At 68.8% G+C, this 57,031-nt stretch carries 50 protein-coding genes and 1 tRNA gene; 32 read left to right on the top strand and 19 right to left on the bottom strand.

What is annotated here, in order from left to right:
• Positions 1-177: 177 nt before the first annotated feature.
• From rpsP to rplS, 4 genes are all read left to right on the top strand, one after another.
• Complete coding sequence (rpsP, locus tag C7389_RS18445) at positions 178-426, top strand: 30S ribosomal protein S16 (RefSeq protein WP_133594115.1); 249 nt, start codon at positions 178-180, stop codon at positions 424-426.
• A 19-nt stretch (positions 427-445) separates the two neighbouring features.
• Complete coding sequence (gene rimM / locus C7389_RS18440) at positions 446-964, top strand: ribosome maturation factor RimM (protein WP_133594114.1); 519 nt, start codon at positions 446-448, stop codon at positions 962-964.
• Positions 965-980: 16 nt separating this feature from the next.
• Positions 981-1,778: a tRNA (guanosine(37)-N1)-methyltransferase TrmD gene (trmD, locus tag C7389_RS18435; RefSeq protein ID WP_133594113.1), complete on the top strand. Its 798-nt coding sequence runs from the start codon at positions 981-983 to the stop codon at positions 1,776-1,778.
• A gap of 84 nt (positions 1,779-1,862) precedes the next feature.
• Positions 1,863-2,255, top strand: a complete 393-nt coding sequence (rplS, locus tag C7389_RS18430; RefSeq protein ID WP_133594112.1) for a 50S ribosomal protein L19 — start codon at positions 1,863-1,865, stop codon at positions 2,253-2,255.
• Between the two features lie 145 nt (positions 2,256-2,400).
• On the opposite strand, the gene lptG is transcribed toward rplS, so the two are convergent.
• Together lptG and lptF are read right to left on the bottom strand one after the other, a co-directional pair.
• Positions 2,401-3,477 carry an LPS export ABC transporter permease LptG gene (lptG, locus tag C7389_RS18425; RefSeq protein ID WP_133594111.1) on the bottom strand — a complete coding sequence of 359 codons (1,077 nt, stop codon included), beginning with the start codon at positions 3,475-3,477 and terminating at the stop codon, positions 2,401-2,403.
• Entirely contained in the window at positions 3,474-4,553 is a 1,080-nt protein-coding gene (lptF, locus tag C7389_RS18420) for an LPS export ABC transporter permease LptF (RefSeq protein WP_133594110.1), read from the bottom strand. Before lptF ends, lptG begins: the two co-directional genes overlap by 4 nt.
• A 176-nt stretch (positions 4,554-4,729) precedes the next feature.
• Here lptF and C7389_RS18415 point away from each other — a divergent pair, with 176 nt between their 5' ends.
• From C7389_RS18415 to C7389_RS18400, 4 genes are all read left to right on the top strand, one after another.
• A complete protein-coding gene (locus C7389_RS18415) occupies positions 4,730-6,235 on the top strand; it encodes a leucyl aminopeptidase (protein ID WP_133594109.1) in 1,506 nt (501 codons plus the stop codon).
• A gap of 2 nt (positions 6,236-6,237) precedes the next feature.
• Entirely contained in the window at positions 6,238-6,678 is a 441-nt protein-coding gene (locus tag C7389_RS18410) for a DNA polymerase III subunit chi (protein WP_133594168.1), read from the top strand.
• On the top strand, positions 6,675-7,214 hold the full coding sequence (locus C7389_RS18405; RefSeq protein WP_133594108.1) for a hypothetical protein: 540 nt from the start codon (positions 6,675-6,677) through the stop codon (positions 7,212-7,214). The genes C7389_RS18410 and C7389_RS18405 overlap by 4 nt, the downstream gene beginning before the upstream one ends.
• A gap of 93 nt (positions 7,215-7,307) precedes the next feature.
• Complete coding sequence (locus C7389_RS18400) at positions 7,308-10,169, top strand: valine--tRNA ligase (protein ID WP_133594107.1); 2,862 nt, start codon at positions 7,308-7,310, stop codon at positions 10,167-10,169.
• Positions 10,170-10,257: 88 nt separating this feature from the next.
• Here the strand turns inward: C7389_RS18400 and C7389_RS18395 are convergent, their stop codons facing one another.
• Together C7389_RS18395 and C7389_RS18390 are read right to left on the bottom strand one after the other, a co-directional pair.
• The gene (locus tag C7389_RS18395; protein ID WP_133594106.1) at positions 10,258-10,488 is read right to left on the bottom strand and encodes a sulfurtransferase TusA family protein; all 231 of its coding nucleotides are present in this window, start codon (positions 10,486-10,488) and stop codon (positions 10,258-10,260) included.
• An 89-nt stretch (positions 10,489-10,577) separates the two neighbouring features.
• On the bottom strand, positions 10,578-12,014 hold the full coding sequence (locus C7389_RS18390) for a M48 family metalloprotease (protein WP_133594105.1): 1,437 nt from the start codon (positions 12,012-12,014) through the stop codon (positions 10,578-10,580).
• 81 nt (positions 12,015-12,095) lie between these two features.
• Here C7389_RS18390 and moaC point away from each other — a divergent pair, with 81 nt between their 5' ends.
• The 6 genes from moaC to C7389_RS18360 all read left to right on the top strand — a co-directional run bounded on the left by moaC (position 12,096) and on the right by C7389_RS18360 (position 20,089).
• Positions 12,096-12,623, top strand: a complete 528-nt coding sequence (gene moaC / locus C7389_RS18385) for a cyclic pyranopterin monophosphate synthase MoaC (protein ID WP_133594104.1) — start codon at positions 12,096-12,098, stop codon at positions 12,621-12,623.
• A 204-nt stretch (positions 12,624-12,827) separates the two neighbouring features.
• Entirely contained in the window at positions 12,828-15,032 is a 2,205-nt protein-coding gene (locus C7389_RS18380) for a cytochrome c peroxidase (protein ID WP_133594103.1), read from the top strand.
• A gap of 174 nt (positions 15,033-15,206) precedes the next feature.
• Positions 15,207-15,698: an RNA polymerase sigma factor gene (locus C7389_RS18375; protein WP_133594102.1), complete on the top strand. Its 492-nt coding sequence runs from the start codon at positions 15,207-15,209 to the stop codon at positions 15,696-15,698.
• Between the two features lie 7 nt (positions 15,699-15,705).
• The gene (locus tag C7389_RS18370) at positions 15,706-16,638 is read left to right on the top strand and encodes a FecR family protein (RefSeq protein WP_133594101.1); all 933 of its coding nucleotides are present in this window, start codon (positions 15,706-15,708) and stop codon (positions 16,636-16,638) included.
• A 125-nt stretch (positions 16,639-16,763) separates the two neighbouring features.
• Positions 16,764-19,610, top strand: coding sequence for a TonB-dependent receptor (locus C7389_RS18365; protein ID WP_133594100.1), 2,847 nt, complete (start codon positions 16,764-16,766; stop codon positions 19,608-19,610).
• A gap of 251 nt (positions 19,611-19,861) precedes the next feature.
• On the top strand, positions 19,862-20,089 hold the full coding sequence (locus C7389_RS18360; protein WP_246034882.1) for a Nif11-like leader peptide family natural product precursor: 228 nt from the start codon (positions 19,862-19,864) through the stop codon (positions 20,087-20,089).
• A gap of 227 nt (positions 20,090-20,316) precedes the next feature.
• On the opposite strand, the gene C7389_RS18355 is transcribed toward C7389_RS18360, so the two are convergent.
• On the bottom strand, positions 20,317-22,329 hold the full coding sequence (locus C7389_RS18355; protein ID WP_133594099.1) for a sigma-54-dependent Fis family transcriptional regulator: 2,013 nt from the start codon (positions 22,327-22,329) through the stop codon (positions 20,317-20,319).
• Between the two features lie 358 nt (positions 22,330-22,687).
• Here C7389_RS18355 and pedF (C7389_RS18350) point away from each other — a divergent pair, with 358 nt between their 5' ends.
• Positions 22,688-23,131, top strand: a complete 444-nt coding sequence (gene pedF / locus C7389_RS18350) for a cytochrome c-550 PedF (protein WP_133594098.1) — start codon at positions 22,688-22,690, stop codon at positions 23,129-23,131.
• Positions 23,132-23,143: 12 nt separating this feature from the next.
• Entirely contained in the window at positions 23,144-23,737 is a 594-nt protein-coding gene (locus C7389_RS18345) for a cytochrome b (RefSeq protein ID WP_133594097.1), read from the top strand.
• A 359-nt stretch (positions 23,738-24,096) separates the two neighbouring features.
• On the opposite strand, the gene C7389_RS18340 is transcribed toward C7389_RS18345, so the two are convergent.
• Both C7389_RS18340 and adh read right to left on the bottom strand, forming a co-directional pair.
• Positions 24,097-24,474 (bottom strand): DUF779 domain-containing protein, encoded by a 378-nt coding sequence (locus tag C7389_RS18340; protein ID WP_133594096.1) that lies wholly within the window; start codon positions 24,472-24,474, stop codon positions 24,097-24,099.
• A 93-nt stretch (positions 24,475-24,567) separates the two neighbouring features.
• The gene (gene adh / locus C7389_RS18335; RefSeq protein ID WP_133594095.1) at positions 24,568-26,088 is read right to left on the bottom strand and encodes an aldehyde dehydrogenase; all 1,521 of its coding nucleotides are present in this window, start codon (positions 26,086-26,088) and stop codon (positions 24,568-24,570) included.
• 517 nt (positions 26,089-26,605) lie between these two features.
• Between adh and C7389_RS18330 the strand changes: the two genes are divergently transcribed.
• From C7389_RS18330 to C7389_RS18295, 8 genes are all read left to right on the top strand, one after another.
• Positions 26,606-27,286, top strand: coding sequence for a sigma-54-dependent transcriptional regulator family protein (locus C7389_RS18330; RefSeq protein WP_162851781.1), 681 nt, complete (start codon positions 26,606-26,608; stop codon positions 27,284-27,286).
• Positions 27,287-27,609: 323 nt separating this feature from the next.
• The gene (locus C7389_RS18325) at positions 27,610-29,511 is read left to right on the top strand and encodes a methanol/ethanol family PQQ-dependent dehydrogenase (protein WP_211168534.1); all 1,902 of its coding nucleotides are present in this window, start codon (positions 27,610-27,612) and stop codon (positions 29,509-29,511) included.
• Positions 29,512-29,623: 112 nt separating this feature from the next.
• Positions 29,624-30,229 (top strand): pentapeptide repeat-containing protein, encoded by a 606-nt coding sequence (locus tag C7389_RS18320; protein ID WP_133594093.1) that lies wholly within the window; start codon positions 29,624-29,626, stop codon positions 30,227-30,229.
• A 13-nt stretch (positions 30,230-30,242) separates the two neighbouring features.
• On the top strand, positions 30,243-30,776 hold the full coding sequence (gene pedF / locus C7389_RS18315) for a cytochrome c-550 PedF (RefSeq protein ID WP_133594092.1): 534 nt from the start codon (positions 30,243-30,245) through the stop codon (positions 30,774-30,776).
• Positions 30,777-31,207: 431 nt separating this feature from the next.
• Entirely contained in the window at positions 31,208-32,014 is an 807-nt protein-coding gene (locus C7389_RS18310) for a quinoprotein dehydrogenase-associated SoxYZ-like carrier (protein ID WP_133594091.1), read from the top strand.
• Positions 32,011-33,024: a quinoprotein relay system zinc metallohydrolase 1 gene (locus C7389_RS18305; protein WP_133594090.1), complete on the top strand. Its 1,014-nt coding sequence runs from the start codon at positions 32,011-32,013 to the stop codon at positions 33,022-33,024. Before C7389_RS18310 ends, C7389_RS18305 begins: the two co-directional genes overlap by 4 nt.
• A gap of 16 nt (positions 33,025-33,040) precedes the next feature.
• On the top strand, positions 33,041-34,405 hold the full coding sequence (locus tag C7389_RS18300; RefSeq protein ID WP_133594089.1) for a sensor histidine kinase: 1,365 nt from the start codon (positions 33,041-33,043) through the stop codon (positions 34,403-34,405).
• A 127-nt stretch (positions 34,406-34,532) separates the two neighbouring features.
• Entirely contained in the window at positions 34,533-35,186 is a 654-nt protein-coding gene (locus C7389_RS18295) for a response regulator (protein ID WP_133594165.1), read from the top strand.
• A gap of 429 nt (positions 35,187-35,615) precedes the next feature.
• On the opposite strand, the gene C7389_RS18290 is transcribed toward C7389_RS18295, so the two are convergent.
• Entirely contained in the window at positions 35,616-36,776 is a 1,161-nt protein-coding gene (locus C7389_RS18290; protein ID WP_133594088.1) for a porin, read from the bottom strand.
• Positions 36,777-37,216: 440 nt separating this feature from the next.
• Here C7389_RS18290 and C7389_RS18285 point away from each other — a divergent pair, with 440 nt between their 5' ends.
• Positions 37,217-39,322, top strand: coding sequence for a TonB-dependent receptor family protein (locus C7389_RS18285; protein ID WP_133594087.1), 2,106 nt, complete (start codon positions 37,217-37,219; stop codon positions 39,320-39,322).
• On the top strand, positions 39,322-39,891 hold the full coding sequence (locus tag C7389_RS25525) for a DUF302 domain-containing protein (protein WP_246034880.1): 570 nt from the start codon (positions 39,322-39,324) through the stop codon (positions 39,889-39,891). The genes C7389_RS18285 and C7389_RS25525 overlap by 1 nt, the downstream gene beginning before the upstream one ends.
• A gap of 43 nt (positions 39,892-39,934) precedes the next feature.
• On the opposite strand, the gene C7389_RS18275 is transcribed toward C7389_RS25525, so the two are convergent.
• The 4 genes from C7389_RS18275 to C7389_RS18260 are packed head-to-tail and all read right to left on the bottom strand — an operon-like array spanning position 39,935 to position 43,061.
• A complete protein-coding gene (locus tag C7389_RS18275) occupies positions 39,935-40,246 on the bottom strand; it encodes a non-heme iron oxygenase ferredoxin subunit (protein WP_133594086.1) in 312 nt (103 codons plus the stop codon).
• 14 nt (positions 40,247-40,260) lie between these two features.
• On the bottom strand, positions 40,261-40,758 hold the full coding sequence (locus tag C7389_RS18270; RefSeq protein ID WP_133594085.1) for an aromatic-ring-hydroxylating dioxygenase subunit beta: 498 nt from the start codon (positions 40,756-40,758) through the stop codon (positions 40,261-40,263).
• Positions 40,755-42,023 (bottom strand): aromatic ring-hydroxylating dioxygenase subunit alpha, encoded by a 1,269-nt coding sequence (locus tag C7389_RS18265; RefSeq protein ID WP_133594084.1) that lies wholly within the window; start codon positions 42,021-42,023, stop codon positions 40,755-40,757. The genes C7389_RS18270 and C7389_RS18265 overlap by 4 nt, the downstream gene beginning before the upstream one ends.
• Positions 42,024-42,074: 51 nt before the next feature.
• Positions 42,075-43,061, bottom strand: a complete 987-nt coding sequence (locus tag C7389_RS18260) for a 2Fe-2S iron-sulfur cluster-binding protein (protein WP_133594083.1) — start codon at positions 43,059-43,061, stop codon at positions 42,075-42,077.
• A 106-nt stretch (positions 43,062-43,167) separates the two neighbouring features.
• On the opposite strand from C7389_RS18260, the gene C7389_RS18255 reads away from it, so the two are divergent.
• Entirely contained in the window at positions 43,168-44,148 is a 981-nt protein-coding gene (locus C7389_RS18255) for a LysR family transcriptional regulator (protein ID WP_133594082.1), read from the top strand.
• 120 nt (positions 44,149-44,268) lie between these two features.
• Here the strand turns inward: C7389_RS18255 and C7389_RS18250 are convergent.
• The 3 genes from C7389_RS18250 to C7389_RS18240 all read right to left on the bottom strand — a co-directional run bounded on the left by C7389_RS18250 (position 44,269) and on the right by C7389_RS18240 (position 46,332).
• Positions 44,269-44,345 (bottom strand) — tRNA-Pro (locus C7389_RS18250).
• A gap of 38 nt (positions 44,346-44,383) precedes the next feature.
• A complete protein-coding gene (gene ispB, locus C7389_RS18245) occupies positions 44,384-45,352 on the bottom strand; it encodes an octaprenyl diphosphate synthase (protein ID WP_133594081.1) in 969 nt (322 codons plus the stop codon).
• Positions 45,353-45,405: 53 nt separating this feature from the next.
• A complete protein-coding gene (locus C7389_RS18240; protein WP_246034879.1) occupies positions 45,406-46,332 on the bottom strand; it encodes a LysR family transcriptional regulator in 927 nt (308 codons plus the stop codon).
• Between the two features lie 106 nt (positions 46,333-46,438).
• Here C7389_RS18240 and C7389_RS18235 point away from each other — a divergent pair, with 106 nt between their 5' ends.
• Positions 46,439-47,452: a zinc-binding alcohol dehydrogenase family protein gene (locus tag C7389_RS18235; RefSeq protein WP_133594079.1), complete on the top strand. Its 1,014-nt coding sequence runs from the start codon at positions 46,439-46,441 to the stop codon at positions 47,450-47,452.
• A 134-nt stretch (positions 47,453-47,586) separates the two neighbouring features.
• Here C7389_RS18235 and C7389_RS18230 read toward each other — a convergent pair whose 3' ends face one another.
• Positions 47,587-48,846: an extracellular solute-binding protein gene (locus C7389_RS18230; RefSeq protein WP_246034877.1), complete on the bottom strand. Its 1,260-nt coding sequence runs from the start codon at positions 48,844-48,846 to the stop codon at positions 47,587-47,589.
• A gap of 236 nt (positions 48,847-49,082) precedes the next feature.
• Between C7389_RS18230 and C7389_RS18225 the strand changes: the two genes are divergently transcribed.
• Positions 49,083-49,424 (top strand): hypothetical protein, encoded by a 342-nt coding sequence (locus tag C7389_RS18225; RefSeq protein ID WP_133594077.1) that lies wholly within the window; start codon positions 49,083-49,085, stop codon positions 49,422-49,424.
• A 75-nt stretch (positions 49,425-49,499) separates the two neighbouring features.
• Here the strand turns inward: C7389_RS18225 and C7389_RS18220 are convergent, their stop codons facing one another.
• Positions 49,500-50,537, bottom strand: a complete 1,038-nt coding sequence (locus C7389_RS18220; RefSeq protein ID WP_133594163.1) for an aldo/keto reductase — start codon at positions 50,535-50,537, stop codon at positions 49,500-49,502.
• A gap of 124 nt (positions 50,538-50,661) precedes the next feature.
• On the opposite strand from C7389_RS18220, the gene rlmM reads away from it, so the two are divergent.
• The 3 genes from rlmM (at position 50,662) to C7389_RS18200 (ending at position 56,050) form a co-directional block, all read left to right on the top strand.
• Positions 50,662-51,753 carry a 23S rRNA (cytidine(2498)-2'-O)-methyltransferase RlmM gene (rlmM, locus tag C7389_RS18215; RefSeq protein WP_133594076.1) on the top strand — a complete coding sequence of 364 codons (1,092 nt, stop codon included), beginning with the start codon at positions 50,662-50,664 and terminating at the stop codon, positions 51,751-51,753.
• 238 nt (positions 51,754-51,991) lie between these two features.
• Entirely contained in the window at positions 51,992-53,470 is a 1,479-nt protein-coding gene (locus C7389_RS18210; RefSeq protein WP_133594075.1) for a DEAD/DEAH box helicase, read from the top strand.
• 150 nt (positions 53,471-53,620) lie between these two features.
• Positions 53,621-56,050 carry a sensor domain-containing protein gene (locus C7389_RS18200; RefSeq protein WP_211168533.1) on the top strand — a complete coding sequence of 810 codons (2,430 nt, stop codon included), beginning with the start codon at positions 53,621-53,623 and terminating at the stop codon, positions 56,048-56,050.
• A gap of 26 nt (positions 56,051-56,076) precedes the next feature.
• On the opposite strand, the gene C7389_RS18195 is transcribed toward C7389_RS18200, so the two are convergent.
• Positions 56,077-56,436, bottom strand: a complete 360-nt coding sequence (locus C7389_RS18195; RefSeq protein WP_133594074.1) for a hypothetical protein — start codon at positions 56,434-56,436, stop codon at positions 56,077-56,079.
• A gap of 340 nt (positions 56,437-56,776) precedes the next feature.
• The coding region (locus C7389_RS18190) for an NAD(P)(+) transhydrogenase (Re/Si-specific) subunit beta (protein WP_162851762.1) at positions 56,777-57,031 on the bottom strand (255 nt) is incomplete at its 5' end.

Raw genomic sequence — 57,031 nt, 5'->3', positions numbered from 1 at the left:
GATTCACGGCGCCCCCTAATCCGGGCGCTCGTTCCGCGTGAAGCACGTCACTGCGACATTGCGCATGCGCTCGCATCTCCCCTTCCAGCAGCGGGACTTGCCGGAAAGGCTTGTCCCCGGCTTCCCTTTGACTTATAGTTTCGGGCTTTTCGCATCTACCGATCACAGGATAACCACATGGTCGTCATTCGCCTTGCCCGTGGTGGCGCCAAGAAGCGCCCGTTCTACAACATCGTTGCCGCCGATTCCCGCAATCGCCGCGACGGCCGCTTCATCGAGCGCGTCGGCTTCTACAACCCGGTCGCCTCCGGCGCCGAGAAGACCCTGGTGGTCAACACCGAGCGCCTGGCCTACTGGGAGCAGAACGGCGCCCAGCTGTCGCCGACCGTTGCCCGCCTGGTGAAGCAGGCCGCCAAGGCCGCCTGATCCGCCGGCAGCTGAAGCGATGATCGTACTGGGGCGCATTGTCGCCCCTTTTGGCGTTCAGGGCTGGGTCAAGATCCATCCTTTTGGAGACGACCCCGCCGCCTGGCGCTCGATGAAGCACTGGTGGCTGTCCGCCGACGCGGACGCCCCGGCCGAGAGCTGGAGCCAGTACGAACTGCGCGGCTTCCGGCCTCACGGCAAGGGATTCGTCGCAGCCTTCGTCGGCGCGGATGACCGCTCTGCGGCGGAAGCGCTGGATGGCCGTTTCATCGGCGCGCCGCGCGAAGCCCTGCCGAAGCCCGGCAAGGACGAGTATTACTGGGGCGACCTGGTCGGCCTGAGCGTGGAAGACGAAGCCGGCGACACGCTGGGCACCGTCACTGGCCTGCTCTCCACCGGCGCCCACGACGTGCTGCAGGTGGTGGATGGCGAAGGCGAAGCGGCGCAGGAGCGCCTGATCCCCTTCGTCGCCGCCTACGTGCTGGATGTAGACCTCGCCGCCCGGCGCATCCGGACGGCGTGGCAGAAAGACTGGTAAGCGCGGTGGAGCAGGCGTGAGCACGGTGGCCGGCGGCAAGCGCCGCTACGACATCGTCACCCTGTTCCCGGAGATGTTTGCAGCCCTCACCGGCAGCGGCATCACTCGGCGGGCGCGGGAGCGCGAACTCTACGAGATCGGCTTCCACAACCCGCGCGACTTCGCCACCGATGTGCATCGGACGGTGGATGACCGCCCCTACGGCGGCGGTCCCGGCATGGTGATGCTGGCGGAACCGCTGCAGCAGGCGATCAGCCAGGCCAGGCAGGCCCAGCAGCACGCACTGGGGCAGGCCGGCCGGGTGATCTACCTCTCGCCGCAAGGCCGCACGCTGGACCATGCGCGAGTGCTGGAAATCGCCGCGGAGCCGGGCACCATCCTGCTCTGCGGCCGCTACGAAGGCGTGGATCAGCGCCTGATCGACCGCTGGGTGGATGAAGAGATTTCCCTCGGGGATTTCGTCCTCTCCGGTGGCGAACTGCCGGCGATGGTGCTGCTGGATGCCATCATCCGCCAGCTGCCCGGCGCGCTGAACGATGCAGACTCGGCGGTGGAAGATTCCTTCGCCAACGGCCTGCTCGACTGCCCGCACTACACTCGCCCGGAGATCCACGAGGGCGTGCGGGTGCCGGAAGTGCTGATGTCCGGCAACCATGCCCTGATCCGCCGCTGGCGGCTCAAGCAGGCCCTGGGCAACACCTGGCGGCGGCGGCCGGAACTCCTGGCCGGGCGTACGCTGAGCAAGGAAGAATTGAAACTGCTTGAGGAATTCAAGCGGGAGCAAGACGGCATCGACGGCGGCAGCATCGCCTGAGGGCCGATTCATAAACGGCGCGCATCAGGTGGCGACCTGCTCTGCCGCCAGGCCAATGGCCATTGACCATATGGAGTCAAGCACATGAACCTGATTCAGCAGCTCGAACAGGAAGAAATTACCCGCCTCACCGAAGGCAAGACCATCCCGGCGTTCGCTCCCGGCGACACCGTCGTGGTGCAAGTCAAGGTGAAGGAAGGCAACCGCGAACGTCTGCAGGCGTACGAAGGCGTTGTGATCGCGAAGCGCAACCGCGGTCTGAACTCCTCCTTCATCGTCCGCAAGATCTCTTCCGGCGAAGGCGTGGAACGTACCTTCCAGACCTACTCCCCGCTGGTCGCGACCATCGAGGTGAAGCGTCGCGGTGACGTCCGTCGCGCCAAGCTGTACTACCTGCGTCAGCGCTCCGGCAAGTCCGCGCGCATCAAGGAAAAGCTGGACTACAAGTCCGCCGCCGCGAAGAAGCAGCAAGCCTGATCGCCACTACGGCATCGGATACGGAAACGGGCCTTCGGGCCCGTTTTCTTTTGGCGCGCCACCGGCGAAGGCATACGCGTTACCAGGAAGCTGAGGGAGCGCGGTCGGCACAAGGGCGCCTCCGATACACCCTAACACGGGCCCGTCAGCGCCGCTCCACCGCGTAGAGCATGACGGCGGCCGCGGCCAGGAACAGCATGCTGGGCGTCAGCGCCGCCAGCGCCGGCGGCCAGGCGTTGATCACGCCGAGGTTGGATAGCAGGCCGTTCAGCAGATGGAAGCCTATGCCCAGCATCACGCCGAGGAAGACCTTCACGCTGACGCCGCCCATGCGATCGTGGCTGAAGGCGAAGGGCAGGGCCAGCGCCATCATCACCAGCGCGGCGAAGGGATAGACCACCTTCTTCCACAGCGCGATCTCGTAGCGGTCCGAGTTCTGCTGGTTCTCTTTCAGGTGGCGGATGTAGGCCCACAGATTGGCCACCGACATCCGCTCCGGCACCACCATCAGCACGCTCAACACTTCCGGCGTCAGCTCCGAATGCCAGATGAACTCCGGCAGCGAGACCAGCTCCGTCCGGTCGCCGTGGAAGCGCGTCTGCTGCACCGACTCCAGCCGCCAGCGGTGATGGCCGTCATAGACGCCCTTCTCCGCCTCGCTGAGGAAGCTCAGCGCGTAGTGCTCGTCGAAACCATAGATGCGCACCTTCTCCATCGTGCGGTCCGGCAACAGCGTGCGCACATTGATCACCAGCGGGCCGTCCTTCACCCACAGGCCCGACCGCAGCTGCTGCGACACCGCGGAATTGGTCGCCGTCAGCCGCCACTGCTGGGCAGCGCTCTCGGCCGGCGGCGCGATGTACTCGCCGAAGACGAAGGTCAGCACCACGAACACGCTGCCAATGGCCGCCAGGATGCGCATCAGCCGCCAGGTGGACAGCCCCGAGGCGCGCATCACCGTGATCTCGGAATGCCGCGCCAGCGTGGTCAGCGCGTACAACGTGCCGATCAGCACCGCCACCGGCATCAGCTCATAGACGCGGCCCGGCATGATCATGGCGACGTAGATCAGCGCCTGGTGCAGTTCGTAACCGTCCTTGCCGACGCTGTCCAGTTCGTTGATGAAGTCGAAGAAGGCGAACAGCGCCAGGAAGGCGAGCAGCACCAGCAGCGTGGCGCTGAAGACCTCGCGGGCGAGATAGCGCGACAGCGTCCTGCTCATGCGCGCGCCCTCCAGAAGGGCGACACCGCGAGGCGGCGGTAGAACATCGCCGCCATCAGCAGCAGCACACAGAGATGTGGCAGCAACACCGCCAGCTCGAAGCGGATCCGCCCCTGCGACACCCAGGCCTGCGAGACGGTGATGGCATTGCTGTAGATCAGGTAGGTGAACACTGCAATCAGCAGGTTGTTGGTGCGGCCGGCACGCGGATTGACGAAGGACAGCGGGATCGCCAGCAGCGCCAGCAGCAGCGCCGCCACCGGCGTGCCGATGCGACCCACCAGCTCCCCAAGGTTGCGATCATCCGGCGTCCTCAGCAGCTCGGCCGTCGACTTGCTGCGGGTCTTGGCCGGTGCGCCGGCGAGCTGCTTTTCCTCGATCTGCACCACATAGCGCTCGAACTCCATCACCCGGAATTCCGGCGTGCCCGGTTTGCCGTCGTAACGGCGGCCCTTCTCCAGCACGACGAAGCGGCTGCCGTCCGGCTCGGTGCGGATGAAGCCCTGATCGGAAGCGATCACGCTCAGGCGCTCCTCGGTCTCGTCGCTGACGAAGACGTTGCGCACCCGCCCGTCCGCACCGGCGCCGACCTCGACAAAGAATACCCGCCGCGCCCCCGCCGACTCGCGGAACACGCCCGGCGCCACCCGCTGGGTGTCGTCACGGCTGTCCAGCCGCTCCTGGTACTCGGCGCTCTTGCCCTGCGCCCAAGGGCCGAGGAAGAGCGTCACCGCGCCTATCACCAGCACCAGCGGCAGCGCGAAGCGCAGCACCGGGCGTATCCAGGCGGTCAGCGGCACGCCGGCGGCGAACCACACCACCATCTCGGAATCGCGGTAGCTGCGCGACAGCGATAGCAGCACGGCGACGAACACCGTCAGCGTCAGCACGATGGGCAGTTCGGTGACCGCACCGAAGCCGATCAGCGCCAGCACGGCATCCGAGGGCACGCGGCCGCCGGCAGCCTGGCCGAGCAGGCGGATCAAAACGGTGGTGATCAGGATCGCGAACAGGGCCACGAAGACGGCTGCGGCCGAATGGGCGAATTCACGCTGAAGGGCGCGGCGGAAAATCATCGCGCGTAGGACCGGTTATGCAATTGAAGTAGCACGAAAGAGGAGCTCGAAAAGGGAGCCCGGCAGGGGCGCAGCAAGGGCCGAAACGGCAGCGGGCCCGTTTTTGACGGCCTCGCCGGCTAAGGGCCATAATCGCCAGCAGTCCGAACGACGCGTCTTTCCGAGGAGCAAGTCCCGTGGAATTTACCATAAAGGCCGGAACGCCGGAGAAAGTCCGGGCCGGCATTCTTGTCGTCGGTGCCTATGCCGACGGCGCCCTGCCGCCTTCCACCCAGGCGCTGGACAAGGCCGCCAAAGGCAAGCTTTCCGCCCTGCTGAAACGCGGCGACCTGGACGACAAGGCCGGTGCCACCCTGCTGCTCCACGACTTCTCCGGCGCCGCTGCCGAGCGGGTGCTGGTGGTCAGCCTGGGCAAGGCCGAGGACTTCGGCGACAAAGCCTTCCGCGACGCCCTCACCGCCACCGCCAAGGCCCTGGCCGGCACCGTCGCCAAGGACGCGGCGGTTGCCCTGGCGGATGCGGCACCCACCTCCGGCCGTGACCTCGCCTGGCGCCTGCAGCAGGCCGCCCGCCTGATCGCCGACGGCGCCTACCGCTTCGAACCGAAGAAAGCCCCCTCCAAGGAAGCCAAGAAGGAACGCGGCGCACGCAAGATCACCCTGCTGACCGGCGAAAAGAGCAGCGCCGCGCTGGAGGCCGCGGTCAAGCGCGGCCAGGCCATCGCCGCCGGTATGGCGCTCACCCGCGATCTGGGCAACCAGCCGGGCAACGTCTGCACGCCGACCTATCTGGCCGAAACCGCCCAGGCGCTGGGCAAGGAGTTCAAGTTCGGCGTCGAGGTGCTGGAACGCGCCGACATGGAGAAGCTGGGCATGGGCTCGCTGCTGTCGGTGGCCCGCGGCTCGCACCAGCCGCCCAAGTTCATCGTCATGCAGTACAAGGGCGGCAAGGCGAAGGCCAAGCCGGTGGTGCTGGTCGGCAAGGGCGTCACCTTCGACACCGGCGGCATCTCGCTGAAGCCGGCCGCCGAGATGGACGAGATGAAGTACGACATGTGCGGCGCCGCCAGCGTGATCGGCACCTTCAAGGCCGTCGCCAGCCTCGGCCTGCCGATCAACCTCGTCGGCATCGTGCCCGCCACCGAGAACATGCCGGGCGGCAGCGCCACCAAGCCGGGCGACGTGGTCACCTCCATGTCGGGCCAGACCATAGAAGTGCTCAACACCGACGCCGAAGGCCGCCTCATCCTGTGCGATGCGCTGACCTACGCCGAGCGCTTCAAGCCGGAATGCGTGATCGACATCGCCACCCTCACCGGCGCCTGCGTGGTCGCGCTGGGCAAGATCCCCAGCGGCCTGCTGGCCAATGACGACGATCTCGCCGCCGAGTTGCTCAAGCGCGGCACCGAGTCCGGCGACCGCGCCTGGCAGCTGCCGCTGTGGGAGGAATACCAGGAGCTGCTGAAGAGCAACTTCGCTGACATGGGCAACATCGGCGGCCGCTACGGCGGCACCATCACCGCCGCCTGCTTCCTGTCGCGCTTCGCCAAGGCCTACAAGTGGGCGCACCTGGACATCGCCGGCACCGCCTGGATCTCCGGCGACGCCAAGGGCGCCACCGGCCGGCCGGTGCCACTGCTGACCGAGTTCCTGATCGCCCGCGCCGGCGGCCAGGCAGGCTGAGGCTGGTGACCAAGGTCCAGTTCTATCACAACACCCCGGACCGGCTCGCCCTGGCCTGCGAGCTGGTCGCCCGCGCCCATGCCGGCGGCCGCCAGGTTGCGGTGCGGCTGCCGGATGGGGTGCAGGCGCGCAAGCTGGATCTGATGATGTGGACCAGTGATCCGCTGGCCTTCCTGCCCCACGTCTCCAACAACTCGCCGCTGGCGGCGGAAACGCCAGTGGTGCTGGGCGTGCCCGGCAGCGATACCGACTGGCCGCACACCGACCTGCTGGTGAACCTCGCCGAAGACCTGCCGCCGGGCTTCGACCGCTTCCGCATGGTAGTGGAGATCGTCGGCCAGGCAGAAGCCGAGAAGGCGCCGGCACGCCATCGCTGGATGCAGTACAAGGCGCGCGAACTGCCGCTGAAGGCCTTCGACGCCGAGCGCCGGGTGGCCCTATGAGCAACTGGCCGCCCCGCGCCGATGCCGAGGAGGAACTGCAGCGCGCCGACGCCCTGCTGGGCCAGGCCGACGCCCTGCTGAACCGTCACCGCGGCGAGACCACCACAGCGGCCGACGACGACCTGCCCATCCTCACCGACGTGGTGGATGAGGACGAACTGCCGCCGGAAGCGCTGCTGCCACCGAAGAGGGCGCCGTTGCCGGGCATCGCGCCGGCGGTACAGCCGGCCGTGGCTCCCTTGCCGCCACAGCCTCCAGTTCAGCCCGCCCAGACTTTCTCTGCGCCCACGCCAACACCACAAGCGGCGCCAGCCTCCCCGAATCCGCACCAGGTCGAGCAACTCGTCCGCCTGGACACCGAGATCTCCCGCGAGGTCGAGGCCTGGCTCGCCAGCGAGCTGCCGCAAATTCTCTCCCGCGAGCTGGACAGCCTCGCCGAACGGGTGCGCACGCAAGCGCTCGCCCACCTGCGCGCCACCCTGCTCCCCACGCTCTCCGAGCGCATCGCCCGCCGCCTGGACGGCGGCGAAGAGTAATCCCGCCCCTCCCCAGCCGGCGCGCACCCTTGCAGGGCAGGCCGGTGGCATCCGCTATAATCCGCGTTTTGCCTGAAAGCGCGCTAAAACAACATGGAACTGGCCAAGAGCTTCGAGCCGGCAGCGATCGAATCGCGCTGGTACCCCCAATGGGAAAACAGCGGCTATTTCGACGCCGGCCTCGACACGACCAATCCGGACGCCTTCTGCATCCTGCTGCCGCCGCCCAACGTCACCGGCACGCTGCACATGGGCCACGGCTTCAACCAGACCATCATGGACGCGCTCACCCGCTACCACCGCATGCGGGGCGACAACACCTTGTGGCAGCCGGGCACCGACCATGCGGGCATCGCCACCCAGATCGTCGTCGAGCGCCAGCTGGACGCCCAGGGCGTGTCGCGCCATGACCTCGGCCGCGACAAGTTCCTGGAGAAGGTGTGGGAGTGGAAGGAATACTCCGGCGGCACCATCACCCGGCAGATGCGCCGCCTGGGCACCAGCCCGGACTGGAAGCGCGAGCGCTTCACCATGGACGCCGGCCTGTCGAAGACCGTCACCGAAACCTTCGTCCGCCTCTACAACGAAGGCCTGATCTACCGCGGCAAGCGCCTGGTGAACTGGGACCCCAAGCTCGGCACCGCGGTGTCCGACCTGGAGGTGGTGTCCGAGGAAGAAGACGGCAAGCTCTACCACATCCTCTACCCCTTCACCGACGGCCCCATCGGCGGGCTGCGCGGCCTCACCGTCGCCACCACCCGCCCGGAAACCCTGCTGGGCGACGTCGCGGTGATGGTGCATCCGGAAGACGAACGCTACGCCAGCCTGATCGGCAAGACGGTCGAGCTGCCGCTCACCGGCCGCCGCATCCCCATCATCGCGGATGACTACGTCGACCGCGAATTCGGCACCGGCTGCGTCAAGGTCACCCCGGCGCACGACTTCAACGACTATGCCGTCGGCCAGCGCCACAAGCTGGACATGATCGTGGTGCTGACGCTGGAAGGCGCGGTGCCCGCGGACGCCGAGGTGTTCGACACCGCCGGCCAGGCCAAGGGCAGCGTCGCCATGCCCACCTCCGTCGCCGGGCTGGACCGGGTACCGGCGCGCGACCAGGTGGTCGCCGAGCTGGAGGACGCCGGCCTGCTGGTCGAGGTCAAGGCGCACAAGCTGATGGTGCCGCGCGGCGACCGCACCAACGTCGTCATCGAGCCGATGCTGACCGACCAGTGGTTCGTCGCCATGAGCAAGCCGGGCGCGGACGGCAAGAGCATCACCGAGAAGGCGCTGGAGGTGGTGGCATCCGGCGAGATCAAGTTCTACCCGGAGAACTGGGTCAACACCTACAACCAGTGGCTCAAGAACATCCAGGACTGGTGCATCTCACGCCAGCTGTGGTGGGGCCACCAGATTCCCGCCTGGTACGGTGACGATGGCCAATGCTGGGTCGCCCGCGACGAGGACGAAGCCCGCGCCCTGGCGGCGCAGGACGGCTACACCGGCGCGCTGCGCCGCGACGAGGACGTGCTGGACACCTGGTACTCCTCCGCGCTGTGGCCCTTCTCCACGCTGGACTGGACGCCGGAATGGCCGCAAAAGAGCAACCCGGCGCTGGACCTCTACCTGCCGTCCACCGTGCTGGTCACCGGCTTCGACATCATCTTCTTCTGGGTCGCCCGCATGGTCATGATGACCAAGCAGATCACCGGCAAGATCCCGTTCAAGCACGTCTATGTGCATGGCCTGATCCGCGACGCGGAAGGCCAGAAGATGTCCAAGTCCAAGGGCAACGTGCTCGACCCGATCGACCTGATCGATGGCATCGCCCTGGACGAACTGGTGAAGAAGCGCACCTTCGGCCTGATGAACCCGAAGCAGGCGCAGAGCATCGAGAAGAAGACGCGCAAGGAATTCCCCGACGGCATCCCCGCCTTCGGCACCGACGCGCTGCGCTTCACCTTCGCCTCGCTCGCCAGCCCCGGGCGCGACATCAAGTTCGACCTCGCCCGCTGCGAGGGCTACCGCAACTTCTGCAACAAGCTGTGGAACGCCACCCGCTTCGTGCTGATGAACTGCGAAGGCCAGGATTGCGGCGTCGAGGCGGCTGAAGCCGATCTCGACTTCTCCTTCGCCGACCGCTGGATCGTCTCCCGCCTGCAGCGCACCGAAACCGAGGTGGCCGAGCAGTTCGCCGCCTACCGCTTCGACATGGTGGCGCGCTCGGTCTACGAATTCGTCTGGGACGAGTACTGCGACTGGTACCTGGAGTTGGCCAAGGTGCAGGTGCAGGGCGGCACACCGGCGCAGCAGCGCGCCACCCGCCGTACCCTGCTGCGGGTGCTGGAGACCGTGCTGCGCCTCGCCCATCCGCTGCTGCCCTTCATCACCGAAGAGCTGTGGCAGACGGTGGCGCCACTCGCCGGCCGCAAGGATGCCGACAGCGTCATGCTGGCGCGCTACCCGACGGCCGACGCCGCCCGCATCGACGAGGCCGCCGAGGCGCAGGTCGCCGAACTGAAGGCCATGATCTACGCCTGCCGCAACCTGCGTGGCGAGATGAACATCTCACCCGCCCAGCGCCTGCCGCTGGTGGCCGCCGGCAAGCCGGAGACGCTGAACGCCTACGCGCCTTACCTCGCCGGCCTGGCCAAGCTGTCGGAAGTGGAAGTGGTCACCGAGATCGGCGCGGACGAAGTCGCGCCGGTGGCGGTAGCCGGCGAAACCCGGCTGATGCTGAAGGTGGAGATCGACGTCGCCGCCGAACGCGATCGCCTGGGCAAGGAGATCGCCCGCCTCGAAGGCGAGGTGGCCAAGGCCGAAGGCAAGCTGGGCAACGCCAGCTTCGTCGAACGCGCGCCGGCGGCGGTGGTGCAGCAGGAACGCGAGCGCCTGGCAGGCTTCCACTCCACGCTGGAGAAGCTGCGGCCGCAGCTGGCCAAGCTCGCCAGCCGCTGAAGCACGACGTGCGGCTCGCCTTGCGGGCCGCGCAAATGGAACGGGCCGCCCCTGGGGGCGGCCCGTTCCGCATCCGGCAGCGCCAGGCTTACTTGCGCTTCATGTAGAACTCGAAGGCCTTGTCGGCGGTTTCGCTCTGCTGCAGCAGATCGTTGCCGGTCTGCTTGGCGAAGGCCTGGAAATCCTTGACCGAACCGGGGTCGGTGGCGACGATCCGCAGCACTTGTCCCGGCTGCATGTCGGCCAGCGCCTTCTTGGTGCGCAGAATGGGCAGCGGACAGTTCAAGCCACGCGCATCCACTTCCTTGTCGAAGTCCATTGCTCGTCCTTTATCAGAAAACCCGCGGATATTAATGGAATCGCCGGCCGCGGGAAAAGCCGCAGCCAGCCGCGCGGGCGCTGCTGCGCCTAGCGCTGGTCGCGGTCGCGGCGCTCTTCGGTAAGGCGGATCTTCAGATCGCGCAGCCGCGCATCCACCGCCGACAGCTCGTAGAAATCGCCATCGCCGGCCTTGCGCGCCAGCTCCAGTTGCTCGATCGCCGCCGGCAGCGTGCCCTGCAGCACATAGACCTCGGCCTGGGCGCGGTGCTGGGCGGTGCGCTTGCCCAGCTCGGAATTGGCGCGCGACAGCAGCTGCCACAGGCGCACGTCGTCGCCGCGCGCCTGTATGCCTTCGCGCGCGCCAGCGGCGGCATCCGCCGGGCGATGGGCCTGGATCTGGGCATCGATCAGCGCGTAGCGCAGGCTGGTGCTGGCGGGGAAGCTCTTGCGTGCGGCGCTGAGCAGCGTCACCGCGCCGGCGGGGTCCTTGCGCGCCGTCCGCAGTTCCGCCGCCAGGGTCTCGATGAAGGGGGAAGGTGGCGCTTCCTTGCGTGCCTGCGCCAGCGTGGCTTCCGCGTCGTCCAGCCGGTTGGCGCGCAACTGGGCGCGGGCGAGCCCGTAGCGCACGGTGAAATCGGACGGCGTCTGCGCCACCCGGCTCTCCATGTCGCGGAGGGCGTCGGTCGGGCTGCCGGCCTGGGCGCGCAGCTTGGCGCGCACGAAGCGGAAGTCGTCGGAATCCGGCACCTGGCGGTAGCGCAGGGCGCTGGCGCGGTTCTCCATGTCGGAGATCCGCTCGGAGGTCAGCGGGTGGGTGCGCAGATAGGCCGGCGCATTGTTCTCATACAGCCGGCTGGCGCGCTGCAGGCGCTCGAAGAAGCCGGGCATGCCGCGCACGTCGAAGCCGGCGGCATCCAGCGTCTGCAGGCCGACGCGGTCGGCCTCGCGCTCGAAGTCGCGCGAGTAGCCGAGCTGGGATTGCAGCGCACCGGCCTGGCCAGCCGCCAGCGCCGCCTCGCTGACCTGGGAGTTGCTGCGCGCCGCCAGCACCGCCACCAGCAGCGAAGCCAGCATCACCATGCCGGCCTGGCTCTGGTGGCCTACCATCTGGGCGATGTGGCGCTGGGTGACGTGGGCGATTTCGTGGCCCAGCACCGAGGCCAGCTCCGACTCGCTCTCTGCCGCCAGGATCAGCCCGGTATGCACGCCGATGTAGCCGCCCGGCAGGGCGAAGGCGTTCAGCGTGCTGTCCTTGACGACGAAGAAGTCGAAGGCCTGGCCGGGGTTGTTGCTGACCGCCGCCAGCTTGCGGCCCAACCGGTTCACGTATTCCTCGACTTCCGGATCGTCCAGGTAGGCGGCGTCGCGCCAACGGATCTGGGCGATGATTTCCTCGCCGATGCGGCGTTCGGCGGCGGGTGAAAGGTCGGACGCGCCGACGTCGCCGAGATCCGGCAAGGTGGCGGCGGGAGCGGGGAAGGCCAGCGCGAGGCTGAGCAGGAGGGCGAGAGGTCTGCGCATCATGGGCTGCTATGATAACGGCCCCCACGGACCCGTTCCGTGTGGCCTGTTTCCACTTGTAGCAGCATACCCCGCGCCTCCGAAATGAGCGACTTGCCCCCCTCCCCCAGCCCCCACTCCACCGCCGACTCCGGCCTGACCCACTTCGACGCCCAGGGTCAGGCCCATATGGTGGATGTCGGCGCCAAGGCGGAAACCCGCCGCGTCGGCGTCGCCACCGGTCGCATCCTGATGCGGCCGGAAACGCTGGCGACCATCGTCAGCGGCAGCGCCAAGAAGGGCGACGTGCTGGGCGTCGCCCGCATCGCCGCCATCCAGGCCGCCAAGCGCACCAGCGACCTGATCCCGCTGTGCCACCCGCTGCCGCTCACCCGCGTTGCAGTGGAATTCGAGGTGGACCAGGCCGCCAGCGCGGTGTCCTGCACCGTCACCGCCGAAACCGTGGGCCGCACCGGCGTGGAGATGGAAGCGCTCACCGCGGTCAACATCGGCCTGCTCACCATCTACGACATGTGCAAGGCGATAGACCGCGGCATGCGCATGGAAGGCATCCAGTTGCTGGAGAAGCAGGGCGGCAAGTCCGGTCACTGGGTGGCCGGGCGGGACGGCTGAGGGCGACGCCCTCCCGGCTGCTGGACTGGAGCGGCGGCCCCTCCGCGCGCCGCAAAGCCCACGCGCCTGCGCCCACCACATAGCCGCAGCAGCCACTCCCGAAAAGGCGCAGCGCCAGGGGTGAGGTAAACCGCCCCGCCACACGTCTTACGTTCGTCCTGCCCTGGCGGCCAGCTCCGCGCCGCCGCTTCCGGAGTCCGAACGATGAATCGATGGCTGCGCCCGCTTGCCCCCCTGCTGTTCCTGCTCGCCGCCTGTCAGGGCGACGGCCCCAGCCGGCCCGCGGCCACTGCCGCACCCACGACGGCGGAGGACAGCGTCGCGCGCTTCGCCACCGGCCCCGCCTGTACGCTGGATCGCAGCACCGGCCTCAGCTGGGAGCGCGACGCCGCCGACGCCACCCGCCTGCCTCAGACCGATGACGCCCGGGACTGCCCCTCCGGCGCCTGCAGCGTCGCCGCCCACTTGCGCCGCGCCCAGCAGCAGCGCCTGTGCGGCCATGACGACTGGCGCGTCCCCAACGAGCGCGAGCTGCGGACGCTGCTCCAGCCCGAACTGGCCAGCGGCGGCAAGGCAGCCATAGACCACGAGGCCTTCCCCTACGCCCGGCCCGGCCCCTACTGGAGCAGCCGCAGCTGGCGCGCCGAAGGCATCGTCGCCGTCTGGTTCGACGGCGAACACGCCAGCCTGCCCACCGCGGCCCTGTCGCGCCGCGACACCGCTTTTGTCCGCCTGGTGCGCGGTACGCCGCTGAAGGATGCGCCGGCCATCGCCTCCCGCCTCGGCCCGCCCTACATCCGGCTGGATGCCGCCGGCCGGCCGATCAGCGAAGACGCTACCGCCTGGGAATGCGTAGACGACGCCCGCCTGCCCGACCTCCTGCGCCACAGCACGCTGTGGCTCGCCCCTTCCACTGCCGCGGCGAGCCCCAATCACCCCCACGGCCACGCCGCCGTGCAGACCCTGATCGACACCGCCCGCCGCCAGCAGCGCTGCAACACCGCCGCCTGGCGGCTGCCCACCGCCGCCGAGCTCGCCCGCCTGCAGCAAATCGCCACTGCCGCAGCCGAGGCAGCCGGGGCAAAAGCGCCCGCCACCCCGGAGGTCCGCCAGTTCCCCAGCGCCTTCCCCCACTTCGCCGCGGACCAGGCCTACTGGATCGCAGGCAACAACGGCGAAGTGCTGCAGCAAGGCCAGCCCCGCCCCGCCGAAGCCGGCGAACGCGCCCGCGTGCTGCTGATCGCCACCACGGACCGCCCCCCCATGCCCGTCCGCCCCACGCCGGACGAAACCCTGCCCACCCAGGCCGAACTCGACGCCCTGCGCGAGCGCTACCTGCGCTACCGCCCCGGCCAGGCGCAGCAGCCGGACTGGCCCGCCCCCACGGTGGACGCCAGCGTCGCCGACGGCTTCAGCGACCTCGGCCTGCTGCCGCCGCCGCCCTTCCCGGCGGACAACTCCTACTCCGAGGCCAAGGTCGCCCTCGGCCAGGCGCTGTTCTTCGACAAGCGCCTGTCGCACGGCGGCAGCCTCGCCTGCGCCGGCTGCCATGACCCCGCCACCGGCTGGACCGATCGCCGCCCGCTCTCGCCTGGCGACGCCGGCCAGCTCGGCGAGCGCAACGCCATGACCATCCTCAACACCGCCTACGCCACCAGCCTGTTCTGGGACGGCCGCGCCGCCACGCTGGAAGAACAGGCGCGGGGCCCCATCGCCAACCCCTTCGAGATGCACCAGCCGCTCGACCGCGCCGCCGCCGCCATCGCCGCCGCGCCGGAATACCCGCCGCTGTTCGCCGCCGCCTTCGGCGACGCGCGCATCGACATCCAGCGCATCGCCCAGGCGCTGGCTACCTTCGAACGCACCATCGTCAGCCGCGAAAGCGCCTTCGACCGCTTCCTCAAGGGCGAGCGCCACGCCCTGTCGGACGACGCCCTGTGGGGCCTGCACCTGTTCCGCACCAAGGCGCGCTGCATCAACTGCCACAACGGCCCGCTGTTCTCCGACAACCGCTTCCACAGCAACGGCCTGCATTACTACGGCCGCGAACTGGAGGACCTCGGCCGCTACACCGTCACCGGCCGCGCCGCCGACATCGGCCGCTTCCGCACGCCCTCGCTGCGCGACGTGATGCACACCGGCAACTACATGCATAACGGCGCCTTCCCGCTCACCGAGAACCAGGGCGTGATCGCCATGTACGACGCCGGCATGGTACAGACGCCGCCAGTGGGCCTCGCCAAGTACGACCCCGACTACCCGCGCACCTCGGCGGAGATCCGCCCGCTGGGCCTGTCCGCGGCGGAGAAGAAAGCGCTGTTCGCCTTCCTGCAGTCCATCTCCGCGCCGCCGCGGCAGGGGCCGGCCAGCGCGGCGGAGATCGGCCAGGGCGGGGAAGCTGCACGCTGAGCCCGCGCGGGATGGCACAGCCCAGGGCGAGGCGAGGCTGGGCGCCGCAGAACTACGCCTTTCGTCATAATTCCTTGCGCACACAAATGATAATCATTACCATCATCGCCAATTCAACGACGCCGCAAGCCGCGCCCGGCCTTACTCCCGGCGGCGGCCCTGCCCTTCTCTGCCATGTCCCCGCTCGCCGACGCCGTACTCGACCACTACCGCGAACTGGTCGATTTCCTCGCCCGCCGCACCGGCTCGCGCGACATCGCCCGCGACTGCGCGCAGGACACCTGGCTGCGGCTGGCCGGCGCCCGCCCCGCCACCGAGCCGGCCAATCACCGCGCCTATGTGTTCCGCGTCGCCGCCAACATCGCCATGGACTGGCATCGCCGCTGCGCCCGCGAGCAGACGGTGCTAGGGGAATACGCCGCCGGCCTGGCCGAGCAGAACGGCGCGCCGGACACGCTGGAGATCGCCGCCCTGCGCCAGACGCTGCGCCGGCTGGAGGCCGCCATCGCCGCGCTGCCGCCACGCAGCGTGGAAGTCTTCGTGCTGCACAAGCTGGACGGCCTCAGCTACGCCCAGACCGCCGCCAGCCTGGGCATCTCCGTCAGCGCGGTGGAAAAGCACATGATGCGGGTGCTGCTCGCCTGCCACGCCGTACTGCCCGACTGAGGGCCGCATGAGCATGGCCAAGCGCGGCGCCGACGACCCGGTCGCGGTGGAAGCCAGCCGCTGGCTGGTGCGGCGCGGCCGCGGCGCCCTCAGCGCCGCCGAGGAAAACGCCTTCGACAGCTGGTACGCCGCCCACCCCGACCACGCCGCCACCTACCGCAAACTGGAACGCCTGTGGCAACAACTCGGCCAGGTAGACCGTAACCGCCTCGCCCCGCGCCGGCGCAAGAGCGCGGTGCTGGCGCTGCTGCTCGCCGGCAGCCTGCTGGCCGGCGGCCTCGGCCCCGCCGCGGTGCTGCACCTGCGCGCCGACCACATTGCAGCCACCGGCGAAATTCTCACCCTCACCCTGGCCGACGGCTCCACCGCCATCCTCGACAGCGACAGCGCCATCACCTACCGCGAGGATGGCGGGCGGCGCGAAGTCCGGCTGCTGCGCGGCCGCGCGCTATTCCAGGTACGCAGCAGCGCCGGCGGCCTGCCGCCCTTCGTCGTCCTCACCAACACCGCCAGCGCCACCGCGCTGGGCACCCGTTTCGAAGTCGAACGCACCGAGGATGCGACCCGCGTCGCGGTGTACGAGAGCCGGGTCGAAGTGCGCTGCCTGCCCTGCGATCCACCCGCCAGCCGCGTGCTCCGCACCGGCGAGTCGGCCACGGTGGCAGACGCAGGCGCCCTCGCCGCGGCCCAGGCCAGCGCCGCCGGCGAAAGCTGGACGCATGGCATGCTGGGCTTCGACGACGTCAGCGTCGCCGAGGCGGCGGAGCGGCTGGGCCGCTACACCCACAAGCCGGTACTAGTGCTGGGCGACGTCGCCCGCCAGCGCCGGCTCTCCGCAGTGGTGGATGCGCGCGACCCGGACGCCGCCGCCGCCGCGCTGGCCGCCGGCAGCGGCCTGCGGGCAAGCCTGCTGCCCGGCCTCATCCTGTTGCGCGAGTGAGGCGGCGGCCCTGCCGGGCGCCGCACCCGCAGAACGCTCACAAAGGAAAAATGAAGCAAGGGGGTGAGGTGGCCGGCGCGGCCATGCGTCCTACGGGTACTCAAGCCCATTCGAGGACGTTCCACATGCCCGCCGCCGGCGCCCGCCGCTCCCCCCTTGCCCCCCTGGCCCCGCGCCGCATCGCCCCGCTCGCGCTGGCCCTCGGCCTGAACCTGGGTCTGACCCTGGGCATTGCCACCCCCTCCTCCGCGCTCGCCCAGGCCGCCGCAACGGCGCAGCATTTCGACCTCCCCGCGCAGCCGCTGGCACAGGCCCTGTTCTCCCTTGGCGACCAGGCCAGGCTGCAGATCGTGTTCGATCCGGCGCTGGTGCGCGGCCGCAGCAGCCCGGCGCTGAAAGCCATGCTGACCCCGCTGCAGGCGCTGGAGCGTCTGCTCGAAGGCAGCGGCCTAGGCTTCGCGCTGCGGCCGGGCAACGTGGTAGTGGTGGAGGCCGGCAAGGAAACCGCCTTGCCGCAGGTGGACGTCACCGCCGGCCTGCTGCCGGAGGTGCGGGTGGTGGCGCAGGCGGAGTCCATGGGCAGCATGAGCCTGGACCGCGAGAAGATCGACGCTCTGGCCGGCGGCAATGGCGACATCACCAGCCTACTGCGCATCCATCCCAGCGTGCAGTTCGACAACAACCAGCTGGCGAGCGGCAACCAGGGCGAGATCGCGCCGGCGGACATCAGCATCAACGGCGCCAAGTACTACACCAACCTCTACCGCATGGATGGCATGTCCATCAACAACGACATCAACCCGGCCAACCGCACGGCAGACGGCACCAGCGGCTCCAACAACAACGCCGCGCCGCCCTCGGCCAGCCAGGGCTTCGCCATCGACAGCAGCCTGCTGTGCAACATCACCGTGCGGGATGCCAACGTGCCCGCCGAGTTCGGCCGCTTCTCCGGCGGCGTGGTGGAGGCGGATACCTGCGCGCCCACCCGCAGCTTCGGCGGCCAGGTGTCGGTGGAGCACACCCGCTCCGAGTGGATGAAGCAGTACCTCAGCCCGGCGCAGGAGGAGATCGCCGCCTGGTCCGCCACCGAGAACACCCAGCCCGATTTCGAGAAATGGACCTACCGCCTGGCGCTGCAGGGCAAACCCACCGAGAACCTCGGCCTCATCGGCAGCGTGGTGCGCCGCACCTCTGAGATTCCGCTCAAGGGCTACAGCCGCGGCAACAGCCAGGGCGACGACAGCGACAAGGTCCAGTCCCGCTATAGCGACAACTACTTCCTGCGCGGCTTCTGGACACCGGGCGGCGAGCTCGGCGGCGACTTCTCGCTGCTCTACGCCCCGGCCGGCGGCAGCTACTTCATCGCCGACGCCAGGAACAGCGATTTTGATCTGCGCAGCGGCGGCTACGGCGTCAATCTCGGCCTGCACCACGCGCTCGGCAAGGCCACGGTGAACCACCGCCTCACCTGGAACAAGATGGAAAGCTCACGCGAATCCGACGGCACCACCTGGAAGGGCTGGCGCTATTCCGCCGACAAGAACTGGGGCCTGCAGACCAGCGCGAGCAGCGCGACCGGCTGGATGAGCTACGAAGGCGGCTTCGGCGATGTGGACCAAACGCAGGAAACGGTGAGCTACCAGGCCAAGGCCGATTGGGAAGCCTTCCGGTTGCTCGGCCTGGAGCACCGCATCCAGGCGGGCCTGGAACTCAGCCACCAGCGTTTCGACTACGAGCGTAAAACCCAATACACCCAATACACCACCTCCGCCGACACCAGCACCTGCAACATGGTGGGCGGCGGCGTGGATACCGAAACCTGCTCGCTCTCCACGCCCTGGAACAGCAGCGCCGCCGGCCAGTACCTGCGCTCCCGCCTGATCTACTTCGCCGGCAGCTTCGCGGTGGAGAACACCAGCCGTGCCTTCTACCTACAGGACGACATGAAACTGGGCGACGTGCGCCTGCGCCTGGGCCTGCGCTATGACGCCGACCAGCTCGCCCCCGAGGCCACCTGGTCGCCACGCTCCGCAGCGTTCTGGGACGTTTTCGGCAATGGCTCCACCCGGCTGGAAGGCGGCCTCAACCGTTACTACGCCCGCAACTTCATGGACAACTACACCCGTGCCGAGCGGCTGGCGCTGCAATCCACTACCCAGGTCCGCAGCCTCAGCGGCGGCCTGCTCACCGACTGGGCCGCGCCCGTACAGTCCACCACCTGGAGCATGTGGAAGACCGGCGACATGAAAGTGCCCTATGTGGACGAGAAGATGCTGGGCCTGAGCCAGAAGTGGGCCGGCACCACCTGGAGCCTGAAGCGAGTGCTGCGCGAGAGCCGCGACGAACTGGTGATGCACCTGCGCTCCGCCGCCAACTATTACGCCGACAACGTCGGCTACTCCGACGCCCGCAGCTGGACCCTCACCGCCGAAACCGACCAGCCCATCCGTTTCAGCGGCACCGCCACCCATGTGCTGCTGGCGGTCGACAAGACCAGCGTCACCACTTCGCATACCAATTACAGCGACGTCATCAGCGAACTCACCGGCGGCGTGGATCGCACCATCATCTATGACGGCAAGGCCATGGCCTACGGTGACCGCCCGGCGGACAACTACGCCCGGCCGTGGACCGCGCGCCTGCTGCTCAACACCCAGATTCCCGCCTGGCGCCTGACCGTGGGCAACTTCTTCCGCGTGCGCGACGGCTTCGAAAAGATGGTCAATACCGGCACCAGCGTGCCCTATGACGGCGGCACCGCGCAGGTATGGGAGAAGCACAAGTTCGGCAAGGCCATCGCCTGGGACATGCGGCTGAACTGGAGCCTGCCTGTGGCCGCCGGTCAGGAAGCCTTCGTCGCCCTCTCCATCGACAACCTACTGAGCCGCAAGAACGAGATCGAAGACGGCGACTACGGCGTCAAGTACGAGAAAGGCCGGCAATACTGGCTGGAACTGGGCTACCGCTTCTGAGCCTGCGCCCGCTTGCCGGGCTGCTCTGCAAGGCTTGCGACATCCTGCGCACAATGTCGCAAAACCGCCGAAAGCAGCGGCCTGGCAAGCTTCAACAAGGCGCAGGATTCGCCATAAGCTTTTGTTTTTATTGAAAACAAAAAAGGAGCGCAAAACCCGCTCCCGACGGCATCAAATTTGCAGAACGGCGCCCGCCGGCGTTCGCGCGTCGGTGGGGCGCCTGGCGCCTCCCGTCATCAATGCAATCGAGAATGGACGATATGGCAATCAAGGACATCAAGGCCTTTTCGGACAAGGCCCGCAGCGACGCGGCGCTGGGTGAGCAGCTGCGCTCCTGCCAGAAGATCAAGGAACTGCTGACCCTGGCGCGCGAAAGCGGCTACCCGCTGGACGAAGTCGAACTGTACCCGCCCAACGAACCGCAATTCACCGCCGACCAGCTCTCCGAGCGCCTGGTCAAGGCGCTGCTGCGCGCCTGAGCTTGCGCCGGCCTTCCCTTGCGGAAGCGCCGGCGCCCGGCGTGCCGCGGGGCGTCACCATCGGCTGCACCACTCCGCAGCCCTCCCTGCCCGCGGCGCGCCGGGCTTTTTTCTGCTCGCGCAGCCTCCCGGCCGCCTTTGCAGGAGCTTCCGGCCACTGGCCGACCATGCAATTGCCATCGCGGGCAATCGCCTCTGCCCCCGGTACCACCGCCACGCCGGCGCGTTCAGGGATTCCTTCCCAGCTTGCGGTACAGCGTGTTGCGGCTGATGCCCAGCCGCCGCGCCGCCGCCGACACATTGCCGCCCACCTCCTGCATCACCGCGGCGATGGTCTCCCGCTCCACCTCGTCCAGGCTGCGCCCCACCGCCGCCCCGCCGCTGGCCGGCCGGCCATAGCCGGGCAAGGGTGACTCGGCCAGCGCCGCCGGCCTGCGCAGGTCGGCCGGGTCGGCGCCGAACAGTTCCTCCGGCAGGTGCTGCGGCAGGATCTCGGTCTCATCCTCATCCAGCAGCGCCACCGCGACCCGGATCACGTTGTGCAGCTGGCGCACGTTACCCGGCCAGGCATAGCCCTCGAAGAAGCGCATCACCTCCTCACCGACCACCACCTTGCGGCGGAAGCCGGCATCCGCCAGCTCGTCGGCCAGCAGCTTGTCCACCAGCGCGCCGATGTCGCTGCGCTCGCGCAGCGGCGGCAGCGTCACCGTGAGGCCGTTCACCCGGTAATACAGATCCTCGCGGAAGCTGCCGTCGCGCACCGCTTCGCGCAGCAGGCGATGGGTGGCGCAGACCAGCGAGATATCCACCGCCACCTGGCGGCTGGCCCCCACCGGCGTCACGCAACGCTCCTGCAGCACCCGCAGCAGCCGCGCCTGCATGCCCAGCGGCATGTCGCCGATCTCGTCCAGGAAGAGCGTGCCGCCGTGGGCCTGCTGGATGCGGCCAACCGCGCCTTCCCGCCGCGCGCCGGTGAAGGCGCCGCCGGTGTAACCGAACAGCTCGGACTCGATCAGGTTCTCCGGGATGGCGGCGCAGTTCACCGCGACGAAAGGCCCGTCGCGACGCGGCCCGCTGTTGTGCACCGCGCGGGCGAACAGCTCCTTGCCGACGCCGGATTCGCCCTGGATCAACAGCGGGATGTCCTTGCCCAGGGTGCGGGCGGCGCGGTCCAGCGCACGCTGCAGGCCGGCATCGCCGGTGGCCAGGGTATGCAAGGTGGTGGCGGCGACGCCCTGGGCACGCGGAGCCTGGGCGGCGGTACCGTTGCGCTCGCCTGCCGGCCGTTCGCTGCGACTGCCCGGCCACAGCAGGGTGGTACGCAGCCGGGCATAGACGGTGGCGCCGTTGCGCAGCTCCAGCGCCAGCAGGGAGGAGGGATCGCGCGCGCCCCTGTCCATGGCGATGCCGAAGGCGGTCTTGAACACATTGCCGAAGGCGGTGCCACGGCCGCTGGCGAGCAGCGGCCCCAGCAGCTCGCGGGCGGCGGCGTCGGCGGCGATGATCTCGCCGTCGGCGGCCACCGCCAGCATCGCCTCCTGCAGGCCGCCCACGCATTCCGGCCGGGAGTGGAAGCCGAGCAGGATCTGGCGCGCATGCTCGGCCTCGAACAGGCGCCGCTCCAGCAGCCGCACCGCCAGCCGTACCAGCCCCAGGGTATGGCGCTGGTAATTGCGGTAGTCAGCCGAGATGTCCAGCACCCCCAGCAACAGGCCGGAGGGATCGAACACCGGCGCCGCGCTGCAGGTGAGCACGCCGTTGCGTTCCAGGTAGTGCTCGTGGCCGAACACCTCCACCGCGGCGCCTTCGGCCAGCGCAGTGCCAATGGCATTGGTGCCGCGATCGGTCTCGCTCCAGCTCGCGCCCGGCTGCAGTGCAACCCGGTTGGCGCGGCCGACGAAGTCCGGATCGCCCAGCCCGTGCAGGATCAGACCCTCTGCGTCGGCCAGCAGCACCATGCTGCCCGACGCGCGGATCTGCTCGAAGATATGCTCCATGATGCCGCTGGCGTGATTCAGCAGCGACTCGCTGCGCTCCCGGGCTTCCGACAACCCGGCGCGGCCGGTGCCGCCCTGCTCGTGGCGGTCGCCGGCGGCAACCCCTAGCTCGCGGCAGCGCTGCCAGGATTTCAGCACCGTGGGCGTCAGCCCGTCTTCCGGCACCTGCCCCAGCTCGAGAAAACGTCGTCGCAGCTCGGCCAGACGCATGACCTGCGTCTCCGGCGTGGGAAACTGCCCCATCTCCTCCTCCTCCTTTCCTGCCTACGGCGCTTGTCTTTTTTTGTCCGGCTGCCGCAGGTGTTCCAATATGACACGGTTGCTCCAGATTGTGGCAACCGGCGTCCAGCACACCGAAACGGAAAGTAGCAAGGAGCTTGCCATTTCCTTGCAACATGGCCGCTTTTTCCACAGCAACCCCGCCCCGTCCCTCCACGGCGTGCAAGTGCCCGCTTCAGGCAGCGGCCGCGCCCTGGCCGCGCCCCCGTTCTGCCCCGCTTCTGCCACGGTGGCACGGAGCTTGCCCTTTCCCCCTCGAACCGGCCCCGCCGGGATCGACACCATGCCCCTTAAGAGGAACAGGAAAGTGAGCAAAAAAGAGATGAAGGAGACTCCCCGCCTATTCACCCGCGCCCGGCTCGCCGGTGCGCTCGCCGGCACCGTGCTGGCCCTGGCCGGCGGCTTCGCGCATGGCCATGGCGACGTGGTGCCGCAGGCGGTAGACACCTCCAAGCTGAAGCAGCTGGGCGAACCCTGGCTGGAAGCCAACCCCTACCGGGGCAACGCCGAGGCGGTACGCATCGGCGACTCCGCCTTCAATCAGAACTGTGCCCGTTGCCACGGCATCGGCGCGGTTTCCGGCGGCATCGCGCCCGACCTGCGGCTGTTGCCCAAGGGCAACGAGGGCGATGAGTACTTCATCCAGCGTATCCGCCACGGCGTGTCGCGCAACGGCGCGGTGTACATGCCGCCCTTCGAAGGCACGCTGACCCAGGAGGCGATGTGGGCCATCCGCGCCTGGCTGGAAACCGTGCATGAAGACTGAGCCGGGGTGGCCATGAGCAGCCCGGCCCTCCCGGGTCGGGAGGCCGCGGCCGCCGGAGCCGGCGCGGCGCCCCCTGCGGCGCCGCGCTACTCCGGCGGCGCCATCGCCCTGCACTGGCTGCATGCGCTGCTGGTGCTGGCGCTGATCGGCATCGGCCTGGCGATGGGCGAGATGCCCAAAGGCGCCGAGCGCAGCGCCGCCATCGCCCTGCACAAGTCGCTGGGGCTGCTGGCGCTGGCACTGCTGCTACTGCGCCTGGGCTGGCGGCTGCGCCACCGGCCTCCGGTGGACAACCGCCTGGGGGCGCTGGAACGCAAGCTGGCCGGCCTGGGCCACCGCGCGCTCTACCTGCTGTTGCTGCTGACGCCGCTGGCGGGTTATCTCTCCAGCAGCTTCACGCCCTATCCGATGCGCGTCTTCGGCATCGTCATTCCCAAGGCCGGCTGGCCGGACGAAGGCTGGAACGCCTTGTTCAACGCCCTGCACACCGGCTGCGCCTGGACGCTGATCGGGCTCATCGCGCTGCACCTGGGCGCGGTGGTACTGCATGCGCTGAGCGGGCGGAGCGTGCTGGGGCGGATGCTGCCAGGGCGCGGCAGACGCTGATCGCGGCCGATGGCGCCCGGCTGCGACCGGGTTCAAGCAAGCTTGAGCAGCAAGCGAAGCGGCCCGGCGGGCAATCCGCCGGGCCGCTTCTTTTTCTCTGGCCTTTCCTGCCCCTTGCTGCCCCCTGCTTCCCTCTCCTGCCCACCTCCCCCCACCCCGCCTTTTCCCGCCTGCGCTGGACAGCCGTGGCAGCGGGAAAGGAGGCCGGCTGGTGCGCCCCAGGGCCAGTGAGATAACAGGCAGGCCCGGTGCACGACGAATCCGCCGGGCGAGTCCGCCAAGCTCACCTCGCCAACGCCAGCCCGGCCCTCCATGCACCGCCGGCGGGCAAAGGCCGCGCTGCTGCTTCTCTCCCCCGTTCAGCGCCCCAGCCGGGCGTCCTCCGCCGCGATCTCCGCCCACTCCGCATCCTCGAACAGCCGCGAGCGGGTCAGGAAGCGCAGACCCTCCGGGTTCTCCAGCGAGAACATGCCGCCACGGCCTTCGACCACGTCGATGATGAGTTGGGTGTGCTTCCAGTATTCGAACTGGGGGCGGCTGATGTAGAAGGGCGCGCCGCCGATCTCGCCCAGTTGCACGTCGCTGTCGCCGACGAGGAACTCGCCGCGCGGGTAGCACATCGGCGAGCTGCCGTCGCAGCAGCCGCCGGACTGGTGGAACATCAGCGGGCCATGCTGGGCAGCCAGTTTGTCGATCAACGCCAGCGCAGCCGGCGTCGCAGTCACTCGCGGAACCATCGCTTGCCTCCGTGGAAAACGCCTTCCGGAAAACAAAAAGGGCGGCCGTTCCCGGCCGCCCCAAGCCTGCTCACCAAGCAGGAGGGAGGAGCATCAGAAGAAGCCGAGCGCCTTCGGGCTGTAGCTCACCAGCAGGTTCTTGGTCTGCTGGTAGTGGTCCAGCATCATGCTGTGGTTCTCACGGCCGATGCCGGACTGCTTGTAGCCGCCAAAGGCCGCGTGCGCCGGGTAGAGGTGGTAGCAGTTGGTCCATACACGGCCCGCCTTGATGGCGCGGCCGAAGCGGTAGGCACGGCTGCCGTCGCGGGTCCATACACCGGCGCCCAGGCCGTACAGGGTGTCGTTGGCGATGGCCAGCGCTTCCGCTTCGTCCTTGAAGGTGGTGACCGACACCACCGGCCCGAAGATCTCTTCCTGGAAGATGCGCATCTTGTTGTTGCCCTTGAACACCGTGGGCTGGATGTAGAAGCCCTCCGCCAGATCGCCGCCGAGCTGGGCGCGGCCGCCGCCGGTGAGGCACTGGGCGCCTTCCTGGCGGCCGATGTCCAGGTAGGAGAGGATCTTCTCGACCTGCTCGTTGGAAGCCTGGGCGCCGATCATGGTCTCGGTGTCCAGCGGGCTGCCCTGCTTGATGGCCTTCACCCGCGCCAGGGCGCGGTCCATGAAGCGGTCGTAGATGGATTCGTGGATCAGCGCGCGTGAGGGGCAGGTGCACACTTCGCCCTGGTTGAGCGCGAACAGCACGAAGCCCTCGATGGCCTTGTCGAAGAACTCATCGTCGGCGTTGGCCACGTCGGCATGGAAGATGTTGGGCGACTTGCCGCCCAGCTCCAGCGTCACCGGGATCAGGTTCTGGCTGGCGTACTGCATGATCAGCCGGCCGGTGGTGGTTTCGCCGGTGAAGGCGATCTTGGCGATGCGCGAGCTGGAGGCCAGCGGCTTGCCGGCTTCCAGGCCGAAGCCGTTCACCACGTTGAGCACGCCCGGCGGCAGCAGGTCGGCGATCAGCTCCATCAGTACCAGGATGCCGGTGGGCGTCTGCTCGGCCGGCTTCAGCACGATGCAGTTGCCCGCCGCCAGCGCCGGCGCCAGCTTCCACGCCGCCATCAGGATGGGGAAGTTCCACGGGATGATCTGGCCGACCACGCCCAGCGGCTCGTGGAAGTGATAGGCCACGGTGTTCTCGTCCACCTCGGAGAGGCTGCCTTCCTGGGCGCGCACGCAGCCGGCGAAGTAGCGGAAGTGGTCGATGGCGAGCGGGATGTCCGCCGCCAGCGTTTCGCGGATGGGCTTGCCGTTGTCCACCGTCTCGGCGTAGGCCAGCACTTCCAGGTTGGCTTCCATGCGGTCGGCGATGCGGTTGAGCACCTGGGCGCGCTCCGTCACCGAGGTGCGGCCCCACTTGTCGGCGGCGGCGTGGGCGGCATCCAGCGCCAGGGTGATGTCTTCCTCGGTGGAGCGGGCCACCTGGCAGAAGGCCTTGCCGGTGATCGGGGTGACGTTGTCGAAGTACTGGCCGCGCACCGGGGCGACCCACTTGCCGTTGATGAAGTTGTCGTAGCGGCTCTTGAACTGGACCTTGGCGCCGGCCTGGCCGGGCAATGCGTACAGCATGGTGTCTCCTCCTGTTTTCACCGTTGCGCCAGCGCGTCCGGGGCTTGGCCGGGCGCGGCAGGCACCGCGTTTGTGGAGCCGGGGGCTCCGCTGATGATGGCGGGCACGTTCCGGCACTGCTGCCTGAGCGACTCGCTGATGTCGAACGCTGAGCGTCGCCCCACCGGTTCAGCATGGACCATGCCATCAGCGCTTGCCCACGCCGGCTGACCGGCGGGAAACAGCCCCCCGCGAAGGGCGGAGCAGGGGACGCCCCGCGGAACGCACAGCGCAGGCAAGGTATGCGAGACGCCTGCTGCCGGTTGCACCAGGGTGTGCAGGCGCCTGTTCCAGTTCTGAACACCTGTTCCATTTCGTCGCAACACCGTGGAGCAATCGCTGCCCGGCCGGCATTGCTGCGCTACGGCATGGTTGTTGCGTTCGCGCTCGCATGGCCGCCTCCAGCCCCCCCTGCCCTTTGCCGGCGGCATCGGCGACGCCGGAACGCAATCCCTTCCGCGCGCTGGCCCTCTCCCCGATGCCCGCCACGCCCCCAGCCCCTGCCGCGGATTCCGACGGCAGCCGCGCGCACCTGCTCGCCTTTGCCCTGCCGGCCGCCGAGCAATTGCACCGACTGGCGGACAGCCCCGATCTCACCGTGTTGCTGGCCGACCGCGACGGCCTGGTGCTGGCCGCCATCGGCCACCTCGCCATCGCCCCCGGCAGCGCCCGCATGGAAGCCGTCGCCGGCGCACCAGGCGGCGGCAGCGGGCTGTGCCTGGCGGAGCCCATCGCCACCCGCACCCGTGGCCTGCTCGGCCTGGCCGACGCCTCGGCACGGCTGTCCCACGGCGGCATTGTCAGCCTGCTGTCCCTGCTGCGCACCACCGCCGAGCTGATAGAACACCGCCTCACCGAAACCGCGCCTGGCGGCTGCATCGCCTTGCACCTGCACAGCCACCCGGAGCTGCTGGGCACGCCGCTGGAAGGGCTGATGGTGTTCGACGCCGAGGGCCGGCTGCTGGCCAGCAACCGCCACGCCCGCCGCCTGCTGGCCCTGCCCACCGAGGCCGAGGGCAGCACTTGCCTAGACTGTGTCGGCCAGCCCTGGCCCGCCCTGCGCGCCCGCCTCGGCCGCTTCCCGGCGCCGCTGCTGCTGGACGGACGGGACGGCCAGACGCTGGCGGCGCTGGTGCGGGTTATAGGAAGCGTTGGCTGAGGGGCGAGGTGGCAGGCTGATGGGCGCGCTCTGCCGTGATGCGTTGCTTGCCTGATCCAGTTCTGCGTTCTCCCCGGCAATCCCGGCCGTCTCAGCCCCTCTGGAACACTGCTCCATTGCGCCACACCTGCCGCTCCATTTCGTGACACCTGGCGCACCCCGGCTCCGATATGCAGGGCGAAAGCCGCCGTTACCCCTGCGGACCAGCCGACTGGCACGCGCTTTGCAGAAAGGGAGCCCGGGCAGCCCGCCGCACAGGGCGCCGAAACCGCCCCGGCTGCGGCATGGCGGACAAATAAAACCATGATGGAGACAAGTCACAGATGAACTCGCGCCAATTCCTGCGTCCGACGCTGAAGACCCTCGCCGTGCTCACCGCGGCCAGCCTCACCGTCGGCGCCGCCTCCGCCGCCACCAATGCGGGTGGCACCATCAGCAACGTCACCTGGGAAGACATCCTCAACGACGACAAGACGCCGGGCGACGTGCTCAGCTATGGCCTGGGCGTGAAGGCCCAGCGCTTCAGCCCGCTCAAGCAGATCAACGCCCAGACGGTGTCGCAGCTGGTGCCGGCCTGGTCCTTCTCCTTCGGCGGCGAGAAGCAGCGCGGCCAGGAAGCCCAGGCGCTGGTGCGCGACGGCGTGATCTACGTGTCCGCCTCCTACTCCCGCTTCTTCGCCATCGACGCCCGCACCGGCAAGCGCCTGTGGGCCTACGAGCACCGCCTGCCGGACGACATCCGCCCCTGCTGCGACGTGGTGAACCGCGGCGCCGCCATCTACGGCGACAAGATCTTCTTCGGCACCTTGGACGCCGCGGTGGTGGCGCTGGACCGCAAGACCGGCAAGGTGGTGTGGCGCGAGAAGTTCGGCGACCACAAGGTCGGCTACACCATGACCGGCGCGCCCACCATCGTGAAGGACCAGAAGAGCGGCAAGGTGCTGCTGGTGCATGGCTCCTCCGGCGACGAATTCGGCGTGGTCGGCTGGCTGTTCGCCCGCGACCCGGACACCGGCAAGGAAGTGTGGGCGCGGCCGCTGGTCGAAGGCCACATGGGCCGCCTGGACGGCAAGGACAGCACCACCACCGGCGACGCCAAGGCGCCGTCGTGGCCGGACGATCCCAACTCGCCCACCGGCAAGGTCGAGGCCTGGAGCCATGGCGGCGGTGCGCCGTGGCAGAGCGCCTCCTTCGACGTCGAGAACAACACCGTCGTCATCGGCGCCGGCAACCCGGCGCCGTGGAACACCTGGAAGCGCACCGCCAAGGGCGACGATCCGCGCAACTGGGACAGCCTGTTCACCTCCGGCCAGGCCTATGTGGATGCCAGCACCGGCGAGCTGAAGGGCTTCTACCAGCACACCCCGAACGACGCCTGGGACTTCTCCGGCAACAACTCGGTGATCCTGTTCGAGTACAAGGACCCGCGCACCGGCAAGGCGGTGAAGGCCTCCGCCCACGCCGACCGCAACGGCTTCTTCTTCGTCACCGACCGCGAGAAGCTGGCCAAGGGCGCCGGCTACCCGAACAAGCCGACCTCGCTGATCGGCGCCTGGCCCTTCGTGGATGGCATCACCTGGGCGAAGGGCTTCGACATCGAGACCGGCAAGCCGATCGAGAACGACAACCGTCCGCCCGAACCGAAGGAAGGCGAGGACAAGGGCGCCTCCATCTTCGTCTCGCCGCCCTTCCTCGGCGGCACCAACTGGCACCCGATGTCCTACAGCCCGGATACCGGCCTGTTCTACATCCCGGCCAACCACTGGGCGATGGACTACTGGACCGAGCACCTGACCTACAAGCCGGGCTCCGCCTACCTCGGCCAGGGCTTCCGCATCAAGCGCCTGTTCGACGACCACGTCGGCATCCTGCGCGCCATCGATCCCAAGACCGGCAAGATCGCCTGGGAGCACAAGGAGCAGTTCCCGCTGTGGGCCGGCACCCTCACCACCGCCGGCGGCCTGGTGTTCACCGGCACCTCCGACGGCTACGTGAAGGCCTTCGACGCCAAGAACGGCAAGGAGCTGTGGAGCTTCCAGACCGGCTCCGGCGTGGTCTCGGTGCCCATCACCTGGGAAATGGACGGCGAGCAGTACGTCGGCATCCAGTCCGGCTACGGCGGCGCGGTGCCGCTGTGGGGCGGCGACATGGCCGAACTGACCAAGCAGGTCACCCAGGGCGGCTCCATGTGGGTGTTCAAGCTGCCCAAGGTCGCCCGCCGCTGATCCGCGCCCGCGGCCGGTTCGCGCCGGCCGCGGCAGCTCAGCCCGGCCGCGCCGCGAGGGCCTCAGCGCCCTCGCGCCGCGGCGCCTTCCGTAGACACCGGAGCGCCCTGCCATGCCCTCACTCCCGCACCGCGGCCTCATCGCCGCGGCTCCCGCCGCACTCGCGCTTGGCCTGCTCGGCGCTGCCGGCGCCGCCCACGCCGAACCGCCCATGGTGGAACCGCTGGTCATCAACGGCTGCGGCATCTGGCCCCACGCCCGCTGCCCCGGCGTGGACCTGCGCCATGCCGACCTCGTCGGCAAGAACCTCGCTGGCGCCGACCTGCGCGGCGCCGACCTGTCCCGCGCCGACCTGCGCGCCGCCAATCTGGCCGGCACCAACCTGGATGGCGCCAACCTCACCGGCGCGCGGATGAACAAGGTCAACGCCCCGGCCGCCACCTTCCGCAACGCCCGCCTTATAGGCGCCGACCTGGAGTTCGCCCGCATCATGCGCGCCGACTTCACCGGCGCCGACCTCACCGGCGCCACGCTGGAAGCGGCACGCGCCCAGTTCGCCTGGTTCGTCGGCGCCAAGCTGATCTCCGCCAACCTGCAAGAGACCAAGTTCGTCACCGTGAACTTCAAGGATGCCGTCATGGAGGGCAACCTGATCCGCTACACCATTTTCCCCGACAGCTATTTCGAAGGCTGCCAGGGCTGCCCGACCGACTGGTGAGGAGGCCGCATCCATGTCCCCGACCCTGAACGCCCGCCGCACACGGGCCCGCGCTTCCGCCGCTACCGGTCCGCGCCGCCTGCTGCTTCACCTCGCCACCTTGCTGCTGCAGATCGCCCTGCTGGCCGGCTTCATGTCCCCGGCCCGCGCCGAGGTGGCGATTCCGCCGGTGGTGGACATCTCGCCGCTGCCGCCGCTGGGCGAAACCTGGCTGGCCGCCAACCCCTACCGCGGCAATCCGCAGGCGGTGGAAATCGGCCGCTCCGCCTACAACCAGTCCTGCGCCCGTTGCCACGGCGTGGACGCCGACCACCAGGGCAACGCCGCCGACCTGCGGCGGGTGGACGCCTACTGCCGCCGCATCGCCGACACCGGCCTGCGCGCCGCCTGCATGCTGGACAACGACGCCTTCTTCAAGGAATCGGTGCTGCATGGCAAGGTCCGCGTCGGCGTGGTGCACATGCCGCCGTGGGAGGGCCTGCTGTCGCAGGAAGTGGTTTGGGCAATCCAGACCTTCGTCGAGTCGCGTGCCGGCTCCGCGAAGTAAGGGCGCGGGCTGAGGCAGGACGGCGCTTGAAGTAGCGAAGCAATACCCGGTCGGGCCCCCGGAAAACCGAGGCGCGGCCACACACGCAGGAGGCAGCGGCAACGCTCCGCGCCCCGCGAGGAGGAGACATGAAACACACGCCAGCGCGGTCTAGGGCCGGGCTCGATAGAGTGAATCTGATAGGCGCGCGCGATTTCCCCCTCCTCCCTTGCGGGGGAGAGCCGGGGAGAGGGGGCGCCCCGACGGGGGCGGCTGCGTCGAGCACCCGCGGGCCCCTCTCCCCCAACCCCTCTCCCACGAGGGGAGAGGGAAGCCCAACCGCCCTTGCGCCGCGTTCGGCTTGTCTGCGGCACCTCGCCAGCCGGCAGGCCGCCACCACCGCGCGGACCAGCGTACTTGCCGCCCGACTGAGGGTCGCCGCGCTAGCCACCATGCTTTCCATCACCCCGCTGACCGCCCACGCCACACAACCAAGCAGCGGGCCCACCACCCCGGCGACAAGCACCGCCACCAGCCCCGAGAACCCGAACACCGCCGATCCCCTCAACTCCCCCCGCTGGGATGAACTGCGCCGTGCCTGGCTGGGCGACGCCCCGGCCGAGTTCGACAGCCGGGTCCAGGTGCAAGCCCCAGCGATGGCGGAAGACGCGCTCAACGTGCCGGTGCGGGTCGACGCCAGCCGGCTGCGCGGCCAGCGCGTCGAGGAGATCCTCATCCTCGCCGACTTCAACCCCATCGTCCGCGCCCTCTCCTACTCGCCCGGCAGCGCCGAGCCGGTGCTGGGTTTCCGCCTCAAGCTGCAGCAGTCCAGCCCGGTGCGGGCGGCGGTGCGCACCGCCGACGGCCGCTGGCACGTGGGCGGCACCTGGGTGGCGACCACCGGCGGCGGCTGCACCCTGCCCTCCACCGGCTCCGCCTCGCCGGAATGGCAGCGCCAGCTCAACCACACCGAGGTGCGCGCCTGGCCGCGGGTGGATGGCGGCCAGCGGCTCAAGCTGCGCATCGTCCATCCGATGGACACCGGCCTGGCCGACGGCATCCCCGCCTTCCACCTGGAAGAGATCAGCCTGCTCGGCAAGGAGGCCCCCACCGGCGCTGCGCTGGCGGTGCTGCGGCCTTACGAGCCGGTGGCGGAAAACCCGGTATTCACGCTGGACCTGCCCGCCGGCGTGGTCGCCTCCGGCGTCAGCGGGCGTGACAACAACGGCAACCGGCTCACCGCCGAGCTGCGGCCATGAGGGCGCCCAGCCTCCCTCGGCCGGTTCTCTGCCGGCCACGACTCGCCGCGCTGCTGCTCGCCGCGCTGCTCGCGCCCTCCCTGCCGGCGGAGGCGGACACCGTCGTGCCCGGCGCCGCCCACGCCTTCGACTACCGCCTGCAGCCGCGCCGCATCACCGACGGCGTCTACGTGCTCATCGGCCGTACGGAAGACTTCGACACCCGAAACGGCGGCAACATCGTCAATACCGGCTTCCTCGTCGGCAGCAGCGGCGTGGTCGTCATCGACAGCGGCCCCTCGCGCCGCTATGGCGAGCAACTGCGCGCCGCCATCGCCGCCGTCACCCCGCTGCCGGTGGTGCTCACGCTGAACACCCACGCCCACCCGGACCACTTCCTCGGCAACCAGGCCTTCCCCGCCGGCACGCTGGCCGCGCTGCCCGCCACCCGCGACGCCATCGCCCGCGAAGGCGAAGACCTCTCCGCCAACCTCTACCGCCTGGCCGGCGACTGGATGCGCGGCACCGAGGCACGTCCGCCTGGCCGCAGCCTCGCCCCCGGCCGGCTCCATGCCGGCGGCCGCGAGCTGGAGCTGATCGCCCTGGACGGCCACACCGGCGCCGACCTGCTGGTGCTGGACCGCGCCAGCGGCACCCTCTTCGCCGGCGACCTGGTGTTCCATGACCGCGCCCCCACCACGCCGCATGCCGATCTCGACCACTGGCTCGCCGCGCTGGAACGCATCGCCACGCTGGACGGCGTGCGCCAAGTGGTGCCTGGCCACGGCGAAGTCGCCAGCGGCACTGGACTGCAGACGCCGCTACGCCAGACCCAAGCCTGGCTGCGCTGGCTGCAACAGCGCCTGGACACATCCGCCGCCCAGGGCCTGGAGACCAACGAGGTGCTGGCCTTGCCCTTGGCCGCCGAATTCGCCACCATCGCCGAAGCAGCCACCGAATACCGGCGCTCGGTGCTGCGCCTCTATCCCCAGACAGAACACAAGGCACTACAACAACATGGCGCCCGCTGATCTCCGCCCCGCGCGCATGCCGCGCACGCCCCGCCTCGCCGGCCGCCTGCACCGCCTGCTCGCGGTGCTGCTCGGCCTCGGCCTGTGCGCCAGCGCCGGCTGGTGGATCACCGAGAGCCGCCACGGCATCGCCGAGGAAATCCACGGTACCACCCGCGTCGCCGAGCAGATGCTGGCGGTGCTGGTGGCCGAAGCCGCCGACGACGGCGACGACGGCGCCCGCCTGGAAGCCCACCTGCGCACCCTGGGCCGGCTGCGCGCCAACGCCATCACCCTGGAAGCGGCCGACGGCGCGCCGCGCTACGTCTCGCCGCCGCCGGTGTACAAGGCCGGCCGCCACGCCCCGGCCTGGTTCACCGCGCTGATGGCGCCGCCCACACCCACCCGGCTCTTCCTCTCCGGCGAGCTGACGCTGCTGCTGCAACCGGACGCCTCGCGCGCGGTGCTGGACGCCTGGGACGACCTCGTCGCCGCCTCCGGCTGGGTTCTGGCACTGAGCCTGCTCGCCTGGAGCGCCAGCCGCGCCGCCCTGCGCCGCGCCCTCACCCCGCTCGCCCGCCTCAACCGCGCCCTGGCCGGCGCCGCCGACGGCCACTTCCATGCCCTGCCCGCCAGCGGCGTGGCCGAGCTGGACCGGGTGGTGGCCAGCTACAACCGCCTGGTGGAGAGCCTGCAGCGCAGCCATGCCGACAACCGCCGGCTGGAAGACGACCAAGCGGTCGCCCTGCTGCTGCAGGCGCGGCTGGAAGAAGAGCGCCGCGCCATCTCGCGCGAACTGCACGACGAACTCGCCCAGGGCATCACCGCGGTGCGCGCCATCGCCGGCGCCATCCGCCAGCGCAGCGACGGCAACCCCGGCGTGCACGGCAGCGCGCAGGCCATCCTGGCGATGACGGAGCGCATGCAGGAAGGCGTGCGCGCCATCGTCCAGCGCCTGCGCCCGCCCCAGGTCGGTGACGGCTGCCGGCTGGACGAAGCGGTGCGCGACTGGTGCGCCCACTGGGCCACGCTGCACCCCGGCATCCAGGTGGAATGCCACGGCACGCCGCCCGCCGGCGCGGTGGACGAGGCCCTGGGGCTGGCGGTGCTGCGCCTGCTGCAGGAGAGCCTCACCAACGTCGCCCGCCACTCCGGCGCCAGCCGGGTGGACGTGATCCTGGCCGGCGACGAGGACGGCCTGCGCCTGGTGGTGGCCGACGACGGCCGCGGCAGCGAGCACACCGAAACCTCGCCCCCTGGCCACTTCGGCCTCACCGGCATGCATGAGCGGGTGGCCGCCCTGGGCGGCCGCCTGCTGCTGGACACCCCGCCCGAAGGCGGCCTGCGGGTGCATGCCCGCCTGCCGTGGGCGCCCGCCAATACCAGCGAGGCAGCGTCGTGAAGCCGCGCCCACCTCACCCGCAACAACGGCCAAGCCGCCGCCCACAGCCGGCCGCCCCCACGAGCACAAGAACGAGCCCGCGAACGCAGACGAACGCACGACCCCAGCCGAGGACGCCGACATGGACATGACCGCCCTGCCCGCCAGCCTGCGCATCGTGCTGGCCGACGACCACGCCGTCGTCCGCATGGGTTTCCGCCTGCTGATCGAGGGCGCCGGCGCCCAGGTGGTGGCCGAGGCCGGCTGCGGCGAGGAGGCGCTCTCCGCCTACGAGATGCACCACCCCGGCCTGTTGCTGATGGACGTTTCCATGCCGGGCATGGGCGGGCTGGCGGCGCTGGAGCGGCTGCGCGCCCGCCATCCGCAGGCACGGGTGCTGATGCTCTCCGCCCATGACGACCTGCAGATTCCGCGCCGGGCGCTGGCCGCCGGCGCCACCGGCTACCTCTCCAAGCGCGCCGACCCTGAAGAATTGCTGCGCGCGGTGGGCGACACCAGCCGCGGCCGCGCCTACCTGGACCCCGGCCTTGCCGCCCAGCTCGCCCTCGCCCAGTTGCAGCCGGCGGGGCAGTCCGACCCGGTGTCCGCCCTCACTGCGCGGGAGTTCGACGTCTTCCTGCAACTGGCGCGCGGCCGCTCGGTGAACGAGATCGCCGCCACGCTGAAGCTGGGGCCGAGCACGGTGGGCAGCCACCTCTACCACATCAAGCAGAAGCTGCAGGCCACCAACGCCGCCGAGCTGGCGCTGATCGCGGTGCGGGCGGGGCTGATCGAGGCCTGATTCGAGGCCTGATTCGAGGCCTGCTTCGAGACCTGACTCCGGGCGGCGGGACAGGCGCACGACTTACCCGGCAACTGGATGCATGACGGCCGTTCGGGCTGAACGTGCCCGAAGTCCGCGCCCTGCGCTGCCCTTCGACAGGCTCAGGGAGGACGGCATCTCTTGGTTGATTGCCGGGGGAACAGGAGAAGCCCGGAAGAAGCCTGCCGGGCACAGCACCGCAAGCCCTTGCGAGCCCTCAGGGAGCAAATACCGTTCGCCCTGAGCGAAGTCGAAAGGCTTAGCACGCGGCGCCTTCGGCGGGCATCCGCAGGTGCGCTGCCACGACAGTCGAATACCCGCCTGCCGTTCGGACTGAGCCTGTTCAGCCCATTCCGGCACAACGCCCGGCCCGGCGGCCGGGGCAGGCGCCCCGGCCGCCGTCCGCGATCAGAAGAAAATGATGCCGCCGAAGGAAATCGTGCGCGTCTTCAGGTCGCCATTGCCGCCGGAGTTGATCGCGTCCGGCCCCTTGGCACGCTCCATGTTGTACTCGCCAACCAAGGTGATGTACTTGTTCAGCGAGTGATAGATGCCCAGCGTGGTGGAGCGGAAGCGGTTGGTGCCGATGAGGTTGCCGCCGCTGTCGCGGTTCTCGCCGAAGTTGATACCCACCTTGGTCTTGCCCAGCTTGTAGGTGCCCTGCAGGAACCAGCCGCGGCTCTTGGTCTCGCCGTAGGGCGAGTAGAACAGTGCGCCCACGGTGGACAGCCCCAGGCCCTTGCCGGTGAAGCCGTAGGCCACCGCCTCGAAATCGCCCAGGCCTACCTTGGCGCCCAGCTCGGCGCCGCGGGCGGCGAAGGTATCCACGTTGTTGTAGCCGCTGTCGGTGTTCTGGTGGATCAGGCCGCCCCACACCGAGCCGGGGGTGCTGCCCTTCCAGTCGTAGCTGGCGATGGCCTGGACGCCGGGCGTGGAGGTTTCGCCGCTGCCGATGAAGTCGCTGGGCTGGAAGATGCCCACCCCGGCCTGGAAGCCGTCGAAATTGGGCGAGGTGTAAGTGATCTGCGGCTGGAAGCCGGTGTACATGTAGCCGTGGCCGATCATGCCGAAGGTGGTGTTGAAGGGCGTGGAGGCATAAGTGTTGCCGCCCAGGCCCAGCAGCGTCATGTCGGCGAGGATGATCTTCTGGCCGAACAGGCCGATGTCGCGGCCGAACTTCAGCGTGCCCGCCTCCGCCTTGCCGAACTGGAAGTAGAGGTTGCGGGTGTCGATCTGGCTGTAGGGCTCGCCGCCGCCGCCCAGCGGCAGGCCGACGGTGGAGGAATCGTTGTTGATGCCGGGCGCGAAGCCGACGTGGGCCTTGATGTCCAGCCCTTCCACCTGGGTGGTGAACACGAAGTTGATCCAGCCCGGCAGCAGGCCGTTGGTGATGCCGGAGTTGTTCACCTTCCCACGGTCGTCCTCGGTGGTGCGGAAGGAATAGAAGCCGTTGACCGTGCCGTTGATGTCCAGCGTGGCATCGCCATTGGAGAAGCTCACCGCGTGGGAGCCGGTGGACAGGGTGGCCAGGGCCAGCGCGACGGCGGCCGTGAGAGAACGCTGCTTCATGGATTTGTCTCCGTATCTTTTGTTGTCTGGATGATTCCCTGGGCACACCTGAAGGGCGTACCGGGCGGGGCTCCAGTGCCAAGGCCGTGCCAGCCCCGGCCGGCGCCGCGAACACGTGTGCAGGCGCATCGACCTCAACGGCATATATCCACGGAATGCGCGCGGACAAAAGGAATACGGCGACGCAGCAACGCCTTTGGCATAAATCGAAAGTGACAGCGGTGCTGCTCAGAAGGGAGACAGCTGTTCCTTGCCGGCACACCCGGAACGGAACAGGCCAATGTCATCTCATGAAAATCATGAGATGAGCGTGGCGATTCGACGGATGCGGCGCAGGCGGCAGCACCACTAAAGTTGGAGCCGCAAAACTGCAGCATCCCAATACATCAGGGCGCGGGCCACGTACCCCACACGCCCAGCCACCACACCTGGAATCCGCCATGCGCCGCGTCTCCCCCCGCACCCAGCCCGCCCTGCGCCCCATCTCCGCCCTGCTGCTGTACGCCCTCGCCGCGCCCGCCTTCGCCACCAGCGAAGCGGTGCTGGCGCCGGTGGTGATCACCGGCAGCCGGGTGGAAACCTCCAGCTTCGACCTGCCCTACTCGGTGGACGCGGTGCAGCTGAACCAGGACGGCACGCCGGCGTTGCGGGTGAACGTTTCCGAAGTGCTGGGCGCGGTGCCCGGCGTGGTGGTGCAGAACCGCCAGAACTACGCGCAGGACCTGCAGATCTCGGTGCGCGGCTTCGGCTCCCGCGCCGCCTTCGGCGTACGGGGCGTGAAGCTGATCGCCGACGGCATCCCCGCCACCAACCCGGACGGCCAGGGTCAGGCGGCCACCTTCAACCTCGATACCGCAGAGCGCATCGAGGTGTTGCGCGGCCCCTACGCCACCATCTATGGCAACCATGCCGGCGGCGTCATCCAGCTCTTCTCCCGCGACGGCAAGGGCGACCCGCGGCTGCGCGCCAGCGTGGTCGGCGGCGAGCACGGCACGCTGAAATACGGCCTGGGCGCCGAGGGCGAGAAGAACGGCGTCGGCTTCGTGCTCGACACCTCCCATTTCGAAACCGACGGTGCCCGCGACTACAGCAGCGCCAAGCGCGACCAGGCCTTCGCCAAGATCACCATCAAGCCGGACGAGGACAGCCGCCTCACCCTGCTCGCCAGCAGCCTGCACCAGCCGGACACCGACGACCCGCTGGGCCTCACCTGGGCCACCTGGAAGCGCGATGCCAATGCGGTTGAGCCGGTGGCGCTGCAGTACCGCACCCGCAAGAGCATCTCCCACCTGCAGGGCGGCGCCACCTACGAGCGCCGCTTCGGCGAGGACACGCTGCAGGTGCAGGCTTATGGCGGGCGTCGCAGCGTGACGCAGTACCAGGCGATTCCAAACACCGCGCAGATAGCCGCAGGACAAGCTGGGGGCGTGATCGATTTCGATCGGAATTTCTACGGCATCGGAGCGCGCTGGATCATGGAACGCGACCTCGGCCCCGGCCGCCTGACGCTGACCACCGGTATCGACTACGACCGCGCCGAGGACGACCGCCAGGGTTATCGGAACTTCATCGGCAGCGTATTTGGAGTGAAAGGAGAGCTGCGCCGCAACGAGATCAACATCATGACCAGCACCGATCCCTATGTGCAGGCGGTGTGGCGCCAGGGCGATTTCGACTGGTCGCTGGGCGTGCGCCACAGCCGGGTGAAGTTCGAGGTGGACGACAAATACATCGTCGGCACGAATGGCGACGATAGCGGCTCCGTCACCTATCGCCGCACCACCCCGGCTGCTGGCGTGCTGTGGCGCGTCAGCCCGCTGCTCAATCTCTATGCCAGCATCGGCGCCGGCTTCGAGACGCCAACCATGACCGAAGCGGCCTATTCCGCTAACGGCGGCGGCTTCAACTTCAAGCTCAAACCCTCGCGCAGCCGCCAGGCGGAAATCGGCCTCAAGGCCTACCTCGGCGAATCCACCCGCCTCAACGCTGCGGTGTTCCAGATCGAGACGCGGGACGAGATCGTCGTCGCCGGCTCCAACGGCGGCCGCACTTTCTACACCAACGCCGGCCGCACCCTGCGCCAGGGCCTGGAACTGGCGGCGGAAGCCGACCTCGGCCACCAGCTCAGCACCCGCGCCAGCTTCACCCTGCTGCGCGCGGTGTATGACGAAGCCTTCGGCAGCGTGCCCGAAGGCAAGCGCCTGCCAGGCGTGCCGGCGGTGTCCGCCTACGCCGAACTGGCGTGGAAACCGCTGGCGGGCGTGACAACCGCGGTGGAAGGCGTCTACCGCAGCAAAGTCCAGGTGAACGACCTCAACAATGGGGAAGCAGCGCCGGCCTATGCGCTGATGAACCTGCGCCTGGCCGCCGAGCAGCAGTCCGGCGACTGGACCTTCGGCGAGATGCTGCGGCTGGATAACGTGTTCGATCGCAAGTACATCGGATCGGTAATTGTTAACGAAACTAGTCCTGTCCCCCGATACTACGAGCCCGGCCCCGGCCGCAGCCTCTACGGCGGCGTCCAGGTCAGCTACCGTTTCCGTTGATGCCCACACGCCAACACAGCGCTTCGCACGCTTCCACGTCCATCGCAACAGCCGGCAGGCCCAGCCCTCGCCGGCCACGCCCTTTCCGCCAACTGCTGGCCGCGGCCGCGCTCGCGCTGCTCGCCGCCTGTCAGCAGTTGCCGCCGCAGCCATCGGCATCCCGCGCCGACGCCAGCGCCGAAATCCGGGTCAGCGCCATCGACATGCCCTGGGAAGACCTGCGCCTGGCGCTGGAAGACGCCATCGCCGCCGAGGGCCTGACCGCGCCGACGGTGAGCCACTTCGGCGACATGCTGGCCCGCACCGCCCCCGACCTCGGCCACCGCGCCGACCTCTACACCCACGCCGAAATCCTCAGCTTCTGCAGCGTGGGCGTCGCCGCCCGGCTGGTTACCGAAGCGGCGGAACAGATCGCGCTCTGCCCGCTATCCATCGCCGTCTACGCCCTGCCCGGCGAGCCCGGCCGCAGCTACCTTGCCTACCGCCGGCCACCGCAGACCGGTGCCGGCAGCGCCACGGCAGAAGCGCTGATGCAGCGGCTGGTGAAGCGGGCGGCGGAAGGCGGCTGAACTCGCCCTCAGCCCGCAATCCCGCAAAGCCCGAACCGCCCTCTCACTCCACCGCCAGCCACACCCTCCCCCCTTCCACCCGCACCGGATAACACCGCAGGTTCTCCGTAAGCGGCGCGCACAAGGCCTTGCCGTCGCGCACGTCGAAGCGGCCCTGGTGCAGCGGACATTCGATCTCGTGGCCTTCGAGGAAGCCGTCGCACATGCGGGCGCGGCCGTGGGTACAGAGGTTGTCGGTGGCGTAGAGCTCGCCCTCGACGTCGTAGAGGGCGATGTCGCGGCCGGCGACCTCGACGCCGATCACGTCGTCGGCCGGCACCGCGTCGCGGGCGGCCACATCTATCCAGTTGCTCATGTCTCGCTCCGGGCTCAGATGGGGTAGATGAGGGAGTTGGCGATCATCTCGCTGTCGTACACGCACAGCCGCGAGGCGAAGCGCAGGCCGCCGGGCGTGGTGACGATCTCGTCGCGGTAGAAGCCGGCGTTGAACACGGTGGATTCGCCGTCCAGCTTGGTACGGATCACCGCGTAGTTGGCTTCGGCCAGGATGCGCTCGCCCTCCACCGCCAGCACCCGCGGCGTGCCGACGATGTGCCGCTGGTAGTAGGGGTCGTGGTACATGGTTTCCTTCACGCCGAACACCCGGTCGCGGATCATGGCCTGGCTTTCCAGCGCCAGCAGGCACAGCGGCAGGCCCTGCTCGTAGTTCTCCCGCGGCTGCAGGCGGTAGCGGCCGTCTTCGGTGAAGAACTCCGGCCAGCGCGCCCAGTCGGCGGAATCCACCACCACCGCGTAGTCGGCGTAGAGGTTGAGCAGGCTGAAGTAGGTGGCGAAGTCCAGTTCGCCCACGGTGCGCGCGCCGCTCATGCCGTCTCTCCCATCACTTCGCGCCAGTAGGCGTACATGCCGCGGATGAGGGTTTCGGTGACCATGTGGTCGGCATCCTCGGTGTCGCGCCCGCCCATTTCCAGCAGGGTGCGGTGGAAGGGCTTCTGCTCGAAACTCTCCTGCGACCATTCGATGACTTCGCCATCGTCGGCGGAGACGAAGCCGGCGGGGCCGAAGAGGTTGGCCTGGATGAGGCGGCGCTGGACCATGGCTTCGTCGTCATCGTCGAAGGCGAAGTGGGTCCACACGAAATCGAAGCTGCCGTGGCCATTTGGCTGGATGTGGCGCATGGAGACGCTGTTCACCTGCTGCTGGATGATGAGGCTGGGAAACACCGTGGTCATCACCGCGGTGGGCCCGCCCCACCAGGGCTCGGGCACGATGTCGAGCAGGCGCGGATCGTTGAGCTGCATGTGCTCCTTGAAGCTGTCCACCCCGCTGACAACCTCGGCCACCTTGCCGCCAGTGCCACGGGTGGAAATCATCGCGGCGTGGCGGTGGCGGGCGTCCATCTTCAGCTCGGAGCGGTTGTCCGCCCGCCACAGCCCGAAGGTGGAGAACCAGGTGTGCAGCAGGCCGGGGTGGTAGGGGTCCTTGATGTTCTCCTGCATCAGCTTCCAGTTGCCCGGGATGCGCTGGCGGCGGTAACCCAGCACCTTCAGGCCGCGGCCGTCGAACACGCGGTCGAAGTAGCGCAGGATGACCGGGCCGAGGAAGTCTTCCAGCGGCTCGACGTCATGGTCGAAGGAGGCGAACACCACGCCATTGCGCACCGCCACCTTGAGCTTGGTGAGGCCGTGGTCCTCGACGCGGAAATCCGACGGCATGCCGCCATTGACCTTGCCGTCCTGCTTCACGCCGCGACGGAAAGGCACGCCTTGCAGGTTGCCCTTGAGGTCGAAATTCCACTGGTGGTAGGGACAGAGGAAGTCCTTGCGGTTGCCGTGGCGCTCGCGGCAGAAGCGCACGCCGCGGTGGCTGCAGACGTTCTCCACCACGTTGATGGCGCCGTCCATGTCGCGCACCAGGATCACCGAGCGCTCGCCCACCGCGCTGCGGCGGAAATCGCCCGGATTCGGTACCTCCGCCTCCAGGCCGATGTAGCACCAGTGGCCCTTGTAGAAGAAGCGCTCCAGTTCCTCGCGGTAGAGGTCCTCGCGGGTATAGGCCCAGAAGGGCACGCGGCTGCTGTCCGGCGCCCGCCAGTGCGGGTCGCGCGGGAATACGCGGGTGGCGTCGTCCATGTTCGTCTCCTCCGTTTTGTTTTTGGTCGGGTGTTATTGGCTTGGGTTTGCTCAGCCGGATTGGGTGTAGAAGGCATCCGCATGCAGCGCTGCCGGGGGCAGGCCGAGGCGGCGGGCGACCAGCGCCATCGCCTCCACCATCGCTGGCGAACCGCAGAGGTAGGCGCGCCAGTCGGAGAGATCGGGCAGGTCGGCAGCCACCGCGTCGGTCACCAGGCCGGCACGCATGCCCGGCTCCGGCCGGCCGGTGGCGGCCACCACCTGCAGCTTCAGCTGCGGATGGGCGTCGCACAGGGCGTAGAGGCGGTCGAGATCGTAGGCATCGGCGGCGGAGCGCACGCCGAAATAGAGATGGATGGGGTTGCTCATGCCGCCTTCCAGCGTGCCGCGCACGATGCCCAGCACCGGTGCCAGCCCGGTGCCGCCCGCCACGCACAGCATCGGCCCCTGGTGGCGGCGACGCAGGTAGGCGGTACCCAGCGGCCCGCTGACGCGCACCGCGTCGCCCACCGCCAGGCGTTCGAACACATGGCTGGAAACGCGGCCGCCGGGCACCCGGCGGATGTGGAATTCCAGCAGTTCGTCGCTGTCCAGCCCGGCCATGGAGTACGGCCGCGCCAGCTCAGCCCCGAACTGCAGGGTGGCGTACTGGCCGGGGGCGAACTCCAGCCGCTTGGCCGGTTTCAGCAGCAGGCGGCGCACATCGGCGGCGGGCGCTTCGATGGCGGCCACGCTGGCCTTGAGGATGCGCGCCGGATGGACGACCACTTCGTCCGGCTCCGGGATTTCTATCGTGCAAGTCTCGGTCAGTACGGCCTGGCAGGCGAGCACCCAGTCCTCACCCTCGGCTGCCGCCGCCCGCAGACTGCCGCCGGCATCGAGAACCCGACCTTCCAGCACCCGACAGCGACAGGTTCCACAGCGCCCGGCCATGCAACTGTGCGATAAGGGCACCGCATGTTCGCGCAGGGTGTCCAGCAGGTTGGCGCCGGCGCGGACATCGAGCACGCGGTCCAGGGGACGGATGAAGAGCTGCATGGATTGCCACCGGCAGTCGTGATGACTTCATGATGGACAGGGCAGCGCTATAAATGAATAGAATCCAGTGAATTAGATGAATCACCAGAATCAATAAAGGTGACGAATGGAACTGCGGGAAATCGACCTCAACCTGCTGGTGATCTTCAACCAGCTGCTGGTGGAAAAGCGCGTCTCGGCGGTGGCGGAGACCCTAGGCCTGAGCCAGCCGGCGGTGAGCAACGCCCTCAACCGCCTGCGCCGCCTGCTGGGCGACGAACTCTTCCTGCGCACCTCGCGCGGCATGGAGCCCACGCCCTTCGCCACCCAGCTGGCCGAACCAGTGGCCTACGCCCTAGGCACCTTGCATGGCGCCCTCAACCAGCAGATCGCCTTCGCCCCGGAGAGCAGCAGCCGCCACTTCACGCTGGCGATGACGGATATCGGCGAGATCTACTTCCTGCCCCGCCTCGCCGATGCGCTGGCCCGCCAGGCGCCCGGCATCACCCTGGGCACGGTGCGCACCGACGCCATCCAGCTGCGGGAGGAGATGGAAGCCGGCCACATCGACCTCGCCGTCGGCCTGCTGCCACGGCTGCAGGCGGGCTTCTTCCAGCGGCGCCTGTTCCGCCACCGCTACGTCTGCATGTACCGCCAGGGGCATCCGCTGGACGGAAAGCTGAACACGGTAGAGGCCTTCAGCGCCGCCGAGCATGTGGTGGTGCTGTCCGGCGGCACCGGCCACAACCAAGTGGATGCGCTGCTGGAGCGCAGCGGCGTGCGCCGCGAGGTGAGATTGAAAGTGCCCCACTTCGTCGCCGTCGGCCACATCCTGCAGGGCAGCGACCTGATCGCCACCGTGCCGGAGCGCTTTGCCGAACGGTGCGCCGGCCCCTTCGGCCTGCGTTATTGCCCACACCCGGTAGCGCTGCCTGAGATCGCCATCAACCTGTTCTGGCACGCAAAATTCCATCGCGACCCGGGCAATCGCTGGCTGCGCCGCCTGATTGGCGAGCTCTTCGCCGACCCGACGACCGTGCCATGGACGGCAGGCGAAGACGGCGAGGACCTGGATGGTGAAGTTGAACCCTTGAGCAGGACAAACTAGCCCCCCGCGCACAGCGGCATGGTCGGCCATTCATGCCGCCGCTGCCTGGCAGCGGCTTCTTCGAACCTGGAGCCGGAAAGCAAAAAAGCCACTCGATTGAGTGGCTTTCCGGCGGGATGTTGGTCGGGGAAAGAGGATTCGAACCTCCGGCCCCTGCGTCCCGAACGCAGTGCTCTACCAGGCTGAGCTATTCCCCGAATCTTCGCTTTTTGTGTTGCTTTCGACCGCTTTTTACTTAGTGGTTTCTGGCAACTGCAAAGTCCGACAATTGTAGCAGTGAGTCCTTAAAAATGGAAGGGGGCAATGAGGCCAATGCGTCGATGGCGAGTTGGGCCTCTGCGCGGGCGTAGCGCCTCGCCTCTTCCAGCGCGCCAGTGGCCTGGATGGCGGCCAGCACGCCGGCAAACTCGTCACGGCCGCCGTTCTCGATGGCGCCTCGCACCAGCGCAGCCTGCTCCGGGCTGCCGTTCTGCATCACATGGATCAAGGGCAGCGTCGGCTTGCCTTCGGCGAGATCGTCACCCAGGTGCTTGCCGGTGGCGGCTTCATCGGCGGAGTAGTCGAGCACGTCGTCGATCAGCTGGAAGGCGGTGCCCAGGTGCATGCCGTAAGCGGCCAGGCCGCGCTCCTGCTCTTCGGTGGCACCGCCGAGGATGCCGCCGAGACAGGTCGCCGCCTCGAACAGCTTGGCCGTCTTGTAGCGGATTACCCGCAGGTAATCCTCGACGCCCACGTCAGCGTTATGCACGTTGAGGAGCTGCAACACCTCTCCCTCGGAGATGATGTTGATGGCGTCCGCCAGCACCTGCATGACCCGCATATTGTTCACGCCCACCATCATCTGGAAGGCGCGGGTGTAGAGGAAATCGCCCACCAGCACCGAGGCGGCGTTGCCGAACAGGGCGTTGGCGGTCTTGTTGCCGCGGCGCAGTTCGGACTCATCGACAACGTCGTCGTGCAGCAAGGTGGCGGTGTGGATCAGCTCCACCACGGCAGCCAGATCGCCATGGGCAGTGCCGCCATAGCCGCAGGCCCGCGCGGTGAACAGCACCAATGCGGGGCGAAGGCGCTTGCCGCCACCATTGATGATGTACTCCGCCACCTGGCGGATGAGGACAACATCGGAGTGGAGCGACTTGCGGATGACCGCATCCACCGCCTGCATGTCGGCGGCGATCGGCGCGAAGAGCTGCTGGACGGACAAGACAGGACCGCTCGCGGAAAAAGCGGAATGGTAGGTGGCCGCCGAAGACCGCGTCAAGGACGCTCGCCCTCGGCTGGCGCGGCCTCGGCGAGCAGATCAAGGCGGCTGCGCAGCATTTCCCGCAGCAGTTGGACTGCCGGGTTGAGCCGCCGCCGGTCGGGACAGATCAGATTCAGCGGAGCCGCCTCGCCCTTCCACTCCGGACAGAGCTCGATCAGCCGGCCGGCGCGCAGGTCCTGCACCACGTCCAGGCGCGACTTGTACGCCAGCCCATAGCCCGCCACCGCCCAGCGCCGCACGGTGTCGCCGTCGTCGGCCACACGGTTGCCGCGCACTGTCACCAGCAGTTCTTCCTTGCCGCGGTGGAAGCGCCAGCGGTCGTGCACGTAGTCGCTCAGCATGTAGCACAGGCAGTTATGGCCAGACAGTGCCTGCGGCGTGGCGGGCACGCCGTGGCGTTCGAGATAGGCTGGCGAGGCGCACAGCACCCGGCGGTTGGCCGGCGCCAGCGGCAACGCAACCAGGCTGGAATCCGGTGGGTCGCCATAGCGCACCGCCAGGTCCACCGGCTGGCGATAGACGTCGGCGAGGCGGTCTGAGATCTGCAATTGCAGTTCGATGCCAGGGTAGTGGCCGAGGAATTCGTCCAGCCAGGGCAGCAGCAGGTTGCGGCCGACGTCCGAGGGCATGGACAACCGCAGCGTGCCGCGGATGAGCGCGCGGCCGGAGGCGATGGCGTCGCGGCCATCGTCCAGCAGTTGCAGCGCCTGCCGGCAGTGCTCCAGGTAGATCTCGCCCTCGGCGGTCAGCCGCATGCTGCGGGTGGAACGCACCAGCAGCACCACGTCCAGCTCGGCCTCCAACCGTTTCAAGGCGGCGCTGGCGGCGGCCGGCGTCAGGTCCAGCAGGCGGGCGGCGGCGGAAAGGCTGCCCAGCTCGGCCGTACGGATGAAGAGCAGCAGATCCTGCAAAGCCTTCATTTTCAAATTTCCTTTGAAACAGGTTTGCTTTATTGCCGCTTTTTCCTCGCAGGGCAAGCGCAGATCATGTGCTCCCTCGTCAGCCCCGCCCTGCAAGGAGAAAAGCATGAAAGCCGTTGCCTATTACCGGTCGCTCGCCATCGACCACCCGGAAGCGCTGCTGGACCTCGAACTGCCGGCACCTCAGCCGGGCCCGCGCGACCTGCTGGTCGAGGTGCGCGCCATCTCGGTCAATCCGGTGGATACCAAGATCCGCAGCAAGGTCCAGCCGCCGGCGGGCGAGGCCAAGGTGCTGGGCTGGGACGTGGCTGGCGTGGTGCGCGAGGTCGGCGAGGCGGTGACGCTGTTCCGGCCGGGCGATCGCGTCTGGTACGCCGGCGCGCTGGACCGCCCCGGTGCCAACAGCGAGCTGCATGTGGTGGATGAACGCCTGGTCGGCCGCATGCCGCAGAGCCTGGAATTCGCCCAGGCGGCAGCGCTGCCGCTGACCGCCATCACCGCCTGGGAACTGCTGTTCGACCGCCTGGCGGTGCCGGCCGGCAAGCGGCCGGACGCCCGCACGCTGCTGGTGGTGGGCGCGGCCGGCGGCGTCGGCTCCATCCTGGTCCAGCTCGCCCGCCGGCTCACTGGGCTGACGGTGATCGGCACCGCTTCGCGGCCGGAAACCCAGGCCTGGGTGCAGGCACAGGGCGCGCATCAGGTCATCGACCACCGCCAGCCGCTGGCGCAGGAACTGGCGCGCGTCGGCCTGCCGCAGATGGATCTCGTCGCCAGCCTCAATGCCACCGAGCATCACTTCCCGGCGCTGGCGGAAGTCATCGCGCCCCAGGGCAAGCTGGCCTTGATCGACGATCCGGCGCAGCTGGACGTGGGCCTGCTCAAGCGCAAGAGCGTGTCGCTGCACTGGGAGTTCATGTACACCCGCTCGATGTTCCAGACGCCAGACATGATCGCCCAGCACCGCCTGCTCACCGACGTGGCCGCGCTGGTGGACGACGGCGTGCTGCGGACGACGGTGGCGGAGCACTTCGGCCGCATCGACGCGGCCAACCTGCGCCGCGCCCATGCGCTGCTGGAGAGCGGCAAATCGCGCGGCAAGATCGTGCTCGAAGGCTTCTGAGCGCGATCCGCGGCAAACCGGCCCCGAAAGCAAACGTCCCCGGCCGGCCGATGGCCGTAACCGGGGACGTTTCAGACCGGCTGCCGCTGGCGCTCAGGCGGCGCGGCCGGCCCGGATAGCCGTGTCAGCGGGCCTCAGTTCGCGCCCGCGCGCAGCACCGCGGTATCCAGTGCTTCCTTGGCCGGCTTGCGGTCGGCCCAGACGAAGGCGAGTTCCTCGTCCAGGATGCGGCGCACGCGCTCGCGTTCCACCACCGGCTGGGAGGAGGAATCCGAGGTGACCGGCTTGTTGGTGAGCTGGGCCACCGCCACCCGCACGTTCTCCAGGTCGTCGCCCAGCAGATCGCTCTGCGAGGCCAGCAGGCCGGCGCGGTTCAGCGGCAGGTAGCCGGTTTCGCGCTGCCAGGCGACCTGGTTCTCCGGCTGCAGCCAGAAGCTGACGAAGCGTGCCGCCGCCTTGTAGGTGGCTGGCTTCTTGCCGGCCGCGGCCCACAGCGCCGGACCGTCGGCCAGGGTGTTCTGCGGCGCGCCAGGGAAATCGTCGTAGTAAGGCAGGCGCGAGACGCCGACGTCCACCGTCTGCTGGCGGCGGAAGTCGGTCCAGTCCGCCGACGAGGCGGCGATCACCGCGCAGTCGCCGGCGGCGAAGCGCCGCTCGGCCTCGCCGCGGTCGAAGATGCGCAAGTAACTGGCGCGATGCCAGCTCGCCATCATCGCCACATGCTTGACCTGGAACATGCCGTTGAAGGACGGCGCCAGCGCCTTGCCGCGCACAGCGGCGACCGGCTCGTTGTGCCAGGCGCTGAGGTTCTCCACCATCACCCGGCCGGGCTCGGCCACGGTGTAGGGGCAGGACTGGCCGGCATCCGCCAGCCGGCCCAACGCCTGCTGAAGATCGAACCAGGTGGCGATGGGCGTAGCGTCCGGATTCATGCCGGCGCGGCGGAACGCATCCTTGTTCAGGAACAGCACCGGAGTGGACAGGCCGACCGGCAGCGCCAGCAGCTGGCCCTTGGTGTCCACCGGCGTGCGGGTCATCATCGCAGGCGGGCGCAGGGCCTGCAGCGGCACGCCAGCTTCGCGCATCATCGCGTGCAGCGGCTTGTAGCGGGGCTTGCCGGCGACGAAGGCGTCTTCCTCGGCGCCATCCAGGATCAGCAGATCGGGAATGGTGCCCACGCGCCAGTCGCGGCTGACGATCTCCACCTTCGCGTCCTTGCTGCTGGCGTTGAAGCGCTCCACCAGCTCCTTCAGCGCCGCCGCACGGGCCGGCGGCAGTTGATGCACGATCTCCAGCTGCACCGGCTCGGTGGCCTTGGCCGCCGGTTTGGCGGGCGCTTTCGATGCCGGGGCAGCGGCATGCAAGGGGGCGGCCAGCGCGAACAGGCCAGCCATCGCGACACTCAGGGCGCCGCGCTTAAAACCTTTTGAATTCATGGTGTTACGTACTCTCGTGAGCATGTAGGAAATCCGGAACCGGATCGGCGGCGATTATAGACTTCCGCCGTTTGGCGCGCGCGGGCGGAAAATGTAACGCGGCCCGCTGCCCATGCGCCCGCCGCCGGATCAAGATTTCCCCGGGTAGTGACGTTATGCTTCCCAGGTCACCGCCCGGAAACACCGAAGCCATCATGCGCACCTCACTTGCCACCTTTCTGCTGCTCCTTGCGCCTGTACTGGGCGGCTGCGACCAGATAGGCGCCGCGCTCGAACTGCCGAATCCGAAGAAGGAGGCCGCCGAGGCGGAAGCCGAAGGCCGCGCCATCGGCAGCGCCTGCCGCTATTCCGGCCGCTCGCTGGAAGACTGCTACGTGCTCAACCCGTCGGCGCAGAAGTCCTTCGTCTTCGCCGGCTGGAAGGACATGAACGACTACATGATGGAGCACAAGATAGACGTCGTTCCATCGCAGCTGCCGCAGACGGTGCCGCCGCCGAAGGCGGCACCGGCGGCACCGGCCGCCGCGGCACACTGAACAGGCTCAGGCACAGTCCGGCTCAACGAATTGAGTGGTGGCAGCAAGGCGGCACAGCGCCGCCCTGCCCTGGCCTCAAGGCGCCGGATTGGTATAGCGCAAGTGGATCGCGTCTATGGCCGCCGCCAGTTCCGGCGTGACGTCCACATCCCAGGCATCCAGGTTCTGATCAAGCTGCGCCAGCGAGGTGGCGCCGATGATGGTGCTGGCCACGCACCAGCGCCGGTAGGTGAAGGCCAGTGCCAGCTGCGTCGGGGTCAAACCGTGCGCCGCCGCCAGCTCGGCATAGGCCTGCACCGCCGGCGCCACATTCGGCTTGCTGTAGCGCTGGCCAAAGCCTTCGAACAGGGTGATGCGGCCACTGGCGCCGGTGTCCTTCAGGTACTTGCCCGACAGCAGCCCGAAGGCCAGCGGCGAATAGGCCAGCAAGCCGACCTGCTCGCGGTGGCAGGTTTCCGCCAGCCCGTACTCATAGACGCGGTTCAGCAGGCTGTAGGCGTTCTGGGTGGATACCACCCGCGGCAGGCCATGCTCCCGCGCCAGGCGCACGAACTCCATCACCCCCCAGGGATGCTCGTTGGACAGGCCGACGTGGCGCACCTTGCCCTCGGCCACCAGTTCCGCCAGCGCCTCCAGCTGAGTGCGGATGGGCGTGCAGTCCCGCTCCTTCTCCGGCTCGTACTGCCACTGGCCGAACATCGGCTGGTTGCGCTCCGGCCAGTGCAGTTGATAGAGGTCGATGTAATCGGTGCGCAGCCGCTTCAGGCAGGCCTCCACCGCCGCCCGCAGGTTATCGCGGTCCAGCGCCAGCGGGCCGCCGCGGATCCAGCCCAGGCTGCGGGCGGGGCCGGCGGCCTTGGTCGCCAGCACCACCTTCTCCCGCGGCTGGCGCGCCAGCCAACTGCCGACGATGCGCTCGGTGGCGCCGCTGGTTTCGGCGCGGGTCGGCACCGGGTACATCTCGGCGGTGTCGATGAAATTGATGCCGCGCTCGAAAGCGCGGTCGAGCTGGGCATGGCTTTCCGCCTCGTCGTTCTGCTGGCCGAAGGTCATCGTGCCCAGGCAGATCGCCGACACTTGCGGCCCATCCTGCCCCAGCCTGCGATACCCCATTGCGCGCTGCGCCATCCGTCTGTTCCTCCCGTCGGGTAAAGCCGCGGCTCGCCTGGCGGGCCGCGGCGACATATCATTCGCGCCTTCGCCCGATGATACTTCAGCGCCTCCAGGCGCCCTGCCGATGTCCCAATCCCCTCTCTCCAGCTTCTCCATCTCGGGCCTGCTCGCTTATTGCCGCCCCGGCTTCGAGAAGGAAGTCGCCGCCGAGATCGACGACCTCGCCGCCGACGCCGGCCTCATCGGCTACGTCCGCGCCGAGCCCAACACCGGCTACGCGGTGTTCGAAACCTTCGAGCCGGTGCCGGTATTCGCCCTAGGCGAGCGCGCCGACTGGCTGCGCCCGGTGTTCGCCCGCCAACTGCTGCTCTGGTTCGACCGCGTGGAAGACCTGCCGGAGCGTGACCGCGCCACGCCGCTGGTCACCGCGGTGAAAGGCTGCGGCCAGCGCTTCTCCGGCGTAGTGCTGGAAACGCCGGACACCGACGAAGCCAAGCAGCGCTCCGGCTTCTGCCGCCGCTTCACCGAACCGCTCACCCGCGCGCTGGAAAAAGCCGCCGCGCTGCGCCTGGGCAAGCCCGGCTTCCCCGAACTGCATGTGATGTTCCCGGACGCCAACACCGCCTGGCTGGCCGCCGCCCTGCCCGGCCGCGCCTCGCCGTGGCCGATGGGCATTCCGCGCCTGCGCATGCCTTCCAGCGCCCCCAGCCGCTCCACCCTCAAGCTGGCCGAAGCCTTCATGACGCTACTGAGCGACGAAGAGCGCGAAAAGCATCTGCGCGCCGGCATGCGCGCGGTGGACCTCGGCGCCGCACCAGGCGGCTGGACCTGGCAGCTCGCCAGCCGCGGCATCCGCGTCACCGCGGTCGACAACGGCCCGCTGCGCGACAGCGTGATGGCCACCGAGATGGTGGAGCACCTGCGTGCAGACGGCTTCACCTGGCGGCCGCAGCGCACGGTGGACTGGATGGTGTGCGACATGGTGGAGCAGCCCTCGCGCATCGCCTCGCTGATGGCGGAATGGATCGCCACCGGGCGCTGCCGCCACACCATCTTCAATCTCAAGCTGCCGATGAAGCGCCGGCTGGACGCGGTGGAACAGTGCCGCGAGCTGATCCGCAAGCGGCTCGCCAGCATCGGCCCGTACGAGCTGCGCATCAAGCAGCTTTACCACGACCGCGAAGAAGTCACCGCCTATCTCACGCTGAAGAAATAAGCCCGTCGCCGCGGCCCCGGCGGGCAGGAGTTGGTGCCGCTGCAGCCGATTCCGGCCCCCGCCGCGGCATTCACCACGGATACCGACCGCGGGCCGTGTATAATCAGCGCTTTACCTGCACCCGGCCTGCCGGCTGGCGCGAGTCCTTCCGAGGCGTTTCCTGTCCCGGTCTGCGCTCTGCGGCATCCGCCGCGTCCTGCGCCGCGCCCGCGGCCGGTCACCCAACAAGAAAGCGCCCATGAGTTTCGCCGACCTCGGCCTCATCCCCGAACTGCAGCGCGCTGTTGCCGACGCCGGCTACAGCGAACCCACCCCCATCCAGCGCCAGGCCATCCCCACGGTCATCGCCGGCCACGACGTGATGGGCGGCGCCCAGACCGGCACCGGTAAAACCGCCGGCTTCACCCTGCCGCTGCTGAACCGCCTGGCGCGCCACGCCAGCACCAGCACCTCGCCCGCCCGCCACCAGACCCGGGCGCTCATCCTGGCGCCGACCCGCGAACTGGCGATGCAGGTGTTCGAATCGGTCAAGACCTACAGCAAGTACCTGCCGCTGCGCGCCACCTGCATCTACGGCGGGGTGGACATGAACCCGCAGATCCAGGAACTGCGCCGCGGCATCGAGATCGTCATCGCCACCCCCGGCCGCCTGCTGGACCACGTGCAGCAGAAGACGATCAACCTCAGCCAGGTCGAAGTGCTGGTGCTGGACGAAGCCGACCGCATGCTGGACATGGGCTTCATCCCGGACATCAAGCGCATCCTGTCGCTGCTGCCGGCCAGCCGCCAGAGCCTGCTGTTCTCCGCCACCTTCTCGGACGAGATCAAGAAGCTCGCCGACCAGATGCTGAAGAACCCGCAGCTGATCGAAGTCGCGCGCCGCAACATGGTGTCGGAAACCATCACCCACCGGGTGCATCCGGTTTCCGCCGGGCTCAAGCGCAATCTGCTCGCCCACCTGCTGCGCCACCAGCCGGACACCCAGGCCTTGGTCTTCGTCGACACCAAGCTCGCCTGCGGCCGCCTCGCCCACTTCCTGACCCGCCATGAGATCTCCGCCGATGCCATCCACGGCGACAAGGGCCAGCAACAGCGCACCGAAACGCTGGAAGCCTTCAAGAGCGGCCGCCTGCGGGTGCTGGTGGCCACCGACGTCGCCGCCCGCGGTATCGACATCGACGAGCTGCCGTACGTGATCAACTTCGAGCTGCCGCATACCGCCGAAGACTATGTGCACCGCATCGGCCGTACCGGTCGCGCCGGCCACCAGGGCAACGCGGTGTCGCTGGTCTGCGCCGAGGAGAAGCAGCGCCTGGCCGAGATCCAGAAGCTGATCAAGCTGGAGATTCCGCAGGAGATCGTGCCCGGCTTCGAGCCGGAACCCGAATTCGCGGAAGCCGGCAGCAGGGGCGGCCGCGGCCGCCGATCTGCAACCCCGGCCACGGAAGAAGCCGCGCCTGAGCGCAGTCGCACCCCGCGCAACGAAGGTGCCGCGGCCCGGCCACCGCGCAGCGAGAACCGCCGGCAGCGCTCCACCATCGCGGCGGATGGCTTCGATTTCAGCAAGCCCTACGAACCGAAACACAGCCCTGTGACCACCCAGGCCAGCAACACTGTTACTGAGGGCCAGCCCTCCGGCAGTGTCTCCGGCGCAACAGCGCCGCGCCGGCAGCAACGGCCCCTCGCCTACCTGCTGGGCGGCATCGGGCGGAAATAAGGCGGGCTAAGCCCGGCTATTCGCCGGCTTGAAACAAGGGGCTTCAAGTATTCTGGTCACCCGCCGTTAAGTGATCAGACACTTGGAATGCTGCCGCCGATGAACCCTGCAGGCCATCACAGAGGCAAGGAAAACCCCGAAGAGCCCTTCGTGCCCGACCTATCGGAAGGCGCGGAAACCGGGGTTTATCTCGCCCTGCTAGAACTGCTCGACGAGGGCCTGATCGTCACCGGCGACGAGGTCATCATCGACGCCAACAGCGCCGCCTGCCGGCTGCTGGAGCGGGACTACCGGCAGATCGCCGGGCAGCCGCTGTCCGAGCTCTTCCTCTCCGAACGCGCCTTCCTCGACGCCCGCGCCCGCCTTTTCATCCAGGGCGAGATGCGCGGCAGCCTGCGCGTCGCCCTGCCGGGGGGCCGCCACCGCGATTTCCGCTTCGTCGCCGCCGCGCGCCTGCGCCCCGGCATCCATGCGCTGATCCTCAGCCCCGACCTGCTGGCCGAGACCGCGCCGGAAGTCTCCAGCCTGGACCCGACGCCGCCCGCCGACACCGTCTGGCCCCGGCTGGCCGCCGCACTGCTGCAGCCGGTCATCGTGGTGGATGACGGCGACCGCATCTGCGCCGCCAACGCCGCCGCCATCACCACCCTGGGCCTGGGTCGGGAAGAACTGGTCGGCCGGCTGGCCGGCGAGCGCCTGGGCCTGGAGTGGCCGGCGGCGGATGCCCCGCCGCTAGCCCGCTTGCGCCCGCAGGCGGGTGACGAAGAACTCACCGCCCGCGTGCTCGCTGGCCCGCAGGCCGGCTGGCGGCTGCTGGTGCTGCCGCCGCTCGGCCAGGCAATCCCCACGCTGCCCGCGCCGGCACCGGAACCCTCCCCTGCCACCCCGCAAGGCAGCGCGGTGCATGTGCCGCTGGACGTGTTCGACGCCGCCAGCCAGGCCATCCTCGTCAGCGATGCCAACAACCGCATCGTTGCCGTCAACCGCGCCTTCACCGATATCACCGGCTACAGCCGCGAAGACGTGCTCGGCAGGAATCCCGGCCTGCTCAATTCCGGCCGCCAGGAGCCGGAGTTCTATGCCGCCTTGTGGCAATCGCTGCACGAGACCGGCCAGTGGCAGGGCGAGATCTGGAACCGGCGCAAGAATGGCGAGATCTTCCCCGAGTGGCTCACCATCACCGCCGTGCGCGACGACGAGGGCGCCACCCGCCACTACATCGCGATGTTCACCGACCTCACCGCCAAGCGGCAGGCGGAATCGCGCACCGAGTACCTGGCCCACCACGACATCCTCACCGGCCTGCCCAACCGCCGGCTGTTCGAACGCCGCTTCGACGATGCCGCCGAACGCGCCCGGCAGCGGCGCTGCAGCGTCGGCGTGATGCGGCTGGACATCGACAACTTCAAGGCGGTCAACCGCGAATACGGCGACAACGTCGGCGACGCCTTCCTGCAGCAGATCGCCCGCCGCCTGCTCGCCGCCCTGCCGCGCGGCTGCATTGTGGCGCGCGAACGCAGCGACGCCTTCCTCGCCCTGCTACCGGACCTCGATCTCAGCAGCGAATGCGGCCGGGCCGCCGAAGCGCTGCTCGCCACCCTGTCGCTGCCTTTCGAAGCCGAAGGCCATAACCTGCAGCTCACCGCCAGCATCGGCATCGCCCTGCTGCCGGAAGATGGCAACACCCTGGACGCCCTGCTGCGCCACGCCGACGCCGCCCTCGCCCACGCCCGCCGCCTGGGCGGCAACAACCACCAGTACTACGTGCTGGAAATGGACGATGCCGGCATCGAGCGCGAGGCCTTCGAGAGCAAGCTGCGTTACGCCATCGAACGGGAAGAACTGGAAGTGCATTTCCAGCCGCTGATCGACGCCCGCGACGGCAGCATCCGCGCCGGCGAAGCGCTGCTGCGCTGGCACCACCCGGAACTGGGCCTCATTCCCTTCCGCCGCTTCATCGGCGCCGCCCGCGACGGCGGCCTGGTCGCCCGACTGGGCGACTGGGCGCTGCGCGCCGCCTGCCGCGCCGCGGTAGGCTGGCCGCTCGAAGGCGGGCGACAGCCCATGGTGACGGTCAATGTCGCCATCGAGCAGATCATGCAGGGGGATTTCGTCAGCCGGGTCGCCACCGCGCTGGCCGACAGCGGCCTGCCCGCCGACCGGCTGGAACTGGACCTCGACGAACAGGTACTGCAGGAAGACAACAGCCGCATCGTCGCCACCCTCACCGAACTTGCGGGCATGGGCATCCACCTGGCGATAGACGACTTCGGCCGCGGCCTCACCGCCATCCCCAAGCTCAAGCGCTACCCGCTGCAGGCCCTGAAGCTGGACCCGGCGCTGGTGCGCGACGTGGGCAAGAGCGAGGAGAGCGAAGCCATCGTCGAAGCCATCGCCAACCTCGCCACCTCGCTCGGGCTGGCGATCTTCGCCCGCGGCGTGGAGGACGAAGCCCAGCAGGCCTTCCTCTCCGCGCTGGACTGCCACCTGCAGCAGGGCCCGCTGTTCGGCCGCCCGCTCACCGACGCCGAATTCGCCGCCTTCCTCGCCCGCCGTCAGCTGGAAAACGGGCTGCAGTAAGCCTGGCGCGGCGGCGCAGCGCCGCCTCAATAATCCATCAGCGTCCGGCAGCTTTCCTCGCGGCCGGTCATGGCACTGAAGCGCGCCAGCCTGTCCTTGACGAAATCGTCCGGAATCTTGCGGTTGGAGCAGTACTCGCGCAACGTCAGCGCGTACGCCACATGCTGCAGATCCTCGGTGGTGCGTGCCACCGACTGGAAGACATAGTTGCTGGTATCCCGCCAGCTCACCTCCGGCCGGGGTGTCGGCGTGGGCAGCGTCGGCGGCGCGCCCGCCTGGCCTCCGCCCGCAGCAGCCTGTGCGGCGCCCGCAGCGGGCTGCGCCGGCGCCTGAGCCAGGGCTCCCAGGGGCAGCAGACACAGCAGCAGGATGACGGAGCGGCGCATGGCGATCAGAGCGACGAGAAAAGCGGCGGTAGCCAGTCTACGTCCAGCAGGCGGGTTTACTTGAGCATCCTTCGCTCGATAGCCACGCTGCGGTCCCCAGGGTTTTCCCCAGCCAAGGTGTACAGCGCACTGGAGAAGCTGTGGACAACTGCGCCAAGCCCCTGAAGGCAAAGCGCTGTAAGGCACAGCCTAAAAAAGCGGCAGCAAACCACGTGCCCGGAGACCGGCTGCGCGCAGCCCGGCCGCCCCGCAAGCAAACGGCCCCGCCCCCGGCTGGGAACAGGGCCGCCCAGGCGCTTGCGCCCGCAGCCAGCCCGGTCTCCCGGGCCCGCGTCTGCGCTTACCCCTCCAGCGCCTTCACATGCGTAATGACCTCGGCAATCGCCTGCTGCGCGCTGCCGTAGAGCATGCGGCAGTTGTCCTTGTAGAACAGCGCATTCTCGATCCCCGAGTAGCCCGCGCCCTTGCCGCGCTTCACCACGATCACGTTCTGCGCCATATCCACGTTCAGGATGGGCATGCCGTAGATCGGGCTGCTCTTGTCGGTGCGCGCCACCGGATTGACCACGTCGTTGGCGCCGATCACCAGCGCCAC

It is taken from the genome of Azoarcus indigens (genome assembly GCF_004361735.1).
GTDB lineage: Bacteria > Pseudomonadota > Gammaproteobacteria > Burkholderiales > Rhodocyclaceae > Azoarcus > Azoarcus indigens.
Note: the sequence above shows the minus strand (reverse complement) of the source record. Positions and strands in the feature narration are given on the sequence as shown.

Coding starts and splice junctions, on each gene's coding strand:
- C7389_RS18345 (WP_133594097.1), top strand. CDS start 23,144: ATGAGCAGCCCGGCCCTCCCGGGTCGGGAGGCCGCGGCCGCCGGAGCC.
- C7389_RS18275 (WP_133594086.1), bottom strand. CDS start 40,246: ATGAGCAACTGGATAGATGTGGCCGCCCGCGACGCGGTGCCGGCCGAC.
- C7389_RS18285 (WP_133594087.1), top strand. CDS start 37,217: ATGCGCCGCGTCTCCCCCCGCACCCAGCCCGCCCTGCGCCCCATCTCC.
- C7389_RS18375 (WP_133594102.1), top strand. CDS start 15,207: ATGTCCCCGCTCGCCGACGCCGTACTCGACCACTACCGCGAACTGGTC.
- C7389_RS18300 (WP_133594089.1), top strand. CDS start 33,041: ATGCCGCGCACGCCCCGCCTCGCCGGCCGCCTGCACCGCCTGCTCGCG.
- lptF (WP_133594110.1), bottom strand. CDS start 4,553: ATGATTTTCCGCCGCGCCCTTCAGCGTGAATTCGCCCATTCGGCCGCA.
- C7389_RS18195 (WP_133594074.1), bottom strand. CDS start 56,436: ATGCGCCGCTCCGTCATCCTGCTGCTGTGTCTGCTGCCCCTGGGAGCC.
- C7389_RS18290 (WP_133594088.1), bottom strand. CDS start 36,776: ATGAAGCAGCGTTCTCTCACGGCCGCCGTCGCGCTGGCCCTGGCCACC.
- C7389_RS18255 (WP_133594082.1), top strand. CDS start 43,168: ATGGAACTGCGGGAAATCGACCTCAACCTGCTGGTGATCTTCAACCAG.
- C7389_RS18380 (WP_133594103.1), top strand. CDS start 12,828: ATGAATCGATGGCTGCGCCCGCTTGCCCCCCTGCTGTTCCTGCTCGCC.
- C7389_RS18220 (WP_133594163.1), bottom strand. CDS start 50,537: ATGGGGTATCGCAGGCTGGGGCAGGATGGGCCGCAAGTGTCGGCGATC.
- C7389_RS18235 (WP_133594079.1), top strand. CDS start 46,439: ATGAAAGCCGTTGCCTATTACCGGTCGCTCGCCATCGACCACCCGGAA.
- rplS (WP_133594112.1), top strand. CDS start 1,863: ATGAACCTGATTCAGCAGCTCGAACAGGAAGAAATTACCCGCCTCACC.
- pedF (WP_133594098.1), top strand. CDS start 22,688: ATGAAGGAGACTCCCCGCCTATTCACCCGCGCCCGGCTCGCCGGTGCG.
- C7389_RS18240 (WP_246034879.1), bottom strand. CDS start 46,332: ATGAAGGCTTTGCAGGATCTGCTGCTCTTCATCCGTACGGCCGAGCTG.
- C7389_RS18355 (WP_133594099.1), bottom strand. CDS start 22,329: ATGGGGCAGTTTCCCACGCCGGAGACGCAGGTCATGCGTCTGGCCGAG.
- rpsP (WP_133594115.1), top strand. CDS start 178: ATGGTCGTCATTCGCCTTGCCCGTGGTGGCGCCAAGAAGCGCCCGTTC.
- C7389_RS18320 (WP_133594093.1), top strand. CDS start 29,624: ATGCCCTCACTCCCGCACCGCGGCCTCATCGCCGCGGCTCCCGCCGCA.
- C7389_RS18310 (WP_133594091.1), top strand. CDS start 31,208: ATGCTTTCCATCACCCCGCTGACCGCCCACGCCACACAACCAAGCAGC.
- pedF (WP_133594092.1), top strand. CDS start 30,243: ATGTCCCCGACCCTGAACGCCCGCCGCACACGGGCCCGCGCTTCCGCC.
- C7389_RS18305 (WP_133594090.1), top strand. CDS start 32,011: ATGAGGGCGCCCAGCCTCCCTCGGCCGGTTCTCTGCCGGCCACGACTC.
- rimM (WP_133594114.1), top strand. CDS start 446: ATGATCGTACTGGGGCGCATTGTCGCCCCTTTTGGCGTTCAGGGCTGG.
- adh (WP_133594095.1), bottom strand. CDS start 26,088: ATGCTGTACGCATTGCCCGGCCAGGCCGGCGCCAAGGTCCAGTTCAAG.
- C7389_RS18370 (WP_133594101.1), top strand. CDS start 15,706: ATGAGCATGGCCAAGCGCGGCGCCGACGACCCGGTCGCGGTGGAAGCC.
- C7389_RS18395 (WP_133594106.1), bottom strand. CDS start 10,488: ATGGACTTCGACAAGGAAGTGGATGCGCGTGGCTTGAACTGTCCGCTG.
- C7389_RS18390 (WP_133594105.1), bottom strand. CDS start 12,014: ATGATGCGCAGACCTCTCGCCCTCCTGCTCAGCCTCGCGCTGGCCTTC.
- C7389_RS18365 (WP_133594100.1), top strand. CDS start 16,764: ATGCCCGCCGCCGGCGCCCGCCGCTCCCCCCTTGCCCCCCTGGCCCCG.
- C7389_RS18295 (WP_133594165.1), top strand. CDS start 34,533: ATGACCGCCCTGCCCGCCAGCCTGCGCATCGTGCTGGCCGACGACCAC.
- C7389_RS18330 (WP_162851781.1), top strand. CDS start 26,606: ATGCCCGCCACGCCCCCAGCCCCTGCCGCGGATTCCGACGGCAGCCGC.
- C7389_RS18270 (WP_133594085.1), bottom strand. CDS start 40,758: ATGAGCGGCGCGCGCACCGTGGGCGAACTGGACTTCGCCACCTACTTC.
- rlmM (WP_133594076.1), top strand. CDS start 50,662: ATGTCCCAATCCCCTCTCTCCAGCTTCTCCATCTCGGGCCTGCTCGCT.
- C7389_RS18210 (WP_133594075.1), top strand. CDS start 51,992: ATGAGTTTCGCCGACCTCGGCCTCATCCCCGAACTGCAGCGCGCTGTT.
- C7389_RS18405 (WP_133594108.1), top strand. CDS start 6,675: ATGAGCAACTGGCCGCCCCGCGCCGATGCCGAGGAGGAACTGCAGCGC.
- C7389_RS18325 (WP_211168534.1), top strand. CDS start 27,610: ATGAACTCGCGCCAATTCCTGCGTCCGACGCTGAAGACCCTCGCCGTG.
- C7389_RS18230 (WP_246034877.1), bottom strand. CDS start 48,846: ATGGCTGGCCTGTTCGCGCTGGCCGCCCCCTTGCATGCCGCTGCCCCG.
- C7389_RS18265 (WP_133594084.1), bottom strand. CDS start 42,023: ATGGACGACGCCACCCGCGTATTCCCGCGCGACCCGCACTGGCGGGCG.
- C7389_RS18360 (WP_246034882.1), top strand. CDS start 19,862: ATGGACGATATGGCAATCAAGGACATCAAGGCCTTTTCGGACAAGGCC.
- C7389_RS18400 (WP_133594107.1), top strand. CDS start 7,308: ATGGAACTGGCCAAGAGCTTCGAGCCGGCAGCGATCGAATCGCGCTGG.
- C7389_RS18340 (WP_133594096.1), bottom strand. CDS start 24,474: ATGGTTCCGCGAGTGACTGCGACGCCGGCTGCGCTGGCGTTGATCGAC.
- lptG (WP_133594111.1), bottom strand. CDS start 3,477: ATGAGCAGGACGCTGTCGCGCTATCTCGCCCGCGAGGTCTTCAGCGCC.
- C7389_RS25525 (WP_246034880.1), top strand. CDS start 39,322: ATGCCCACACGCCAACACAGCGCTTCGCACGCTTCCACGTCCATCGCA.
- moaC (WP_133594104.1), top strand. CDS start 12,096: ATGAGCGACTTGCCCCCCTCCCCCAGCCCCCACTCCACCGCCGACTCC.
- C7389_RS18225 (WP_133594077.1), top strand. CDS start 49,083: ATGCGCACCTCACTTGCCACCTTTCTGCTGCTCCTTGCGCCTGTACTG.
- C7389_RS18260 (WP_133594083.1), bottom strand. CDS start 43,061: ATGCAGCTCTTCATCCGTCCCCTGGACCGCGTGCTCGATGTCCGCGCC.